Source organism: Pedobacter frigoris, from assembly GCF_005116445.1.
Classification (GTDB): Bacteria; Bacteroidota; Bacteroidia; order Sphingobacteriales; family Sphingobacteriaceae; genus Pedobacter; species Pedobacter frigoris.
This window is the reverse complement of the sequence record NZ_SWBQ01000001.1, coordinates 461,373-519,043: the sequence shown is the minus strand read 5'-3', so window position 1 is coordinate 519,043 and position 57,671 is coordinate 461,373. Positions and strand designations below refer to the sequence as shown.

General features: G+C 38.9%; 52 protein-coding genes and 2 tRNA genes (2 of these 54 cut by a window edge). 15 read left to right on the top strand and 39 right to left on the bottom strand.

Annotated elements, in window-relative coordinates:
- From FA047_RS02210 to FA047_RS02195, 4 genes are all read right to left on the bottom strand, one after another.
- A protein-coding gene (locus FA047_RS02210) for a hypothetical protein (protein WP_136834349.1) crosses the window boundary here: on the bottom strand, positions 1 to 468 show its 5' portion. It extends 285 nt beyond the left edge of the window; the window shows 468 of its 753 coding nt (coding positions 1-468); the start codon lies at positions 466 to 468; its stop codon lies off the left edge, out of view.
- A gap of 147 nt (positions 469 to 615) precedes the next feature.
- Positions 616 to 1,302 carry a hypothetical protein gene (locus tag FA047_RS02205; RefSeq protein ID WP_136834348.1) on the bottom strand — a complete coding sequence of 229 codons (687 nt, stop codon included), beginning with the start codon at positions 1,300 to 1,302 and terminating at the stop codon, positions 616 to 618.
- Positions 1,303 to 1,348: 46 nt separating this feature from the next.
- Positions 1,349 to 2,005, bottom strand: coding sequence for a hypothetical protein (locus tag FA047_RS02200; protein WP_136834347.1), 657 nt, complete (start codon positions 2,003 to 2,005; stop codon positions 1,349 to 1,351).
- A 53-nt stretch (positions 2,006 to 2,058) separates the two neighbouring features.
- Complete coding sequence (locus FA047_RS02195) at positions 2,059 to 3,048, bottom strand: hypothetical protein (protein ID WP_136834346.1); 990 nt, start codon at positions 3,046 to 3,048, stop codon at positions 2,059 to 2,061.
- A 384-nt stretch (positions 3,049 to 3,432) separates the two neighbouring features.
- Here FA047_RS02195 and FA047_RS02190 point away from each other — a divergent pair, with 384 nt between their 5' ends.
- Entirely contained in the window at positions 3,433 to 5,631 is a 2,199-nt protein-coding gene (locus tag FA047_RS02190) for a tetratricopeptide repeat-containing sensor histidine kinase (protein ID WP_136834345.1), read from the top strand.
- Positions 5,632 to 6,330: 699 nt separating this feature from the next.
- Here the strand turns inward: FA047_RS02190 and FA047_RS02185 are convergent.
- The 9 genes from FA047_RS02185 to FA047_RS02145 form a co-directional block, all read right to left on the bottom strand.
- Positions 6,331 to 6,840 carry a hypothetical protein gene (locus FA047_RS02185; protein ID WP_090497358.1) on the bottom strand — a complete coding sequence of 170 codons (510 nt, stop codon included), beginning with the start codon at positions 6,838 to 6,840 and terminating at the stop codon, positions 6,331 to 6,333.
- Positions 6,827 to 7,537, bottom strand: a complete 711-nt coding sequence (locus FA047_RS02180) for a DUF3800 domain-containing protein (protein WP_136834344.1) — start codon at positions 7,535 to 7,537, stop codon at positions 6,827 to 6,829. Before FA047_RS02180 ends, FA047_RS02185 begins: the two co-directional genes overlap by 14 nt.
- Positions 7,538 to 7,676: 139 nt before the next feature.
- Entirely contained in the window at positions 7,677 to 8,624 is a 948-nt protein-coding gene (locus FA047_RS02175; RefSeq protein WP_136834343.1) for a hypothetical protein, read from the bottom strand.
- Positions 8,625 to 8,636: 12 nt separating this feature from the next.
- Positions 8,637 to 11,870: a coiled-coil domain-containing protein gene (locus tag FA047_RS02170; RefSeq protein ID WP_136834342.1), complete on the bottom strand. Its 3,234-nt coding sequence runs from the start codon at positions 11,868 to 11,870 to the stop codon at positions 8,637 to 8,639.
- Positions 11,867 to 12,514, bottom strand: coding sequence for a condensin complex protein MksE (locus FA047_RS02165; protein ID WP_136834341.1), 648 nt, complete (start codon positions 12,512 to 12,514; stop codon positions 11,867 to 11,869). Before FA047_RS02165 ends, FA047_RS02170 begins: the two co-directional genes overlap by 4 nt.
- Positions 12,484 to 13,800 carry a hypothetical protein gene (locus FA047_RS02160; RefSeq protein WP_136834340.1) on the bottom strand — a complete coding sequence of 439 codons (1,317 nt, stop codon included), beginning with the start codon at positions 13,798 to 13,800 and terminating at the stop codon, positions 12,484 to 12,486. The genes FA047_RS02165 and FA047_RS02160 overlap by 31 nt, the downstream gene beginning before the upstream one ends.
- Before the next feature lie 18 nt (positions 13,801 to 13,818).
- Complete coding sequence (locus FA047_RS02155) at positions 13,819 to 14,844, bottom strand: hypothetical protein (protein WP_205943220.1); 1,026 nt, start codon at positions 14,842 to 14,844, stop codon at positions 13,819 to 13,821.
- Between the two features lie 6 nt (positions 14,845 to 14,850).
- Positions 14,851 to 16,938 carry a helicase HerA domain-containing protein gene (locus FA047_RS02150; RefSeq protein ID WP_136834339.1) on the bottom strand — a complete coding sequence of 696 codons (2,088 nt, stop codon included), beginning with the start codon at positions 16,936 to 16,938 and terminating at the stop codon, positions 14,851 to 14,853.
- Positions 16,928 to 18,217, bottom strand: coding sequence for an SIR2 family protein (locus tag FA047_RS02145; RefSeq protein ID WP_136834338.1), 1,290 nt, complete (start codon positions 18,215 to 18,217; stop codon positions 16,928 to 16,930). The genes FA047_RS02150 and FA047_RS02145 overlap by 11 nt, the downstream gene beginning before the upstream one ends.
- 157 nt (positions 18,218 to 18,374) lie before the next feature.
- On the opposite strand from FA047_RS02145, the gene FA047_RS02140 reads away from it, so the two are divergent.
- Positions 18,375 to 20,036, top strand: a complete 1,662-nt coding sequence (locus tag FA047_RS02140) for a recombinase family protein (RefSeq protein WP_136834337.1) — start codon at positions 18,375 to 18,377, stop codon at positions 20,034 to 20,036.
- A gap of 240 nt (positions 20,037 to 20,276) precedes the next feature.
- On the opposite strand, the gene FA047_RS02135 is transcribed toward FA047_RS02140, so the two are convergent.
- The 4 genes from FA047_RS02135 to FA047_RS02120 form a co-directional block, all read right to left on the bottom strand.
- A tRNA-Leu gene (locus tag FA047_RS02135) sits at positions 20,277 to 20,360 on the bottom strand.
- Positions 20,361 to 20,384: 24 nt separating this feature from the next.
- Positions 20,385 to 21,149 carry an MBL fold metallo-hydrolase gene (locus FA047_RS02130; protein WP_136834336.1) on the bottom strand — a complete coding sequence of 255 codons (765 nt, stop codon included), beginning with the start codon at positions 21,147 to 21,149 and terminating at the stop codon, positions 20,385 to 20,387.
- The gene (locus FA047_RS02125) at positions 21,150 to 21,800 is read right to left on the bottom strand and encodes a LolA family protein (RefSeq protein WP_136834335.1); all 651 of its coding nucleotides are present in this window, start codon (positions 21,798 to 21,800) and stop codon (positions 21,150 to 21,152) included. It abuts the gene before it with no gap.
- 14 nt (positions 21,801 to 21,814) lie between these two features.
- Entirely contained in the window at positions 21,815 to 24,400 is a 2,586-nt protein-coding gene (locus tag FA047_RS02120) for an FtsK/SpoIIIE family DNA translocase (RefSeq protein ID WP_136834334.1), read from the bottom strand.
- A 114-nt stretch (positions 24,401 to 24,514) separates the two neighbouring features.
- On the opposite strand from FA047_RS02120, the gene FA047_RS02115 reads away from it, so the two are divergent.
- On the top strand, positions 24,515 to 25,165 hold the full coding sequence (locus FA047_RS02115) for an ankyrin repeat domain-containing protein (protein WP_136834333.1): 651 nt from the start codon (positions 24,515 to 24,517) through the stop codon (positions 25,163 to 25,165).
- On the opposite strand, the gene FA047_RS02110 is transcribed toward FA047_RS02115, so the two are convergent.
- Genes FA047_RS02110 through pyrF form a run of 4 tightly spaced genes read right to left on the bottom strand, consistent with a single transcriptional unit; the run spans position 25,162 to position 28,435 of the window.
- Entirely contained in the window at positions 25,162 to 25,383 is a 222-nt protein-coding gene (locus FA047_RS02110; RefSeq protein WP_136834332.1) for a PspC domain-containing protein, read from the bottom strand. The two genes, FA047_RS02115 and FA047_RS02110, sit on opposite strands and share 4 nt — an antisense overlap.
- A gap of 1 nt (position 25,384) precedes the next feature.
- Positions 25,385 to 26,665: a DUF2851 family protein gene (locus tag FA047_RS02105; protein WP_136834331.1), complete on the bottom strand. Its 1,281-nt coding sequence runs from the start codon at positions 26,663 to 26,665 to the stop codon at positions 25,385 to 25,387.
- Positions 26,666 to 26,711: 46 nt separating this feature from the next.
- Positions 26,712 to 27,608, bottom strand: a complete 897-nt coding sequence (locus tag FA047_RS02100) for a DMT family transporter (RefSeq protein WP_136834330.1) — start codon at positions 27,606 to 27,608, stop codon at positions 26,712 to 26,714.
- Positions 27,605 to 28,435, bottom strand: a complete 831-nt coding sequence (gene pyrF / locus FA047_RS02095) for an orotidine-5'-phosphate decarboxylase (protein WP_136834329.1) — start codon at positions 28,433 to 28,435, stop codon at positions 27,605 to 27,607. The genes FA047_RS02100 and pyrF overlap by 4 nt, the downstream gene beginning before the upstream one ends.
- Positions 28,436 to 28,691: 256 nt before the next feature.
- On the opposite strand from pyrF, the gene rho reads away from it, so the two are divergent.
- Positions 28,692 to 30,389: a transcription termination factor Rho gene (gene rho, locus FA047_RS02090; protein ID WP_136834328.1), complete on the top strand. Its 1,698-nt coding sequence runs from the start codon at positions 28,692 to 28,694 to the stop codon at positions 30,387 to 30,389.
- A gap of 16 nt (positions 30,390 to 30,405) precedes the next feature.
- A complete protein-coding gene (pssA, locus tag FA047_RS02085; RefSeq protein WP_136834327.1) occupies positions 30,406 to 31,089 on the top strand; it encodes a CDP-diacylglycerol--serine O-phosphatidyltransferase in 684 nt (227 codons plus the stop codon).
- A gap of 1 nt (position 31,090) precedes the next feature.
- Here pssA and FA047_RS02080 read toward each other — a convergent pair whose 3' ends face one another.
- Both FA047_RS02080 and folK read right to left on the bottom strand, forming a co-directional pair.
- Positions 31,091 to 31,468, bottom strand: a complete 378-nt coding sequence (locus FA047_RS02080) for an Hpt domain-containing protein (protein WP_136834326.1) — start codon at positions 31,466 to 31,468, stop codon at positions 31,091 to 31,093.
- Positions 31,469 to 31,479: 11 nt separating this feature from the next.
- The gene (gene folK / locus FA047_RS02075; protein WP_136834325.1) at positions 31,480 to 31,980 is read right to left on the bottom strand and encodes a 2-amino-4-hydroxy-6-hydroxymethyldihydropteridine diphosphokinase; all 501 of its coding nucleotides are present in this window, start codon (positions 31,978 to 31,980) and stop codon (positions 31,480 to 31,482) included.
- A 64-nt stretch (positions 31,981 to 32,044) separates the two neighbouring features.
- Here folK and sppA point away from each other — a divergent pair, with 64 nt between their 5' ends.
- Genes sppA through FA047_RS02050 form a run of 5 tightly spaced genes read left to right on the top strand, consistent with a single transcriptional unit; the run spans position 32,045 to position 37,614 of the window.
- Positions 32,045 to 33,808, top strand: coding sequence for a signal peptide peptidase SppA (gene sppA, locus FA047_RS02070; protein WP_136834324.1), 1,764 nt, complete (start codon positions 32,045 to 32,047; stop codon positions 33,806 to 33,808).
- Between the two features lie 3 nt (positions 33,809 to 33,811).
- Positions 33,812 to 35,488: a DNA polymerase/3'-5' exonuclease PolX gene (locus FA047_RS02065; protein WP_136834323.1), complete on the top strand. Its 1,677-nt coding sequence runs from the start codon at positions 33,812 to 33,814 to the stop codon at positions 35,486 to 35,488.
- Between the two features lie 19 nt (positions 35,489 to 35,507).
- On the top strand, positions 35,508 to 36,110 hold the full coding sequence (locus FA047_RS02060) for a DUF4254 domain-containing protein (RefSeq protein ID WP_136834322.1): 603 nt from the start codon (positions 35,508 to 35,510) through the stop codon (positions 36,108 to 36,110).
- 3 nt (positions 36,111 to 36,113) lie between these two features.
- Positions 36,114 to 37,145: a glycosyltransferase family 9 protein gene (locus FA047_RS02055; protein WP_136834321.1), complete on the top strand. Its 1,032-nt coding sequence runs from the start codon at positions 36,114 to 36,116 to the stop codon at positions 37,143 to 37,145.
- Positions 37,111 to 37,614: a SixA phosphatase family protein gene (locus tag FA047_RS02050; protein ID WP_136834320.1), complete on the top strand. Its 504-nt coding sequence runs from the start codon at positions 37,111 to 37,113 to the stop codon at positions 37,612 to 37,614. The genes FA047_RS02055 and FA047_RS02050 overlap by 35 nt, the downstream gene beginning before the upstream one ends.
- 10 nt (positions 37,615 to 37,624) lie before the next feature.
- Here the strand turns inward: FA047_RS02050 and FA047_RS02045 are convergent, their stop codons facing one another.
- The 8 genes from FA047_RS02045 to FA047_RS02010 all read right to left on the bottom strand — a co-directional run bounded on the left by FA047_RS02045 (position 37,625) and on the right by FA047_RS02010 (position 45,629).
- A complete protein-coding gene (locus FA047_RS02045; RefSeq protein ID WP_205943219.1) occupies positions 37,625 to 38,488 on the bottom strand; it encodes an AMP nucleosidase in 864 nt (287 codons plus the stop codon).
- Positions 38,489 to 38,830: 342 nt separating this feature from the next.
- Positions 38,831 to 40,072 carry an ATP-dependent Clp protease ATP-binding subunit ClpX gene (clpX, locus tag FA047_RS02040; RefSeq protein WP_136834319.1) on the bottom strand — a complete coding sequence of 414 codons (1,242 nt, stop codon included), beginning with the start codon at positions 40,070 to 40,072 and terminating at the stop codon, positions 38,831 to 38,833.
- Positions 40,073 to 40,074: 2 nt separating this feature from the next.
- The gene (gene clpP / locus FA047_RS02035) at positions 40,075 to 40,767 is read right to left on the bottom strand and encodes an ATP-dependent Clp endopeptidase proteolytic subunit ClpP (protein WP_136834318.1); all 693 of its coding nucleotides are present in this window, start codon (positions 40,765 to 40,767) and stop codon (positions 40,075 to 40,077) included.
- A 159-nt stretch (positions 40,768 to 40,926) separates the two neighbouring features.
- Positions 40,927 to 42,276, bottom strand: coding sequence for a trigger factor (gene tig / locus FA047_RS02030; protein ID WP_136834317.1), 1,350 nt, complete (start codon positions 42,274 to 42,276; stop codon positions 40,927 to 40,929).
- Between the two features lie 213 nt (positions 42,277 to 42,489).
- Positions 42,490 to 42,571, bottom strand: a tRNA-Leu gene (locus FA047_RS02025).
- 148 nt (positions 42,572 to 42,719) lie between these two features.
- Entirely contained in the window at positions 42,720 to 43,412 is a 693-nt protein-coding gene (locus FA047_RS02020) for a LytR/AlgR family response regulator transcription factor (RefSeq protein ID WP_136834316.1), read from the bottom strand.
- The gene (locus FA047_RS02015) at positions 43,412 to 44,557 is read right to left on the bottom strand and encodes a TlpA disulfide reductase family protein (protein ID WP_136834315.1); all 1,146 of its coding nucleotides are present in this window, start codon (positions 44,555 to 44,557) and stop codon (positions 43,412 to 43,414) included. The genes FA047_RS02020 and FA047_RS02015 overlap by 1 nt, the downstream gene beginning before the upstream one ends.
- A 25-nt stretch (positions 44,558 to 44,582) precedes the next feature.
- The gene (locus tag FA047_RS02010; RefSeq protein ID WP_136834314.1) at positions 44,583 to 45,629 is read right to left on the bottom strand and encodes a sensor histidine kinase; all 1,047 of its coding nucleotides are present in this window, start codon (positions 45,627 to 45,629) and stop codon (positions 44,583 to 44,585) included.
- Between the two features lie 130 nt (positions 45,630 to 45,759).
- Between FA047_RS02010 and xth the strand changes: the two genes are divergently transcribed.
- Positions 45,760 to 46,536 carry an exodeoxyribonuclease III gene (gene xth / locus FA047_RS02005; protein WP_136834313.1) on the top strand — a complete coding sequence of 259 codons (777 nt, stop codon included), beginning with the start codon at positions 45,760 to 45,762 and terminating at the stop codon, positions 46,534 to 46,536.
- 132 nt (positions 46,537 to 46,668) lie between these two features.
- On the opposite strand, the gene FA047_RS02000 is transcribed toward xth, so the two are convergent.
- From FA047_RS02000 to FA047_RS01985, 4 genes are all read right to left on the bottom strand, one after another.
- Entirely contained in the window at positions 46,669 to 46,998 is a 330-nt protein-coding gene (locus FA047_RS02000) for a hypothetical protein (protein ID WP_136834312.1), read from the bottom strand.
- Positions 46,999 to 47,184: 186 nt separating this feature from the next.
- Positions 47,185 to 47,829 (bottom strand): DUF6266 family protein, encoded by a 645-nt coding sequence (locus tag FA047_RS01995; protein WP_136834311.1) that lies wholly within the window; start codon positions 47,827 to 47,829, stop codon positions 47,185 to 47,187.
- 90 nt (positions 47,830 to 47,919) lie between these two features.
- Positions 47,920 to 48,291 carry a hypothetical protein gene (locus tag FA047_RS01990; protein ID WP_136834310.1) on the bottom strand — a complete coding sequence of 124 codons (372 nt, stop codon included), beginning with the start codon at positions 48,289 to 48,291 and terminating at the stop codon, positions 47,920 to 47,922.
- A gap of 78 nt (positions 48,292 to 48,369) precedes the next feature.
- The gene (locus FA047_RS01985; protein ID WP_136834309.1) at positions 48,370 to 48,555 is read right to left on the bottom strand and encodes a hypothetical protein; all 186 of its coding nucleotides are present in this window, start codon (positions 48,553 to 48,555) and stop codon (positions 48,370 to 48,372) included.
- A gap of 213 nt (positions 48,556 to 48,768) precedes the next feature.
- On the opposite strand from FA047_RS01985, the gene FA047_RS01980 reads away from it, so the two are divergent.
- From FA047_RS01980 to FA047_RS01970, 3 genes are all read left to right on the top strand, one after another.
- Entirely contained in the window at positions 48,769 to 50,184 is a 1,416-nt protein-coding gene (locus FA047_RS01980; RefSeq protein ID WP_136834308.1) for a sensor histidine kinase, read from the top strand.
- Complete coding sequence (locus FA047_RS01975; protein WP_136834307.1) at positions 50,181 to 50,879, top strand: response regulator transcription factor; 699 nt, start codon at positions 50,181 to 50,183, stop codon at positions 50,877 to 50,879. The genes FA047_RS01980 and FA047_RS01975 overlap by 4 nt, the downstream gene beginning before the upstream one ends.
- A 421-nt stretch (positions 50,880 to 51,300) precedes the next feature.
- A complete protein-coding gene (locus FA047_RS01970; RefSeq protein WP_136834306.1) occupies positions 51,301 to 51,759 on the top strand; it encodes a helix-turn-helix domain-containing protein in 459 nt (152 codons plus the stop codon).
- Between the two features lie 101 nt (positions 51,760 to 51,860).
- Here the strand turns inward: FA047_RS01970 and FA047_RS01960 are convergent, their stop codons facing one another.
- The 3 genes from FA047_RS01960 to FA047_RS01950 all read right to left on the bottom strand — a co-directional run bounded on the left by FA047_RS01960 (position 51,861) and on the right by FA047_RS01950 (position 54,467).
- Entirely contained in the window at positions 51,861 to 52,373 is a 513-nt protein-coding gene (locus FA047_RS01960) for a GNAT family N-acetyltransferase (protein ID WP_136834305.1), read from the bottom strand.
- A gap of 331 nt (positions 52,374 to 52,704) precedes the next feature.
- On the bottom strand, positions 52,705 to 53,793 hold the full coding sequence (locus FA047_RS01955) for a sensor histidine kinase (RefSeq protein WP_136834304.1): 1,089 nt from the start codon (positions 53,791 to 53,793) through the stop codon (positions 52,705 to 52,707).
- Positions 53,794 to 53,939: 146 nt separating this feature from the next.
- Complete coding sequence (locus tag FA047_RS01950; protein WP_136834303.1) at positions 53,940 to 54,467, bottom strand: RNA polymerase sigma factor; 528 nt, start codon at positions 54,465 to 54,467, stop codon at positions 53,940 to 53,942.
- Between the two features lie 442 nt (positions 54,468 to 54,909).
- Here FA047_RS01950 and FA047_RS01945 point away from each other — a divergent pair, with 442 nt between their 5' ends.
- Positions 54,910 to 56,295: a PAS domain S-box protein gene (locus FA047_RS01945; protein ID WP_136834302.1), complete on the top strand. Its 1,386-nt coding sequence runs from the start codon at positions 54,910 to 54,912 to the stop codon at positions 56,293 to 56,295.
- Positions 56,296 to 56,330: 35 nt separating this feature from the next.
- On the opposite strand, the gene FA047_RS01940 is transcribed toward FA047_RS01945, so the two are convergent.
- A protein-coding gene (locus FA047_RS01940; RefSeq protein WP_136834301.1) for an ATP-binding protein crosses the window boundary here: on the bottom strand, positions 56,331 to 57,671 show its 3' portion. It continues 36 nt past the right edge of the window; the window shows 1,341 of its 1,377 coding nt (coding positions 37-1,377); its start codon lies beyond the right edge, outside the window; the stop codon is at positions 56,331 to 56,333.

The following is a 57,671-nucleotide window of genomic DNA, read 5'->3' as shown; positions in this document are numbered from 1 at the left end:
GATATCAGTAAACAACATATTAGAGGAATAAGAAAAACCACCCACTACCGATTTACTTTTATCGATACCGTACTTGCCTGCAATACCTACAATAGCTCTATTAAAATCTTCACCTATTAATTTTGCCCTGCTATTCCAATCGGCACCTGCCGGAGGTTTTTGATATTTAACAATTGCCGCTGCATAACCATTGGCTGCTGCTTTTTCGCATAAGGCAGTTTCTGCTGCACCATTTATTGCGCCTTCCGATGGATTGTTTTCTTCGTTACCGCTTCCCACAACTAAAATCCCTTTAAAATTGGTTGTGTTTAAATCCGTAAAAATTTTGTAAGTGATACCATTTACAGTCTCCACAACTTGTTTAATATTTCCTTTAACCACTTCTTTTTCGTCGGCAGGCGTTTTGTTTTTTTTACACGATAGAACGATTAATAAGATACACATTGGAATGATTAGTAATTTTTTCATGGTTTTTAGTTTTAATGTTCATAGCTAATTTGCTTACTCAAACATATATACCTTCTACACAGTATTTTATGGGAATGATTGGACGCTAGGTAATAATGAGTGAGTTATGATTTGAGATGAGTAAACTAATTTATTTAAATAAATTATCTATGGAACTTTGGTAAATACACCGTAGGTAAATGTTTCTGACCCAGCACCTACTAAATTATTTTTGCGGCAGGTAACTTCCAACTTTCCATCAATCAGCACAATAGTATATTCGGCAAAATTATCAGCAGCGTAATCTTCAGTATCGCTTATTGCAGCAATATTACCAAGCAAAGTATACTTACCTGCAAATGCATATATTGCACCAGTTTTTTCCTCGTAGGTAGCCGAATTAAACTTAAACACCGAAAATGTTTTTGCCACATTAGTCCAGTTACCCTGATATGAATTTCCATAGAATTGATTGGTAGTTGGCTTCTTTTGAAGACTATAACTTGTAAATGGATAGCGTTTTATCACATCTTCGTAAGCCGTTATTGCATTGTCTTTGATGGTAAAAACCATTGCATCACTAATCTTAATTTTGCCATCCTTAAACGTAAATGGCTTAGCACTTTCTCTTAAAAAATTTGCTTTCCCATATTCATCAAAATTAATGAGGTAAGGTATTTGTACCGTTTGTCCGTTGGAGAGTTGTGCAGGTTTTCTACCAATGATATAATAGTCAGCCAAATTAATTGGTTGTTCATCTTTTGTTTCTTTTGCAACTTCGTCTTTCTGGCAGGAAGCCAATAATATGAAAAAAAAGATGATGACATATTTTATGTTGTTTTTTAAATTTTTCATGATTATGATTTTAAGAATTATAGATTGAAATAAGTATTTCAAATTGTTATTTCGTACGCCATAAAATGTTTAAGATTTGTTTGCTATTGTAATCGGTCCCGGTATAACCATTATTACCTTTAACACCTGCAATACCGCCTACCCTAAAAGTAACCTCTGGTTTGCAATCGGCATTATAGTAAACAATAGATCTCGGACAATCTTTACAATTGGCCAATTTAGGGTCTATAAGATGTTCGAAGCCGTATAAAATCTTATCCTTCATACGCACTTGTACAATCTTACTTACACCTGCCTTGTTTAAAGAATCGGCATTGACCAATACTTTCTCTATACAACTGGGTAAAGGATCTTCTTTAGGTCGATATTTGATGTTGGGGTAACCTAGATAACCGAGCTCTGCAGCCGTATAACCATCCTCTACAAAACCTTTGAATCCTCTTGAAGTGATAAAAGATGCTACAACGTTACAATTGCCATCGTAAAAAATAGTCCCTCTTGCACAATGGATGCATTCGCGTTTACTAGTTATCGAAAATTCATACACCGTACGATTTCCTTTAAGTGTAATAACACGTTCAAATTTGGTAGTAGTTATATCCGATTTCCTGTTAAGTTGCTCTATACAGGTAGGCAATTGTTGCGCTACACTAGCTAAGTTTAACATACCTAGCATCAGTGCTAAAAATATTCCTGTTCTCATTTGCTTAGTTGCTTCTTAAATACCTAAAAACAAACTCTTTATGATCAGTTTATTTATATTGCTTTGGTTTTCATTCGGGTAACATTTACCTTAACTGGTCGTACCAATTTGCCATTTTCATTTACTAAACTTGCGGTAATGGTATACGTGTTTGCCCAGCAAGAGTAGCCATCAATCTTTTTAATAAATTCGATATAGCCCGTTCCCCAAATCCCTCCGTTACTTCTTACGGTAAAAGTAGTCCAAAGTGCATCGTTGACCACTGTTGTATTCTTGTCAACCCCAGGTAAAAAAGCAGGACCATAATTACGGATAGTTACATTAGATTTACTTCTATAGCCAAAGTAACGCACTTCTACCCTAACTGTTGCTCCTGGTGCTGCCACGCCTGCAATACTAAAATCATCATGCGCCACATATCTATTATTTTTTGGGGATGAAATTTGAAATGGCATAACGCTACCACCTTTAACTATCCCTTCATCTGTTTCAGGTTGTCCTGAAGATTTCTCTTCTTCCTTTGGTTTTGCAGGAACTTTAATTGTTCCCACAATCATTGTTAATTTAGGTGAGGCGAAATATTCGGTGTTGCCACTCTGTATAACTTTCGAACCCCATATTTGATTAACAGATGCAAAAATTCTTTTATTTGTTGCTTTTGGATCATACTGCACCTCCACCAATCGGCTTTGCCAAACGCCATTCGCATCTGCTTTAGCAGTAAACTGTTGTGGTTCGTGCAGTGGTGTACTAACCCTTAAAACCGTTTTACCAGTTGTACTTTTTGGCAATTGATAAATGGGCGATACAATTACATTAACCGTGGTATTTGGTTCAGCTTTACCTACCAATACAAATGGACCATCTACGGTAGAGCCAGCCACAGGCGAGGTAATAATGGGTTTAATCTTACCTTCCGTAGTATCTACTTTTTTCTTTTTGATTAATTTTTTACCTTCTTGAGCGTTAGTATTGATACTTATCACGATTAAAAGACAAAGTGATAATGATATTCTTAATAAATTTTTAAGGTTCGTTTTCATAATAATATTTTTAATGTTGAATGGATTTCGATTATAGCTTCTTAATCAAACATATTCACCTTATTACTAGAATTTTAAGACAATGATTGAAAGCGTTATTTTAATGAGTGAAGGGTAGCATAAGTTGAGGGAAGCGGAAACCTGCATGCCGCAGGCAGGGACTAAAGACTATAGCAAAAAGACCAAAAAATCGTGTGGTTACAGCTTATCAAATAGGACATTAAGCGGTAATTTTACTGCACTATTTTAAATGTTGAGTGAATAGGTATTTTAAATGAGCGGAACTGTAAGACGAACGATTAAAGCCTAATATCATTTGGTATATTTATATGTTACTTTGATATAATAGAAAGCAGTTCCATTAAAAACAACGTGAAAAGGAATATGAAGTTTAAACTCAGTTTTTTCAATGTATATATCATTTCTTTACTAACTTCTCTCATTCTGCTGGGAAGTAGAGATAGCTATGCACAGACTAAAAAAATTGATTCCCTGCTCAAACGTGCTGCATCCCATACAAAACAAGATGATGTAAGAGCAAAAATTCTATTTGATCTGACAACGCAGACTCTACCACACAATCCAAAATCCGCTTTAAAGTATACAGAAGAAATTTTATCTTTTGAAAACCAGATTAAAGATAAAAATATTGTTTCTGCTACCCATCGGATCAAAGGGATCATTCATTTTCATTTAGCCATGTATACAGAAGCGTTGACTTCTTTAAACCAAGCACTCAGCATATCTCTCCAATTAAAAAATGATTTAGAAATCGGAGCCGCTTTATCTAATATTGGTACAGTCTATTTGGTACAGTCTAAATTTCCAGAGGCCTTAAAATATTTACTAGATGCGCTAAAATCATTTGAAAAAAACAAAAATGAGCAACAAGCTGCAAATGATTTAGGCACAATTGGAATAGTATACACCGAAATGGGAGATTTTACAGAAGCAATGAAATATTATCAAAAATCACTTGCATTACACCATAAACTAAAAAATTATGTTGGTCAATCGAGTGTTTTAGCAAACATCGGCATCATACAATTTAAAAACAAAAACATTCCTGAAGCCATAAAATATAGCCAGAAGTCTCTTAAAATTGCTGATTCTATAGCTGATTTACGCGGAACTGCGAGAGACAACGGAAATCTCTCAGCATATTACAACGAACTAAAAAACAATGATTTAGCCTTGATATATGGATTAAAAGCTATTGAAATTAATACCAAGACTAATAACAAAAGGAGCTTGGGTATTAACATGCAAAACGTATCTGCAGCCTATCTGGGCAAGGGTAACTATAAAGAAGCTAAATCATACGGACTTAAAGCACTACAAACAGGCAACGAACTAAATATTACAGAGCTTAAACGGGATGCCAGTTTAGGCCTGAGTGAACTTTATGATGCGATGAAGATGCCCGATAGTGCCCTGCTTTACTATAAACAATACACCAAATTTGCCGATACCATCAGTAACGACAAAAAGAAAAATGAGATTACCAGAATGGGTATCCAGTTTGATTTTGATAAAAAAGAATTCTCTTATAAACAGAAGGAACTATTGACAGGTGCGCAACTCAAACAACAGCAATTGCAATTGGCATTAAACACTGCCGAAATTCAAAAAGGGTTACAGTTTAGAGATTTACAAACCGTACAGTTGCAAAATGAAAAATTTAGATCTGAAGAAAAAGAAAAACAACTTCAAATCGCCAGGAACAAAGAGAAGTTACAGGCCAGTAAGGTGAATGCACTTTCGCAGCAGCAAAAATTAAATAAGTTAGAGTTAAAGCAATTATGGTTGTACGGGATTTTGGCACTTGTTGTTTTAATGTCGGTGTTGATTTACCTTTTAAACCTTTACCGGATTAGACGATTGAAGTTTAAAAGCGAACTTCAGTATCAACAATACCAATTATCAGAAAGCGAATTAAAGGCTATCAGGTCACAAATGAACCCACATTTCATATTCAATGTCCTCAATTCAATTGAAGCCTATGTTATGGACAACGAGAAAAGGAAAGCTTCCAGGCTAATACAAAAATTTGCCTCATTGAGTAGGCTGATCTTGGAAAATTCGACAAAAAGTTTAGTAAGCGGAGATAAAGAATGGAAAGCTTTAATGTTATATACGGAGCTGGAAGCCATGCGTTACGATGATATTTTCACTTACACATTTACGGTAGCAGATGATATTCAGCTAAAAACCTTATACCTGCCACCCATGTTGATCCAACCATTAATTGAAAATGCCATTTTACATGGATTGATTGTAAATCCAAAACCAGATGCCCATCTCAATGTGACAATAACAAGAAAGGAAGATAAAATTCGTATTACAGTGGAAGATAATGGCGTAGGAATTGGGAACATCGAAAATAAAAATGTAATGGGTGGTGTTAAAGAAATGTCAATGGGCCTGGCTTCTATCCAAGAAAGGATAGACATGATCAACAAACAACAGATTGGTAAAAAAGCTAGTTTTGCCATCGAGGCCGGTACGGATCAGCAAGGAACCATTGCAATTATATGTTTACCTTTTTTTAACGGGGTACCTGAACTCTATACTGAGAACTAAGGATGATGCAAATATTGAAGGATGGATAAACTACTTTATTGCATAAAAAAAGTTCAAACGTAATCTTGTAATCCCCCTTAGTTGCAAAAGCCTTTAGAAGTAATACTTTGAACAAGGCTGAGATAGCTAAAAACAATGATTTTGAACTAAAAAACCGCACTTTAAAATATTCAAAGTGCGGTTTATACCCTAAGCGTGCATACTTAGAACAGTACCGATCAGCAGGAATACTTTGAACATTTAAATCGCTTTTTATTGCTTATTGAGCCTATAATTGAGGATTTGGAGAGAAAAGGATTTATATAAAAAGAGCATAAAAATTTTCCAATTTTCATCAAGGACACCTTGACCAGATTATATTAGAACAAAAAAGTTGGCAAATTTGCCAGCAAATACTTTTGTCATTTTTTATTACCTTGTATTGGCTGATACTATGCATAAACACCTTTAATTTAATAAGAAAATCGCTAATTGAGAGTGGGCTGAACAGTGTCCACACTGCATCTACATTGATAGTTCCTTTATGTGTCAATACCGAATCCCAAAACGATCGTAATCATTTATTATAAAGACAACTAAAAATATTTTATAAATATTTATAAAATATTTATATCTTTGTTCTATCATTGCCCAAAGGACAAATGTATTGGCAACGCAAAGCCGTATTTGCGCTCAGCACCGAACGGGTGCTGTTTTTATTTAAAGACAATCTTCTCCTTCCTGAAAATTCTTGTATCGTTCATAGAATTTAGATTTCTGATCATTGTCAACGCAGAAAGTGGTTACAATCCTCAAATCTGGTTTTACATCTACAGTTACTACCATAAAATTCTTGTCGAATAACCAGTAATGGTGTTTGCATACACCCTCATCGTCCTTCCACCTATAGTAGAAGATGTCCTTACAGGGATGAGACTGTAAAACAGGTCTGATCCAATGTATCCTGTTGGCCCGTTGACATTCATAGATCCTGGCATCCAAAATATAAGTTTTCCTAGATATGATGTGCGCAAAAGTTTCCGAATATTCCGAATATTGCTTTACCCTAGATTTCTGATGGATGATCTTGATCCTCTTGCCATCGATTTCAAAGGGGTCGAAAACAAAGTGCTCTTTGAAAACCTCGTAAAGCTCATCAAGTTGTGGTTTATTGAAGGATGCATCTAAAATATCGTCTTCAAAATATGGCTTAAGTTTACTGACCGACATTCTTGTTCATGTTAGGTTGATGATCAAAAATGTTGAACTTGGTTTCCCAAGGCTCTGTTCCCTCTTCCAAAAGATACCCAGACCTTTCTTCCAGATATTTGACAAATTCCATCTTGGCAGGATGGGAAGCTTTAAAATCACCAGCGACAACCCTCGATTTGTAGGTTATTGCGCCGACAAAGAGATCAGTGAGCTGGAAAAAAAGATTTTCCGTGTGCAAATGCTGAAATGAAACAAAGGGGGATTCGCCATTGTGCAAGTGCCTGAAAATTTCCTGTATCTTGTTCAGCCTTTCCTTACCGCGCGTATTGATGACATCCAAAAAGACCTTATAATCTGAACCGAGGTTGTTTGGCTTTAGAAGAAAGTAGGTCATCTTATAATAAAAATTTTCGTGCGAACCGCCATTAAACTCTTCATGTGAGAGGCGATCCTTGTATTTGACCAAAATACAACGAAATTCCAGGGGAGAGTCAAAGAAAAGATCGACAAGTGCCTTATAAAAAGGTAACCTAGAATTGGAGAACTTGTTCCATTTCAACTCAAAGGTAGACTTGTGTTCGAGCTTCAGACTGCGGATGCATTCATATAGCTTCTGATATGATGCTTCGGGCACCTTAATATACCCAATACACATTACCGAGGAATTGTCCTTTTCAAAATGGCAACTCTCGTCTAGGAACAGATTAAATGTCATCTGCAAATCTAATCTATTTTCAGTTCATTTTTCAAAAACAATAAGCAAATTCAGGACAAGACATTGTGTTATTAGCAACTATAAAAATTGCCTAATTGGTGTAAGTTTTGCATCAAATATAAACTTACAATGATTTACATTAGCTTAAGTCGGCATCTAGTAAATTTATAAGGTCCATCGACTCCTCTTCTACCCACTCATTATCGGAAATAAGTTGATTTATAAAATCTACCTGCTCTTGACTAAAATTACCTTCTGTCAATCCTGAAAAATCTTCCTTTTTCCATTTACTCTTATGGTGCTTAACGCCAACAGGAAGTCTTTTGGCATTTGCCGGTGGTTGTATTATTTGTATTTCCTTATTTTTATTATGAAAGATTTCTTTAACCTTCGAATAAATATTCAGTCCAGCATAGTCCCAATCACAAAAATAATAAATAGGTAATTGCAGTTTATCCTGTTGGATATCCTGCAAAGGCTTTGTGTTATTACCTCCTACATACCATAGTTCGATATTATTCTTCTTATACTCAACTGGTATTTTAAGGCAATCTAGATTTTCACATAATACAATAGCTTTAGGATTATCACAATCAATAACAAATCTCCACTGTTGATTTTTAGGATCTTTCTCCGGAAACTCATTAACCTCTAATAGTTGTAAAACTGCAGTTTTTAGGCTTGGCTTATTTTCTAGGTACTTTGAGTTCTCATTTCTAAATACTCTTGCAGAGAATTTTTTCACTGTTGTCAGTTTTTCTTGAAGTTCTTTTTTATTGTAGTAAACAAACATCAGAGCCTCCAGGTCCTCCTGAGTAAAAGTTTTCTTTGCATTATTTTCTATTCCTGACTGCTCAAAAAAAGTATTATAGTAATTATGCGTATCTAATAGTTCTAGTTTATAGAATTCAGTATATCGTTGGTTTGCTTCAATAATGGAATGATTACCTGATTTAAACCTGATCAGTTTCTTTTGCTTAAATAATATCAAATTAATATAATCATTATTTAGGATTTTCAATTTGGTTTTTCCATCTGTATAAAGCTTATGTAAGCCGACTAGATATTTCCATTCAATATGTTTCATTATCTAAACAATTTAGCTTGTCAAACCAAATATAGGTACTGGATCATAGTTAACTTTTTCGTCTTCTAAGCTGTTATGAAGCAAGTAAATATTTTGCCTTTCTGCATCAATCTTGTTTGGACTGATAGAAAGTGATAATATTTGATAATCATTTGCTAGCGCAATTTTATAAAGCATATCAAAATTACCGCCCAAACCTTCTGCTTCATCAATTGCCATAAATCGAATAGCCTCAACAGGGGAATTCTTTGATTGCCTATTTAGCAAAGACAATTTTGCGATACAAAGCAGTGAAATAGCAGCATAAGTTTGACTGGTACTGCCGTCATTTTTCTTACCTTGATTGGTCTTAATAGAGAATTTTACAGTATAGTAAGATTTAGGATTTAATAATTCTTCTATTGTAGGTTTTAAACTCCGCGACCCACCGGATCGATAAAAAGCCTCCGTGAGTTTCTCCTTTAATGATGGATATTTCTCTAGATCATTTGTAATTCCTTTTTCAGATTCGAACAAAGAATTTTCTAATCCCAATCCCAAATCCTTATTAATATTTTCGGTGAATACATTCATCCAATCAGAAGAAAATACTCCTTCGCTATCATCCTCGAGGCTTACTGTGTGTCCTCCCGTTATCTTTTTATCATCAGCGTTAAGAAAATTTCTAATTGTCCTGATGTCATTTCTTTGGTCACTCACTTCGCTGGCCACTTCTTCGATTATAACAGCTAATTTTTGAAGCTTTCTATTGTTTAATCTTTTATTTTTCAGATTAATATCTTTAAGATACTTGTCTATCATTTCGATCACTTCTCGTTCTAATGTATTGATCTCACTGAAAATCTCAGAAGGTAGTATCTCTTCACACAATGCACGAAAATCTCCAGAGTTTTCAAACCGCTCCACATTTGTTTTTAGATATTGCCTAACAAGCACATTATATTCTATAATATATTTACGATTTGCTGAATCATAATCTGCATTCAATTTTTCTATTAGCTGTTCATTTACTTCCTCTAAAAGCTCAGAATCTTGATTTACTATCTGCGCATTTTCTGAATAGATTTTATTTTTCTTGGAGATTATATCTTTAATCTGTGCATGTAAATAAAGTATATTTTCTGCTTCCTGATATTTCAATTTTTCCTGATTGTAAAGCTTTTGAAACGCCTTATAATAATTTTCTGTCTCTTCTAAATAAGATAAAAAGGTTTCTTTATTAAAATCAGGATCAGATGGCAGATTATAGTTGCTTTTGATATCTTCAATTCTGTAGTCGGTTTGAATTTCAAAAAAAGAAGCTGATTCTCTTTCGAGATTCTCATAAAGTGTTATTAAGCTGTTTCTATAAGTATCTAATTTCTCAAATGCTGCTTTACTGTTTTTAAAATCGTCTTCAATTAAGTCTTGTGTGTACAAGTTTGAATATTCTTTAAAATCCTCCAAGCTTATTTCGTACATGCTGTGGGTCTCGAGCTGGTCTTCTAAATCTGTTTGAGCATTCCAAGCCACCAAATATTCATCAGGGTTTTCCAAACTCTCAAAAACACTTTTTAAAAGAGTTTTTTCCCTGATATCTTTTTCTAAATTCAGAATATCAGTTTGAATACTTGTAGCTTCTTTTTGAAAATAAGCTTTTATCTCATTCTTATCTTTGGTATTAAAAATTGGAGAAAAAGTAGTTGAAAAGAACTCAATAACGCCATTGAGATCAAGCCAAAAACCATTTTCCTCAGATTTATATATAACAATATCGTTTAGCAGTGCTTCAGGAATAGGGACATATCTTTTTGATGGATTAACAGGAGTATCTATTTTAATCTCTTCATTCTGGTATTTACGGATAATGGCTTCTTGATTTAAGCTTAATTCATCTGGTAATTGCAAAGCCCAATAAGCCAGGGAGTGTTTATCTTCAATATTGTTTAAGGCTCTGAGCTTGTTCTTCAGTTCTAATTCTATTACTATTTTCTCAAGTTGTTTATCTATCTGATTGATAATGTGTTTTTCATTATACTCGCTGCTTTTGAATGCTGTAAGCATATTACTCAATCTTAGAGCTTCCTGTAATTCATTAATTCTTTTAATAGTAGTTATAGATTTTTGGTATTTATCGAATTTATCAATAAGTGCTTCCCTAGAACATTTAAAATCCTGCATCCAGGAAGAAAATTTCCGCCTTTTGGATACTTTGTTTTCCAATTCACTTTTGGTTCTAAATGCTTCCTCCCACGCGAATTCCCTTTCTTCCTTTTCAGCCTTTATGGAAGCAATCTTCTCTTCAATTTTTTCTTTTAATGAAGGAATTGACCTTAAGCTATAATGATAGTTATCTAGCTGATTTCGAATTACATTTGAACTTATGGTGATTTGATTGTTATAAAATTGGTAAGAAGCGATCAAAAATGACTGATGATGTTTCTCTTTATAGTTCTTTAAATCCAGCAGGTTGCTCAATTGGATTTGCTTGGTTGTTAATGCTTCTATTTCTCCCAAATTATTTTCAAACTGCCTGGTATCTTCCTGAAGCTCTTCTACAGTGGCGTAGAATTTTCTGATCAATTCTTTTTCATCTTCCTCACCAAATAAAAAAGTTTGTACGCTACTGCTTTTACTGATATCTAAAGATTCTCTTGAAAACGCCTGTATAATCTTAGCATAATTCTCTAATGTTTTGCCGCTCACCGAAAGGTCTATAGGTAATAAGTTATTATTAAAAAGAATCTTATGGTAAATAGAGGTTCTTTCCCAGGATTCGCATGTCAGATTTAAATTATCCTGGATATGCTCTTTAAGCTCATTAATAGGAAAAATGATATTATTGTTCTGAAAATCTCCAACTCCTAATATTCTGGAAAAAGGAACCAAATTTGTATCTGAATTAAAATTATTGCCATTTTGGATGATAAACATATTGGAAGTGCCAGAGCTTTCCAAGTAAATACCTATGATGAGATATTGATTCTCTGCTTTTTCAATATTGATAAATGCATATCCCATATCAGTACCTTTTCCTTCCGTTCTTAAAACCATAGTATGAGGCTTTCTTGGACCAGTACCTTTAGTTGGTGAATGAAAGGCTTTCGTTCCAACACAAATTAATTGCAAAAGATCAGATATCATGCTTTTCCCAGCTCCGCCTTCGCCAACAAAATCCGTTCTAAATGAACTAAATTCATAATCAAAATTTTGATGATGAACAATGCCCAAGGTAGACAGCCTTTTTATTCTTGGATACTTTTTCATTTCAATTCGTTTAAGGTTTCATCAATAGTTAAGATATATTCTTCATAAACCTTTATTAGCCTATCAAAAGCAGGTAATAAGCCGAATTCATCTCTGTTTAATTCGATCCAACCTATTTTTTTAAATTCTTCTAATGCTGATTGAATTGTAGTGTCTATTGCATTATCATTAAGATTTCCGGGGGTGGTATTTCTAGATTTGGCAATCAACCTGTAAATGCCAGGTTTATAATCTTCATATTCAATGCGTATTTTCTCTTTCAGTTTTTGGACAGAATCTAGGTCTATTTCTTTATCGATATAAACGATTTTATAAATGATGAAGCCTATAATTACATATTCGCTTTTTAGTATATCTCTATGCCGGGCTGAGATATTTCCACGATTATTTCCATGAAAATCCAAATAGAAATAGGCATTCGCTTTTTCACCTGCTTCAGAAAGCTCTACATCAAAAAACTCTCGATAATAGAGTCTAAGACTATCAAAGTTCTTATCAATAAAATTAAACTGGCCTATTTGGTTGCTGTGTCTCTGAAAATGCACCCCATCCTTTAAAAAGTAATCAATCTCCGCAAAAAGCTCTCTAGCATGATCAGCAAATAAAAAATCACTTATTGTTGCTTTATAATTGTCATTTCCCATAGTGATATATTAAATTCATTATTTGTTACCAACGACTTTTCTACCTTTAACTGAAGTCTATCAGAATTGCTATACGTGTGTTTTATCAAGTTGAAAATAACTGTTACTGCTATCTGACTGTTATTTTCCTCTTTCAACATCCTGAAAAATACTTCTGTTAAATTCAGTCGCCCTCTTAGCTCAATTTCTGACAGAATGTATTTCTCCCAATTTAGGATCGTGTCAACTTCTTTAAGTTTCGTTAGTATTTTTTCTTTGTTTTCACCAATGATCTTTTCATTTTGTTTATAATGTCTTCTCTCTTTCGGCTTTGGTGGAAACAGTTCTTTATCCCTGCTAATTATCGTGAAATTTGGCGTTGGGATATGTATGACCGGACAAGTAATACTAGCAGGAAAAACAATATTCTTTTTATTATCCAGTTCGCTCTTTTTAAGAATAAATAAAATGAACTTTTCAATTTTTGAATTGAATGCGGGTTTGTTTAATGTAGAAAAGAGTTGCCGGATCTTGGGTTGAATACGGTCTAATTTTCGGTCAATTGAATTCAACCGATCGTTGATATATTTAATAAAAACGTGTACTTCTGATATCAGGTCATTAATCTCATTATCATAGTTGCCTTTTTGCTCCAACAATGTCCTCATTGTTTTCGTTTCAGAATAAGCGGCTCTTAATTCTTTTACATGTAATTGTGAGTTTGTAAGCCGTTCTTCAGTCGCCACCAAAACATCAACAAAGTTTTGATTAAGCAAATTTGTTTCTTTTTTTAAGTCTTCAATTGATAAAGAGATTTGGCGGTCGAGAAAGTCGATTTGTTCTCTTAGATCGGGTTCATACTTTTTAAACTCATCAGTTAACCAAAATTTAAGATCCTCAGTAGTTCTTAACGAATTTGTCAGGTGGATACAGATCTTCTGTATCCTTGTAGGGTTAAATGCTCCCTGTAAAGTTTCCTTTGCGTGTTTACAAAATTTATACGCGTAATCTTTAAAAAAATACTTTTGGGCTAGCTGATCATAATCCAGGAAGTATTCCTGTAAGTTCATTATCTGCTCACTGTATACCTCTTTCGGATATCGCTTCTCGGTTATATAAATCTGCTCAAAAGCTTTATGTAAATCTTTTTCTGTAAACTTTCCGTCTTCGAAAGTCCCATTCTCGATCTTTTCAAAAATTAAAACAATAGCCAGCCCTACTTCTCTGTCGGGAAAGAGAAGCTTATATGTTTTGTCCTCGTTGAGAATTTTAACGAAGTCAAAATTTGGGTTGGTATTTTCACTCAATTTGACTGAATAATTATTTTATAAACCATTAATATCTTTTTCAATCAACCGATATTTGTCTTTAATATTTTCTCCCTGATAATAATTCAACAAATCTTCTTTAGTTAAGGTGCCATCCACAAGAAATTTTCTAAGGTATTCTTGATTAAACTCCATCAACAAAATACTTTTTTCCAATTGTTTAAGGATTGCTTTATTATTCTCAATATTATTATGAACAAGACTTTTTATGGTTGTAATTTCGTTGATATCTTTGATAAGGCGATTGACTAATATCACCAGTAAGTCTTTATCTAAATCTACTTGTTTTGCATTTAAAGCAATGTCCCTCGCCAACATATAGGCTATTGCTAAATTTGAGTAATCTCCTTTTTGGGAATTTATGATGGCAATTAGTCCAACACTAGGGATATATCCTACATTTTCAAATTCCTTAATAATAGAATTATCGACCAAGGAAATGTCAAATACTATGAGGCTTACTTTGGCATCCCGATTAGCTTGCGCTTCGAGCAGTTGACTCCAAGCTGTATCTGTTTTTCTCGTAAATAAATCTTTGGTTTCAATTTCCCCTAACCGGACGCTTTTGTCAAATTTACATTCAATTGCAATTCTTAGGTTTGGGTCACCGTCTACTTCACAGATAATATCACCTGTTTTATTCTTTGGAATGATTCCAGCACTATTTCCTGTGAGTATTGCTCGATCTTTTAACCTTTTGTCTGTAAAATATTGATTTAAGAAATCTGCTATTTCATCCTCCGCCAATATCCCTTTTATTGACGATTTATAAAATAGTTCGTTTTTCATATCGAAGATCATCTTCAGGCTTTCGAGTTCTGTTCCAAGTTCATTACTGGTTTTAGAAAGGAATGCTGACATACGATCTTCCATCAATGCCAATACCCCAATATAGATAGCACGAAGTAACTTTTCATCTCGTTCCGAAGCTGGGAGGTTATTGAAAAAATTGAAAGCAATTTGATTTTCGATTTCAAAGCTTGAAATTTCAATACGCTTGAGCTGTTGGTTTAAATGAATCATTTAAATCTAGACTTTGGAATATCTATAAGCACCCTTAATATTTTGAGCCAGATATTCACCGTGTGATCCTGCACTCATAAGTCCTTCGTAAATATGTTGAGGCGCATCAAAATATTGATATACACCTCCATTTAAAAATTCAACTTCAAGTATTTGTGAATTTGCATCATATCCTATAGATGCAATATTTGACGATGAAACTGATTGTCTGTTCATAGTTTTTGATTTATTTGTTAATTTAATGAATGGACTTTGGGCTCTCCAAGTCTCTACAAATTCTTTATAATTAGGATTTTCTTCCATTCTACTTCCCCAACCTCCTGGGTGCATTGAATCCTCTTCTCCATGCTCGTCGTAGATTATCGGATCATGACTATCAGGTCTTCTGTCTTTTGGTGGAGCATCAATTAGTGCTCTCATCGGGAGCTTTACAGCCTCACCTAGTATGATAGCTTCGCCCGTTCGTAAAATCGGCAACATACTTGTTAATCCTTCTAAATTATCAGTCACCGCACTAGTGATATGCCCCCTATCTGTTGCATTGGCCAGTCGTAACGCAAAAAATGTCCCGCATTGCGATAGAATTGTTGAATTTACTTCAGATGGCCTTTGACTAACTATCATAGCTCCAATGCCATACTTACGTCCTTCCTTTACTATCTTCTGGACTATATTTAATGCACTGCCTTCATTGTTCAAATAATTATGAGCTTCTTCCATCAGTAATAAAAGTGGTCTATTTCGACCACCTTGTGATAAATTTCTCGCCCAAAAAAGCCCATCATAAATAATACGCAACAAAACTCCTATAATAGTATTGAGAATTGAATTTGGAACACCCGATAAGTCCATTATTGTTATAGGCTTATCACTTCCGATCCAGTCTTTAATTAATGAATCTAAATCAAAGTCCGTTGCACCATCTTCCTTAGGAGTCCACTTTCCCGGTTTAAATAAGAAATCAAATCTTGGTATTCTGAGTTTTGAACCCAATGATAATACCTGTTGACCTACATTTAGACCACCTGGAACATAATTGATTTTCTCATCATCACCAGCATCATTTTTAACTTTCTTAAATATCGGCGGTACAGCATTTATAAGATCACCTTTAAACTCTTTACCTTCTTCATCGTTTTCAAATGCTAAATTTTGGAATGCTTGACCTTTGTTTTTACTATAGTAAGTTGCAAAACATTCATGATACAATTCATACCACAATTTATTTAAACTAAAAGGAATAGGAGAATCCACATTTAATGTATCTTCATTGACACCATCTTTTGCATATTTTTTTAAACTGGCTCTCTTTGCTAAAGATATACGCTCAAGAATAATGTTCTCATCTTTTTCGTTATTGAACTTACCAAAACTAATGTTACAGAGTTCTTCAAAACTTAGTGCCCAAAAAGGAACAAATAGATCTTTTTCGATGCTTCCTTCAGTTTTATCTGCATTTACCTTAAAAATATTGGCCCGGTCTTTTAAAGCATGCCCGTATTCACCATGTAAATCAAATACAATTACTCTTGCTGAGGGATACCTTAGGGGATCAGAAATAGCATTTAATATACTAGCAACTGTTGTTGATTTTCCTGAACCTGTAGTACCGACAATGGCAGAATGACGAGTAATCAATTTATTGATGTCAATCAATGCCGGAATGGACTCAGCTCCCGCAATATGACCTACCTTTACAAAGTAAGGTTTATCTGGTTGTCCATAAATGTTTTTTAAATCCGCCTCTGACACCAAATGAACTTCATCACTAATCGTCGGATATTGGGATATTCCTCGTTGGAAAGAACCATTTCGTTGCCCTTCACCGATAAGTTGTACCTTGATCCAACGGTATCCATAAGGTTGTGATAATATCTGATTATCTGGAACTGCACTTGCCCCTACTTGTGTAACAATGCCAAAAAGATCTATATAACCAATAGGGATTTTCACAAAAGATCCTATCTGTCCAATGCGATATCCTTCTCCATCTACATAAGTAAGTCCAGATGGTGCTGTATTATCCAATGCAACACTTAATGAAGTACCACTAACATCTTGTATTGTTCCTAAGTAAGTAGATTTAAACGCCATCCTGTACTATTTTAAACTGCTCCTTACCAATTAATTCTTGTAGAAAGTCGCCTAAAACGGCAAAGTCTCCAAGATGAAATTTGTACCCAACAATCTTTTGATCATCATCTTTAATTGGTCTTACTGCATTACCTATATTTTCTTCCGAATCATAGTCTGATTTCGTCGGTTTCCATTTTGCTCTAAGTCCACCAATCACAGCCTCGTCGAAAGTCCAAATACTTAGATTAGATCTATTTTCTGCCAATTCAAGAGCTTTATCGTAGTTAATGGTAGTTTTGGTTATTAATTCTTCTTCTCCATCTCCTTTTTCTTGAATAGTTTTGGTTAAATCTCCAAATAGTAAAGCAATCACCATTGCAGTAGGGTTTGCTCTTAGAGCATTCAAAATCGTATCGTTCAAATGGTCATCACTAAAAGAATATCCAGACAGTATTAGCACCGCTGAATTCTGTCTTAGAAATTTATTCAATCTGTCTATTAATGCTAAATAAGGCATTTTACGACTTTGATCATATTTCAAATGAGAAGGATGGATAATATAGGAATCACATTCTTCTAAGCTTGTAGAACGATAAACATCTTTATTATCTTTCAGATACCAATTTATAGATCCGTGAATTTTCCATAATCTTGTCCAATGATTGGGTATCAAATTATCTTCAACAGCCCTTAAATCAAAAAAAGGAAATCTTGTCCCCACAAATCCATCAAAATATGGAACCTTCAGAGATTCAAATGCTTCTTCTAATAGCAGATCGTAATTAGTAGTAAATATTTCAATAGGAGTATCTCGATCAATGTTGTTTACCCATTTAGCTAATTTGTGATAAGGCGATTTATTATCTGGAAGCTTGACATTCAATTTTTCAGCTATTTTTTGACAAACTATTTTTTCTAGATTATCTAATTCAGCTTCGGAAAAACCCCTAATATCGGCAGCTCCTCTAGAGATTTGCATCATACCTCTTAAAAAACTTAAAATATCCTCAATATTTGGATTAGTCTTTCCCGTTTTTACTACCTCTTCGATAAGTTGAGTATATGCACCTGCTAAGCTTCGTGTAGCACCTTGAACAACAGGTATTTCTTTGTCTATTTCATCTTTAATATATCTAGTCAAGCCTGCTACGTCAGGAATCAATGGCCATTCCTTTTCCGTAGGCATAGTCACAGCCAAAGGGCATCCTGCCGAAATGAAGAAACCTACAGGCTTTTTATCTTGGGATAAAGTTTGTCTTAAATATTTAGATTGACGTATTGGGTCATGAGAGCTCATATTTATTTGGTTAAAATTATATTAAATAGCAACCAATCAACCAATTGCTATAAATCAAATATACTAAAATTAGTAGAATGATGGATTACGGTAAACCGTAAACTCCTTCGAAACTCAATCTTTTTATTCAATTGGCAATTCATTAAAAAACTTATATATGAATGCAGTATGTTATCTAAGATTGAGCACCAAAGATCAATCTAAATCATTGGAATATCAGGAATCCATTGTACGTGATTATTGTAAACGAAATAAACTGAAGATTCTGGAAGTGTTTAGAGATAATGGAGAAAACAGCTATACGTTTAAAAGAAATAGTTATTTAGCGTTAGAGGACTTCATTAAAAAACATAAAAGCAAATGCCAATATCTTGTGGTGCTCGACCATGATCGCTTCAGCAGGAATTTACCTGAAGCGTTAATGAAAATTGCTGAGCTAGAGAGAAAGTATGACGTCAAAGTAATATCAACTAATGAGCCAATTAACCTGGACACATCCGATTCGGATGTCTTTATGAAACGAGCCTTTGAATATTTGATAGCACATAGAGAACTTCTTACCATAAAAAACCGAACTAGGTTAGGCATACTAAATGCAAAGGAAAAAGGTCGATTTTTAGGTAAGGCGCCATTTGGTTACCTGAACATCAAAAAACCGTTCAACGACCAGACGATAGAAATCAATAGCTTGCAAAGCTACATCATAAAGAAAATCTTTTCTGATTTCGAAGCAGGAGTTCCACAAAAGACAATACATAAAGAAGTATTAGCACTTGGATTTAAAAATAGAGGAAGTAACGCTATCAATGATATTTTGAGAAATTCTGTCTATGCAGGCCTAATAAAGATCAATGCATTTAAAAACATTTCAGAAAAATATGTAAAAGCACTACATGAACCCATAATACCCGAGGCAGACTTTTGGCGTATACAAAAAATATTAGATGGAATGTCAAAAAGACGAACTAGAGCCAATGAAGAATTCCCATTAAGAGGCGTTATCAAATGTCCTTGCGGTCGCAACCTTACTGCTGGATGGACAAAAGGAAATCGGAAATATTACTTGTACTATAAATGCGTTGATCATCCAAGTATAAACATTCCCGGAGAAACTATGCACAAGAAATTTGAAGAATTATTAAAGAAAATTACACTGCAAAAACATCAAGTTGACTTACTGAATAGTTCACTACTAAGCTTATCGGACGAGCTATTAAAAGACGAAAACAAGAGACAAAAAGAAAAATTAAGGTTGCTTCGAAATCTACGAGAAAAGAATCTAAGGTTAGAGCAAAAATTCATAGCCGACCAAATTTCAGTTTCCGTTTATCATAAATGGAGAGAAGAGTTTAAAATTGAAAAGAAACATATTGAGTGTTTGTCTAATAACTCGCAAATAGACAAAGCAAATATTGAAAATGTGTTGAGTGTATTTAAGTCTGGCAGATTCAATTTCTACAAACTATACAGAAGATCGGACATACTGCAAAAACAACTTTTGGTAAGGGCGATATTCAAAGACTATTTGACATGGGATCAAGGGATATTTACTTCTAATTACTTTAATGAGCATTTACAATTTAATCTTAGAAAAGCGAGTATAAATATACTATTAGTGTTGTCACTAGCAAACAAGATAATAACTGACCAAAATAGCAAAGCAGAACATCTAGAAATGAGAAGAGCATTAAGAAGACCAACGCCCGAAGAAACAAAAATCAAATGCCATAAAGATGAAAAATTCATCAAATCCATAACTCAAATCATAGCCGAAATTGTAAAAAGTGGAGACAAAACTGGGAAAAATGTTCTAAGCTAATCTGCTCATGGTATCAGAGCTCGGTTTATTTTGATAAAAAACACGCCAAATCTTAATGAATTGGTAGTCAAAACGATGCAAAAACCAATTAAAAAAACGTCTAAAATCAACGATTTTGAAGTATTTGAAAATCAAAAATTTGCAAAATTAGATTTCTAAAAGTGCAGCAAAAACACTTAGAACAAGAAGATTTTTAAAACACAAATAGCTAACAATCAGATTGTTAGCTATTGAAAAGTGTACCTAAGAGGAGATTCGAACTCCCACACCCTTGCGGGCGCCAGCCCCTCAAGCTGGTGCGTCTACCAATTTCGCCACCTAGGTGATTATATGCAGCAAAGATATGTTTTATTTGCAAAATAACGTCAAGCCATCGTAGGCCATTTTAATATTATTCGGCAAATCTCTTTCCACAACCTCATGTAATCCCATATTATGGCTGATGTGTGTAAAATACGTTGTCTCAGCCCCCACCAGCTCCGCAAATGCAATGGCCTCATCCAGTGTGAAATGCGAAATGTGGTTTTCCCTTTGCAATGCATTTACCACCAGTATTTTAGTTCTCCTTATTTTTGCAACAGTTTCCTCAGACACTGTCTTTGCATCTGTGATGTAAACAAAGTCGTTGATCTTAAACCCCAGAATAGGCAGTTTATAATGCATGATATCTAAAGGAACAATCGCCGTTTCACCTATATTAAATACATCAGTAGCAATGGTATGCATATCAATCTGAGGTAATCCAGGGTAATGCGCCTCAGCGAAAATATAAGAGAATTCCTTTTTCAAAGCATGCTGTACACGCTCGGTAGCATAAATAGCTATATTCTTCCGAAGCAGATAATTAAATGGTCTGATGTCATCCAGTCCTGCAACATGGTCCTTATGCTCATGCGTATAAAGAATGGCATCCAGGTTCTTCACCTCTGCCCGCAGCATCTGATACCTGAAATCAGGTCCGCTATCGATAACTATTGTCTTATCATCTGTTTCAACGAGTACCGATACCCTCAGTCGCTTGTCCCTATGATCTGCGGATGTGCATACGATACAACTGCAGGTAATAACCGGAATGCCTTGAGAAGTGCCTGTACCTAGAAACGTGATCTTCATTTACCTCAAATCTACTACTTCTACTCCGGGATATTTTTTAACATCAAAAGTAAATGTGTTTTCAGTAACCTTCACATTTCCTGTGAATGACTTTACTGCATAGGTATACCTGTTGCCATTTTTATCAAAAATGAGCACGTTACTGATCTGCTTAGCCACCTTATCTATCGTCAGACGTATTTTGTAAAAAGACTTTTTAGTGTCTATTGGCGAAAGGTCGATCATTTGAAAAACCTTCCCTGCTGATTTAGTATCGCCTGTATACAAGGACTTAAACCCGGTTTCATATACTGTGAATATTTTAGCAGGGTTCAATCCATCTGCAGAATTATCTACCGTAGTCACCTGCACCTCTTTATCATCTTTTAAATAAGTCCACTGACTTTTACCGTCACTGATCATCTCCTGCTCAGTCATCGCCACTTTATACTTGTTGGCCGAGGCTTTTACCAGCAATGTACCCTGCTGACTTTCCTTAACTTTTGCCTGTAAATTATCCAGTGTAAATGTGAAGTCAGCTTTAACGACATCAAATGAACGGTATTTTTTACTTACCCCTGCGAGTATAGCTTTTGCTTTCGCATCGGTCTGGGCATAAGCCGAAACTATAAATCCTGAAACCATTACAAATAACAACGCGGTCTTCTTCATCTTTTTCTCCTTTTTTATTTATTGTTGTTCAGGTCATTCAAGAACTGTTCCAAAGCATAATCATCAGGGATCAGAACCTCTCTTGCCTTACTACCTTCAAAAGGCCCTACCACTCCCGCAGCCTCCAGTTGGTCAATGATCCGTCCTGCTCTGTTGTAACCAAGTTTCAACTTCCTCTGTATCAGCGAAGTAGATCCCTGTTGATGCATAACGATCAGTCTTGCAGCATCTTCAAACATAGAGTCACGATCGTTAGGATCAAATTCCAGTTTTGCATTTTCTGCTGCTTCGTCAATATACTCGGGCAACTGGTAGGCCTCCGGATATCCTCTCTGAACGCCGATAAAGTCAGAGATCCGGTCTACTTCAGGTGTGTCTACAAAAGCACACTGCAACCTGATCAGGTCATTTCCTGTCGACAACAGCATATCTCCTCTACCGATGAGCTGGTCTGCACCTCCACTATCCAGGATGGTCCTCGAATCTATTTTAGACAATACCCTGAAAGCTAGCCTTGCGGGGAAGTTGGCCTTAATAGTACCTGTAATGATGTTTACTGAAGGACGCTGCGTAGCCAGTACCAGGTGAATCCCTACCGCACGTGCCAGCTGTGCCAAACGTGCTATGGGCGTTTCTACCTCTTTTCCCGCAGTCATCATCAGATCAGCAAACTCATCCACGATCAGCACGATGTAAGGCAGGAAGCGGTGAGAATTATTTGGATTTAGCTTACGCTTGATGAACTTCTCATTGTATTCCTTCAGATTTCTAACCTGCGCATCTTTCAGCAGGTCATAGCGCTGATCCATTTCAATACATAAAGAGTTTAGCGTATTGATTACTTTCTTTGTATCTGTAATGATCGCATCTGCTTCTCCAGGTAATTTCGCCAGGAAGTGGCGCTCAATTTTATTGAACAGGGTCAACTCTACCTTTTTAGGATCTACCAGTACAAATTTCAGCTGCGACGGGTGCTTTTTGTAAAGCAGGGATACCAAAATTGAGTTGATACCCACCGATTTACCCTGCCCAGTAGCTCCGGCAACCAGCAAGTGGGGCATTTTAGATAAATCTGCAATATAGACCTCGTTAGAGATCGTTTTACCCAAAGCAATCGGCAGATCCATAGTAGTCTGCTGAAATTTCTCTGTCGCCAGAATACTGCGCATAGAAACCATCTCTGGATGCATATTCGGCACCTCTATACCGATGGTTCCTTTTCCCGGCATTGGTGCGATGATCCGTATTCCAAGTGCTGCTAAACTAAGTGCGATATCATCTTCAAGATTCTTGATTTTTGAAATCCGCACGCCGGGTGCCGGAATAATTTCATAAAGTGTCACCGTCGGACCTATCGTAGCCTTGATCTTGTCAATCTCTATGTTATAGTGATTTAAAGTCTCCACGATCTTATTCTTATTTGCCTCAAGTTCTTCTGCGTTGACAGATATTTTATTTGAACCGTGGTTCTCCAGCAAATCCAGATGAGGGTATTTATAGCTCGCCAGGTCCAGTGTCGGATCATAATTTCCAAACTGCTCAACAAGCTCTTCTGATTTCTTATCTTCCTCTGTTTTTTCGATGGTCAGTTCGGGCTCTTGTTTCTGTGGCGCCTCTGTCGCGAGTTCTACATTTGGCGACAACTCAATAGATGGAGAAGCTACAGGTGGCGTGTGTACAACCGGAGGATGCATTACGTTGACTGCAGGGGTGAAGGACGGGATGATTTCTTCATCTTCTTCCTTTTGCTCAAATCTGGATGGCGTAATCACCACATTTTGCTCTTTTTTCCGCTGACTATTGGCAAACCTGTCATTAAGTGTAAATTCAACGGGCTCTGAAAGTACTTCATTTTCAAGTTCAATATGCTCCGGCACGTCAGGAATAACTGCATCTTCACGCTTACGTTCAGGCAGTTTAAAATCAATATTATAAGCAATGATCAAGACGGTCAGCGCAAGAAAAGCAATCAGTCCACCAACTCCCGCTACCCCAATCTGGGCCACCAGCAGTTTATTGGTCCAATAACCGAATTGCCCTTCCAAATAATGAGGGGCGTCGGAGAAAAAGGCATGACAAAAACCAAGTGTAAGGGAGATAAACAGGAGAAAAAAGAAGCTGTAGGCAAGCGTCTTTTCAATTGCAAATATCTTCACCTTGAATAGCAAACGATACCCAATCACAAAGAACACAAAAATGAACAGGAATGAAGCCAGACCGAACCATTCGTAGATAAACTGGTGCGATAATAATGCACCAATCTTACCCAGCCAGTTCTGGACCACCGGAGGAATATTTACCTGCTGCAGTTCTTCATAGGTTTTAAATAAATTACTCCATCCCCCGTTCGCATCGATTACGTAACTGTGATCTTCCTGCCAGGTAAACAGGTATGATGTAAAAGCTATTAAAAAGTATAGAGCCAGGATGATGAATACCAGGCCGATGATCTTTAGAAACCTGCCGTCCTGAAAATCGAAACGTGGCAATATCTCCGCCCGTTCCTTAAATTTTCTGGTACCAGCTGACCTGGAACCCTGCTTTTCATCTGATTCGTTTTTAAAAGAATTTGACTTAAATTGGTTACCCCTTACCGACATTTTCGCTATTAATATTTATAATCAACAAACTTAGATAAAAACTAAGAAGCATTTATGCTTACAATATAAAAAAAAAAATTACATAAGTTTGTCGACTCAACTCTAATTTACACGATGAACATTGCAACTCTTGAAGCACTGATAGAAGACAATAAACTACAGGAAATATATGATCTTTTGAATAAAGCGCCACAGCTCGCAGATCAGAAGACCAGTCATGGTGTATCTCCTGTCTTACTGGCCTGTTACTATAGAAAACCGAAAATGGCAGAATTGATTGCCGGTTTTTCTACTGAAATCAATGTTTTCGAAGCTTGTGCCTTGGGGCAATTAGAACATACTATCGGATTGATCACCGCGCAGCCTGAACTGGTAAATACTTTTGCGAATGATGGTTTTACTCCACTTGGACTGGCTGCCTACTTTGGCCATGAGGAACTTGCAAGAGTATTGATCGCCAACGGAGCTGAAGTGAACGTGCCAACCAGTAATGGTTTTAACGTATTTCCCATACATTCTGCCGTAGCAGCAAGAAACTACAAGATTACCAAAATGCTGCTTGATGCAGGTGCAGCAGTCAATGTAAAACAGCAGGCAGGTTTTACACCATTACACGCTGCAGCGCAATACGGAGATATTGAAATACTGATACTCCTGCTGGAGCACAACGCTGATGTGGACATCAGAATGGAAGGAGGTAAATTGCCGGCCGATCTGGCAGATGAAAAGGGTTATACTGAAATTGCTGCTATCCTCAGAAATTAAACGTCCCAGATCCTTAGTCTGATCTTTTTTACATAATGCCTTACATCGAGTACCAGAGCTGCAAGTATATAAAAGACAATAGGAAAACCAACAGCCAGAAAAGAAGAGTAAATAAAGAACAGCCTGATCTTACTGATCGACATATTTAACCGGTCTGCAAGGTAAGTGCATACCCCAAAACTCCGCTTTTCAAAGAAAGTAATGATTCGCTGAAACATCTTATTTTTTTAGAATTTTAATTCCGATACCACAATTTAAACATTTTTTTTGACTGCAATGGTATTTATTTAATTGCAGTAAGGCCTGCGACATCAGTGCACTGTCTGGCCTGACCCCCGAATTAACGTACTGATCTATAATCATATTGCGTTCTGCCGGCAATTCTTCTAAAAAAACAAGTGCCCTGTCCATAAAATGTGCCTGGTCTGTATATTTTCCATAAGTAAACAGAAACAGACAAATGGTATTGATCACAATATTTTGTACGGACGCAGGTCCGGGCTGAAGACGCACGTGTTTTGTAGCTTTTCTGAAATGATAGTGCTGTTCCCAATAATTATTCACAGGAAGATCTTCAAATAAACGATAAATCTCTTTCAAAGATTTTAGTTCCAGGATCTTTGAGAATAAATGGCTCGAACTCACGATCAGCGCCGCAAACTGGGCAAGCCTTACTGTTGGGAAATTCTGCGGCCTCATCCTCAGAAACTTCCATAGGGAAACATCAATTGGCTTAAATCCATATTTTCTTTGTAAAAAAGTATACTCCAGGTAAAGCTGCTTTGAATATTCATCGGGTAATTCAGCATTTAAAAACCCGGCCTGGCCAAAAATCATCGCCTCTATCTGTAATGGATTATTTTTGTGCTTCGCAAAAATTCGCTGGGGCAATGAGGAAGCGAGCATCTCAAAGGGTACTGCATTTACCTTAAATCCAAAATTTCTTGCTATAAAATAATAAAAGGTCTCATCCCAACTGCCTTTTAACGCTCCTAGCCGCGTCAGCACTTCGGCTGATTTATGTTGAAGTCTTTCCGCTATCGCCCTCGACAATGCATTTTCAATCACAATCTGATCAACACTCCCAATCTGCTTTTCACAGGGAAATGCGTTCCTGTTATTAACCAGGCTATGGTAAGTATAGAGTAAATGATCTGAGAAGAGGTCTTTCAACACCAGAACAGGTATCAAACTTCCATTTCTATGATAGATCTCCTGATCATGCTGATAAACGACATGGAGGATCACTGATTCAAAAGCTCCGTTTTCGCCATGGCTGTGCAGCAGCCAGTCTGAAGATTTGATGTGCAACTCTACGTTGCCCGCCCACAGGGTATCGTCTATTTTGAGTCTGGCATGACTAAAATCTGGCCCGGCATCTTTATTAAGTACACCCGGACTCAGTAGTTCCAGCTTTTCGCCACCGGCACAATAAAGTTCAGTGGTTTTAAATAACCTGAACTGCCATATAAAATGTAAAAAGTCTTCCGTAAAATTCATCACGGCGAACTTCATTCAAAATAATGAGATAGTCCAAATCAATGTACTATGTTTTTTGCTTTTTATAATTGGTGATGAATACACCAAGGATAATTAAGGCGGTTGCAATCACAATATCAAAAGTAATGACCTCATCGAGAATCAACCAGCCAAGAAACAGCGCGATCACAGTATTGAAATAAGAAAGCACCGAAACTTCTGTTGCCGTCACCTTTTTCAGGGCATAATGGTAGCAGAAAAATGCAATTACCGAACCAAACAACGCCAGGTAAACCACGGCAAGTAAGCTCCTCCCCGTCCAGCTGCTTACATCCGCATCGCCGGAGAAAATAAAGGCAAGTACAAACTGAACTACTGCAGAAAATACAAACTGATAAAAAAGGTCTAAAAAGATCTGATCAGATTTCTGATTGCTCTTCTTAACATATATGGTACCGATAGTCCAGCCGCTGATGGCCGCACAAAGAAACAAAATTCCTGTTTTGTAATTGGGATCAAGAAGTGCACTAAATCCATCCCTGAATATAAATGCTACACCTATAAAACCGACAATCACTCCCAAAAACCCCTTCCAGGAAGGCTTCTGCAGGCCGATCAGCACACAGCCTAAAAAGACAAATATGGGGTTCAGTGCATTCAATAAAGAAGTAAGTCCGCTTGGGATACTCTGCTCTGCAACAGTAGTCATTCCATTGGCTACCACCAGCATCAAAGAACCCAGGATCATCTGTCTTCTTAAGTATGGCCAGCCTTTCCAGCTCAGCTCATTCCTGCGGATCAGGATAATGAGTAAAATGGCTGAAGCAATGGTCTGCCGTATCGCTGCTACAAACCACGGCGGTATAGTCTCCACCGCAATGCGGATCCCCAGATAAGTCGTGCCCCAGATAATTGCGACAGCCAGCAAAGAAACGATCAGCCTTACATCCAGCTTTTCTTTCATATCAATTTCGCAGATTCAAGGATCTGCTCCATTTCCTGCTGTACTTTTAATGCTTCGGCTCTCGCTTTTTCTGCAAAATCTTCTCCATTACCTGCATAAATAATAGCTCTTGCTGAATTGACCAGCAAGCCACATTCTTTATTCAGTCCGTACTGACACACGTCGGCCAGACTGCCACCCTGCGCTCCGATTCCAGGAACAAGAAGGAAATGATCAGGAGCCAATCTGCGTATATTTTTAAATTCTGAACCTCTTGTTGCACCAACTACATACATCAACTTTTCACTGTCGGCCCACTGAGAAGAAATCCGGATTACTTCTTCATAAAGTTTCCCTCCTGGTGTTTGGTGCAACTGAAAATCACTATGACCTGCATTAGAGGTTAGTGCCAGCAGGATCACCCATTTGTTTTCATGTTGTAAAAACGGGTCTACAGAATCTTTTCCCATGTAAGGGGCTACTGTAACCGCATCAAAACCCATCTCAGATTTGGCTTCATTAAAGAAAGCATCGGCATACATAGCGGAAGTATTGCCAATATCTCCTCTTTTCGCATCTGCTATGGTAAAAATATCTTTGGGGATATACTGCCATGTTTTGATCAGCGTTTCCCATCCCTTTAATCCCATTGATTCAAAAAAAGCAGTGTTTGGTTTATAGGCAACGCACAGATCTTTGGTAGCATCAATAATTTGTTTATTGAACTCCAATACCGGATTCTCGTATTTTAACAAGTGTTTTGGGATATTTTCCAAAACCGGATCAAGGCCTACACACAAAAAAGATTTCTTGGTTTTAATCCGCTCAAATAGTTGCTTCTTATTCATCAGGGGGTAATTTTGTGTGCAAAGATGTCAAATTTAACAATCATTTAATGCCTGTTTATCTACTTTTAAAGTAAATTATTTTAAACATTTTAATATTTTTCTTGGAGATTAGTTTACAAATACATAGAATTGCAACATAATTCTCTAAAAGTTTATCTGACCATTCCAGAAAATCTCATAAAATCTTGTTTCTACTATTTTTTATAATTGCATTTTCTGCTTGGTTCAATTTTAAAATTTTCTCTACACCTATATAATGTTTAATAAAACAGAATTAAATGAAAAGCTCACAGCAGAACTGCGTGAGATTGCTAAAACTCAGGGCATACTAAACGCAGATGATTTAAGGAAAGCAGAACTGGTTGAGATCATTGCTCAGATTACAGAGCAGGAAACTACAGCTGAACCGGTTACAGCAGAAGCTGTTAAAACTGACGCTGCCCCGAAAGCATCTAAGCTGAAAACAGCTGCGGCAAAGGAAGTAAGCACAGAAAAGCCTACCAGAAAAAGAATCCGTATTCCAGCCAAAGAGGAAGAAACAGTAAAAAATACGCCTTTCAACCGCGCATCATTATTTGACACCCCACCGGCATATGAAAAACCTGAGGCTCCTGAGTTTCAGGAAACAGAACAACCTGCAGAGGTATTAACTGAGGTTGCTGAAATTGAGCAGCCTGCAGCTACTCCTGCTGTAGCACCTGCCGGCAATCCGGCACCTGTGCAAACCGGCGAAAACAAAAAGAACAAACAGCCGAGAGAGGACAACAGGCCTAAAAATCCGAATCAGAACAATAACAACAATAATAAACAGGCAGAAAACAGCTATTCAAATCTTGATTTTGACAACACCATCACCAATGAAGGTGTATTGGAAATCATGCCTGATGGATATGGTTTTTTAAGATCTGCAGATTATAATTACTTATCTTCTCCTGATGATATCTATGTATCGCAGTCTCAGATTAAATTATTTGGTCTGAAAACAGGTGATACTGTTAAAGGCAGTATCCGCCCTCCAAAAGAAGGCGAAAAATACTTCCCTTTAGTAAGGGTCGAAACCATCAACGGACGCCTGCCGGCCGACGTTAGGGACCGTGTACCTTTTGATTACCTGACTCCTTTGTTTCCTACTGAAAGGTTAAATCTGTTCACGGAAACAAATAACTACTCAACCCGTATCATCGACTTATTTACCCCTATCGGTAAAGGTCAGCGTGGTCTGATTGTAGCTCAGCCTAAAACGGGTAAGACCAACTTGTTAAAAGAGGTTGCCAATGCGATCGCTAAAAACCACCCCGAGGTTTATCTGATCATCCTGTTGATCGACGAACGTCCTGAAGAGGTAACTGATATGGCTCGCAGCGTAAGAGCGGAAGTAATTGCTTCTACTTTTGATGAGCCTGCTGAGCGTCACGTAAAAATCGCCAATATCGTATTGGAAAAAGCAAAACGCCTGGTAGAATGTGGTCATGATGTGGTTATCCTTCTGGATTCTATTACTCGTCTGGCCAGGGCATACAATACCACTGCTCCTGCTTCCGGAAAAATCCTTTCTGGTGGTGTGGATGCAAATGCTTTACATAAACCTAAACGTTTCTTTGGTGCCGCCCGTAACATCGAAAAAGGTGGTTCATTAACCATTCTTGCTACTGCGCTTACAGATACCGGTTCGAAAATGGATGAGGTGATCTTTGAAGAATTTAAAGGTACCGGTAACATGGAGCTTCAACTGGATCGTAAATTATCTAACAAACGTATTTTCCCTGCAATTGACATTACGGCTTCAAGTACACGTCGCGACGACCTATTGCACGACAGAGATACACTGCAGCGTGTTTGGATCCTGCGTAACCACCTTGCCGACATGAACGCTCAGGAAGCAATGGAGTTTGTACAGGCACAGATCAAAGGCACAAAATCGAATGAAGAGTTCCTGATCTCCATGAACAGCTAATTGAATTGAGCTTAATATGATAAAAAAACATATCCCTAATGCCATTACTTGTGCCAACCTTTTTTCAGGTTGTATTGGGATAGTTTATGCATTTAAAGGAAACCTGGAAGTAGCCGCATATTTTGTGGTGCTTTCAGGTATCTTTGATTTCTTTGATGGGTTTGCAGCAAGGCTGCTTAATGTAAAATCAAACATAGGTAAGGAACTGGATTCTTTAGCGGATATGGTCAGCTTCGGATTCTTACCCGGAGTGGTAATGTTCCAGCTATTGGGACAAAGTGATTATTCCTCAGAATATTTACCTTACTTCGGATTCATCATCACCGTATTTTCTGCGCTGAGACTGGCAAAGTTCAATATTGACACCCGACAGACTGAAGATTTCATTGGTTTAAATACCCCGATGAATACTTTACTGATTGTTTCACTCCCTTTTATCAAGGCAGGTTACCCTGATGTAATAGGCTCAACGGCATTACTGGTAGCCCTGACGGCTTTATTGAGCTGGTTGCTAGTAAGTGAAATTCGTATTTTTTCCATGAAGTTCGGAACAAAAGGCTGGCAGGAAAACAAACTAAAGTATATTTTCCTGACCCTTTGTGTACTATTGGTCGCTGCGCTCAGATTTGTAGCAGTACCTTTCATCCTGATTTTGTATATCGGATTATCTATTTTGCATTTTAGACGAATCCCACGCTAAACTAAAGTTGTTTTTCCAGTTCAGCCCTGGCCTTATCCAATTGTCCGTATAACACCTCTACAAAGGCTACAAGTTCATCACAAGCTGAAGGTAAACTATCCACATCTTTAAGGGAACTTGCGTTATCCTCCATCATTTGCATGTGTGCTTTTGCATCTTCACGGCCAACATATACAAAGGTTGGTTTGATTTTATGTGCAAAACCTGCTGCTTTGCTCCATTCCTTGTCATCTATTGCCTGTTGAAGTTCAGCAATGTACACAGGCGTCTGGCTTTTGAACAGGTCTATCATTTCGATGATAAACTCGGCACTATCACCGGACATTTCTTTCAAATAAGAAAGATCAAGAGGCTCGTTATTTTTATTTAGATCGATCATTTAAAACAAAACTATAAATTAATTTTTGATACAGATAAATTATCAGCTAAAGTTTGCAATATCTCTGATACAGTTCTTTTCAATACAGGATGGACACGCGCTCCGGCAATTTCAGCGAGAGGTTCCAGCACAAACTTCCTGTTTTGCATTTCCGGATGCGGGATCTGAAGCTTCCCCGGAATGTCTATGATTTCATCGCCGATAAGGATCAGATCGATATCAATCAGCCTTGCCCCCCATTTCTCATGTCTTACCCTTCCCAGCTCCAGCTCAATATCCAAAGCCACTTCCAATACCGCCAAAGGGGACAATTGTGTCTCCACTCCCACAGCAATATTCAGAAAGCCGGGCTGGTCTTCCCTGCCCCAGGCAGCAGTTTCATACCAGGAAGACCTGGAAAAAACTGACCCTATTCTCGAATTAATCTGAACCACCGCATCATCAATCAGCTGTACCCGATCTCCCAGGTTGCTGCCGAGTAACAAAAAAACCTTTTTACTGTCCAATACCATATCAATTTCAAGGTAAACTCACCTTCGTTTACTTATATTTACAAATTAAATATTAAACTACCACATGAGAGAATTTTTCAAGTATGTTTTTGCCACCGTAGTCGGAATCGTAATTTCAACTGTACTGCTTTTCGCACTGTTTTTTATTGTTGTCATCGGACTTGTATCTTCATTGGAGAACGACAAAACTGCACTCGTGAGCAGCAATTCGGTATTATTTATGAATCTTGACCAGGCAATTATGGAGCGTACACCTGATGACACTTTTGCCAAATTCCTGGGATCTGAAGGAGAAAAGAGTATTGGCTTCAACGACATCATAAAATCTCTTAAAAAAGCGAAGACTGACGATAAGATTAAATGCATATACCTGAATGTAACTTCTCCAAATGCTGGTTTTGCGACTATGCGTGAGGTAAGGAATGCACTGCTGGATTTCAAAACCAGCGGCAAGAAAATCATCGCATACAGCGAAGTCTATACACAGGGTGCCTATTACCTGGCTTCTGCCGCGGATAAAGTTTACCTCAATCCTGAAGGTGCATTGGAATTTAAAGGGTTAAGTTCACAATTGATGTTCTTCAAAGGAGCGCTCGACAAACTGGGTATCGAAGCACAGATCATCCGTGTTGGAACCTACAAAAGTGCTGTGGAGCCGTTCATTAACGATAAAATGAGCGATAAAAACCGTGAGCAGGTAACCGCTTATGTATATGGGTTATACAACACCTTTTTAGACGGCATAGCTCAAAGCAGAAAAATAAGTAAAGACTCTTTGCACCATATAGCTGATGATTATAAAATCCAGCAACCTAAAGACGCGCTTGCTTATAAAATGGTGGATGGACTGAGGTATAAAGATGAGATCCTCAACGAACTCAAATCGCTTAGCGGGATAGATCAGAAGAAAAATCTCAAAACAGTGACCATCAATGATTATGCGCAAAATGTAGCAGCTGATAAAAACCCATCTGGAGATAAAATAGCGGTAATTTTCGCAAATGGTGACATCAACGGCGGCGAAGGATCGGACAATACCATCGGTTCGGAGCGCCTATCAAGAACCATCAGAAAGGCCCGCCTGGACAATAGCATCAAAGCAATCGTGCTCAGGGTAAATTCACCGGGCGGCAGCGCGCTGGCTTCTGATGTGATTTGGAGGGAAATTGTTCTTGCCAAAAAAGTGAAACCGGTAATCGCTTCTTTTGGAGACGTTGCAGCTTCCGGTGGTTATTACATCGCTTGTGCAGCGGATTCTATTTTCGTTCAGCCCAATACCATCACCGGCTCAATCGGTGTATTCGGCGTGATTCCGAACTTTCAGAACCTGTTAAACAATAAACTTGGAATTACTTTCGATGGCGTAAAGACCGGTAAATATGCTGATATTATGAGTACCAACAGGCCGCTTACCCCTGGCGAAAGACTGATCATACAAAATGATGTAAACCGTGTCTACGACAGCTTTATTACCAGGGTAGCGGACGGCCGTAAAAAATCAAAAGCATTTATTGACAGTATCGGAGGCGGGCGTGTTTGGGTAGGTACTGATGCCGTTAAAATTGGTCTGGCCGACAGAACCGGAAGCTTCAACGATGCGATAGTAGCCGCCGCTAAAAAAGCAAAAGTAAAAGATTATAAAATTGTTGAATATCCTGAAATCATAGACCCGATTAAATCCTTCATGGAAACCGGTACGGACAAAGTAAGAACGTATTTCGCCAAACAGGAATTAGGTGAAAATTACCACATCTACGAACAAATGAAATCAGCTATTGCCAAATCGGGTGTACAGGCCAGGATGCCTTTCGAAATCAAAGTTCAATAATCAATGGAAAACAAAGCAATTGCACGTACCCTACGACTGCTCTCGCAGCTTATGGAACTGCACAATGAAAACCCCTTTAAAATTAAATCTGTTGCAAATGCTGCATTTAAGGTAGATAAACTCCCATTTGCCATCAAAACCAAAAATCTGGAAGAGATCGCTCAGATCGATGGCCTGGGTAAGAGTATATCTTCAAAGGTATGGGAAATGCTTCAGACAGGCACCATGGCAGAACTGCAGGCCATTCTTACCGAAACCCCGGAAGGCATCGTTGAAATGCTGGGCATAAAGGGAATTGGTCCTAAGAAAATCGTGGTGATCTGGAAAGACCTGGGTATTGAGAATATCGGCGAACTATATTATGCCTGCAATGAAAACCGCCTGATCGAAGCTAAGGGTTTCGGTCTGAAAACTCAGGAAGAGATCAAAAAAGTAATCGAATTTCAGATGGCGGCACATGGCAAGTTCTTATATGCCCAGACTGAACCTCTTGTGAATAAACTCCATGCTGATTTGTCCGTATGGCTTAAAGGCATCAGCGGCGAGCCTTTGCTCGGCGTAGCAGGAGCTTACCGTCGCTGCCTGGAGATCATTGAAGAAGTAGAACTGGTTCTTGGTGCAGAAACCATACAGGAAATTTATGATAGAATTGCTGAATTCGAGCCTTTAAATTTTGAACCTCATACAGAGAATACTTTAATTGCCTTAAGTCCTTTCGGCCTGAAAATAAAACTTCACCTGACCGACAAAAAGGATTTCTACCTGAATTGGTTCAGACTGACCGGAAATGAAGCGCATGTAAAACAGGTACTTGACATGGCAGGCCCAGGCCCCTTCGCCGACGAGTATGAAATATACCGCAAGGCAGGCCTTTCTTTCGTAGAACCGGAACTGAGGGAAAGTCTGGATGAGATTCAGCTGGCTAAAGAAAATAAGCTTCCTGTACTCATCAAATACGAAGACCTTAAAGGAAGCCTGCACAACCACTCTACCTGGAGCGATGGTGTACATAAGCTTGAAGAAATGGCTCAGTATTGCAAAGAAAACCTGCAGTTGGAATACCTGGGTATTTGCGACCACTCACGCTCTGCATTTTATGCCAATGGCCTCAATGAGCAGCGGGTATATGCACAACATCAGGAAATCAATGCTTTAAATGCCAAATTAGCTCCTTTCAAGATCTTTAAAGGCATCGAAAGTGACATCCTCTATGATGGTGCTTTGGATTATAGCGATGACATCCTGAAAACTTTCGATTTTGTGGTGGCATCGGTTCACAGCAACCTGAGAATGGATGAAGAGAAAGCAACTGCCAGACTCATCAAAGCGATAGAAAATCCTTACACGACCATCCTTGGTCACCCTACCGGCAGGTTATTACTCAGCCGGAAAGGATACCCTATAGATTATACTAAGGTAATTGATGCATGTGCTGCAAATAACGTGGTGATAGAAATCAATGCAAATCCATTACGTCTGGACCTCGATTGGCGCTGGCACAGGTATGCACTGGAAAAAGGTGTGTTGTTATCTGTAAATCCGGATGCACACAGAACAGAGGGTTTTCATGACACCCGCTTTGGTTTATTGATTGGCCGTAAAGGCGGACTTACCGCAAAACAATGCCTCAATGCCATGTCGCTGGAAGATATCTCCCAATACTTCAGCAATAAAAAATAGTTATCCTTACCTTTACCCCATGATTAGTAAGCTTTGTAATAAAATTTTTCAGGATGCGATCAACGATTATCACGTTCACAACAATATAGATCAGCCTATTTCAAATCCTTACCGCATCAGCAGCCTGGAGCATTTATTATACATGAAATGCTGGATAGACACCGTACAGTGGCATATGGAAGATGTGGTGCGTAATCCCGGCATTGATCCGGTAGAAGGATTGCAATGGAAGAGACGTATTGATGCCTCCAATCAGGAACGTACAGACGTAGTGGAGTACATCGACAGCTATTTTTTAGAAGAATATAAAAACATCAGTCCGAAAGCAGAGGCCAGAATTAATTCTGAGAGCCCGGCTTGGGTGATCGACAGGTTATCTATCCTTGCTTTGAAGGTTTACCATATGACCGAAGAAACTCAGCGCAGCGATGCTTCAGAGGAACATATCCGCAATTGTACTTATAAACTTAACATTTTGTTAAATCAAAGAACAGATCTTTCCGGTAGCTTAGACGAGCTAATCGCAGATATAGAAAATGGCACTAAATACATGAAGGTATATAAGCAGATGAAGATGTACAACGATCCAAATTTGAACCCAATCCTATACAATACCAAATAGCTAATGCCAAAAGCAGCTAAAATATTGGTAATTCGTTTCTCGGCAATGGGCGATGTGGCAATGACTGCACCTGTCTTAATAGAATTCAGAGAAGCTTATCCCGACACCGAATTACTAATTGTCAGCCGCCCGCTATTCAAACCTTTTTTTGATGGCTTAACCCATGCGCAATTTCATCCCTTCGATCCAAAACAAAAACACAAAGGTTTTTTTGGACTTATTAAATTATTCCGGGAATTAAAGAAACAGGAAGTAACTGCTGTGGCGGATCTTCACAACAACCTGCGCAGCAAAATACTGACCCTGCTCTTTTTCTTTGCTGGTGTAAAATCAGCTACGGTCGATAAAGGCAGGAAGGCGAAAAAAAGGCTCACCAGAAAAGAAAACAAATTGGTCATCCCACTCAAGTTGACCATCCAGCGCTATGCAGAGGTATTCGGAAAGCTCGGTTTTCCGCTTACACTAAAAAACACCATCCACAAGCAACCGATAAACGGAAATGACATCAGAAAGATTGGCGTCAGCCCTTTCGCCCAGCACCTTCAAAAAGTTTATCCGTTACATAAAATGGAAAGTGTGCTGCTTACATTGGCAGAACTTGGTCACCAGCTGTTTGTCTTTGGCGGATCAGAAGAAGAACGACAAATAGCTGAAGGCTGGGCAGACAAACATCAAAACATTACTTCTACTGTAATAAAGATGGCACTGCAGGAAGAACTCGAATTCATTTCCACGCTGGACGTCATGCTCAGCATGGATTCTTCAGGGATGCACCTCTCCTCTTTAAAGAATGTTCCGGTTGTATCCGTGTGGGGAGCTACACACCCCTATGCCGGGTTCCTGGGCTACGGACAATCAATAAATGATGCCGTTCAGATAGATTTATATTGCAGGCCATGTTCAGTATATGGAAATGTTCCCTGTTACAGAGGCGATTTTGCATGCATGAATAATTTAACTGAAAAAACCATTGTAGACAAACTACTAGAAAAACTCAATAATGACCAAACAGCTGCTATTAGTAAGACACGGTAAATCTGACTGGGGCAACAGCCACCTTGCAGACTTCGACAGGCCTTTAAACCCAAGAGGGCACAGGAATGCGCCCGAGATGGCAAACAGAATCCTCAACAAAAATCTTGTGCCTGAACTGATTGTCAGCAGTCCCGCGCTCAGAGCACTGACTACAGCAAAACATTTTGCCCAGGTCTGGAACAAAGCTCCCGGGCAAATACTGGAGAAGCCTGAAATCTATGAAGCAAATACCAGCACATTACTTGAGGTATTGAATGGACTGTGTAATGATTACAACAGGATCGCCATATTTGGGCACAATCCGGGTTTCACTGACTTCGCCAACTACCTCAGCGATGCGGGAATCTACAACATACCTACCTGCGGCACCGTACTTATAGAATTTACTACCGATCACTGGTCAGAGATCAGCCACCATACCGGTAAGCTGGTTGAATTTGATTTCCCTAAAAGTGCCGATGAAGATTAGCAGGTGAAGATTAAAAATGCAGGTGCTTTACAGTAAGTCCGTTGTTGATCAACTGCTTTAAAGAATCTATTCCTATCCTCAGGTGGGTCTCTACGAACTGACTGGTTACATTGCTGTCACTTTCTGTTGTTTTCACACCCTCCGGTATCATCGGCTGATCTGAAACAAGCAATAGCGCGCCTGTAGGAATTTTATTAGCAAAACCTGTTGTAAAAATGGTTGCTGTCTCCATATCCACCGCCATAGCTCTCAGCGTCTTCAGGTATTTCTTAAAACCCTTATCATGTTCCCATACCCTGCGGTTGGTTGTATAACAAGTGCCTGTCCAATAATCCCTAGAGTGATCCCTGATCGTAGTAGATATTGCCTTCTGCAAAGCAAATGCAGGCAAAGCCGGCACTTCCGGCGGCATATAGTCGTTAGACGTCCCCTCTCCTCTTATCGCAGCGATCGGCAATATAAGGTCGCCCAACTGGTTTTTCTTTTTCAGTCCGCCGCATTTACCCAAAAACAGTACAGCCTTCGGCTTTATAGCACTTAGCAGATCCATCATCGTTGCAGCAAGCGGACTTCCCATACCAAAATTAATAATGGTAATCCCATTAGCTGTCACACTCTGCATAGGTTTATCCAATCCCATTATAGGCGCATTGTCATTCCATTCAGAAAACATTTGAACATACTTGCTAAAGTTTGTCAGCAATATATATTGACCAAAATCATCCAACGGCCTGCCAGTATACCGCGGCAACCAGTTATTAACGATATCAGCCTTAGATTTTAATCCTTTCTTTACCGGAGATTCAACTTCCTTCACCTTCTTTGCCTTTGCTACAATCTTCTCGTCTTTTTTTACATCCTTCTCTTCATTCATATATTCCTCCTTTTCTTAATAATTCATTATTTTCTTCCTGCTCCTCCTTCCTCTGCACTAGCGCGGACTTAAAAAATCACCTTCTCAGAGAAGACCTCAGCGCCCATGTTGCGAAGCTTCAGGGGATGCAGTCTTCGAAGAGAACGGTTATTTTTCCAAGTCCAAGCGGCGCTCTTCCAATCATCACCTTCTCAGAGAAGACCTTAGCGCCCATGTTGCGAAGCTTCAGGGGGTGCTTCTTCGAAGAGAACGGTTATTTTTCTTACGACCGAGCGGGTTCCTCGAAACCCTAATAACAAGTTAAAAAAAATCCCCGGTTATCTTACCGGGGATCTCATCATTTTATGCTGCTTTTAACTTCTTAAAATCGGCCTTTTCAAATTTCTCTACCGCGTAGTCGAGTGTGATCAGCAGTTCCTTGACCGTCGAATCAGACGGTATCTCAAACATTGCATCCAACATAATTGCTTCGCAGATAGAACGTAAACCCCTTGCTCCAAGTTTGTATTCCATAGCCTTGTCAACTATAAAATCCAACACCTCATCATCAAATACCAGGTTCACATTCTCAAACTCGAACAACTTCACATACTGACGCATCAATGAATTCTTAGGTTCCGTCAGAATATTACGCAAAGCCTGCTTATCCAGTGGGTTCAGGTGTGTTAACACAGGCACACGTCCGATCAACTCAGGAATCAAACCAAAGGACTTTAAATCCTGCGGAGTAATGTATTTATACAGGTTCTTAAGATCCAGATCTACATCATCCTTTTTCACTTTATAACCCACCGCCTGAGTACGCAGCCTGTTCGCAATTTTACGTTCGATACCATCAAAAGCACCACCGCAAATGAACAGGATATTATTTGTATTCACAGGGATCATTTTCTGATCAGGGTGCTTACGTCCGCCCTGAGGTGGGACGTTCACAACCGTGCCTTCCAGGATCTTCAATAAAGCCTGTTGTACACCTTCACCCGATACATCACGTGTAATAGAAGGATTGTCGCTCTTACGCGCCACTTTATCTACTTCATCAATGTATACAATTCCACGCTCAGCTGAGGCTACATCATAATCCGCAGCCTGCAATAAACGGGTCAGAATACTCTCTACATCCTCCCCGACATAACCTGCCTCTGTAAGTACAGTAGCATCACAGATACAGAAAGGTACATGCAAGATTTTTGCAATGGTTTTCGCCAGCAGGGTCTTACCCGTACCAGTTTCACCAACCAGCATGATGTTCGATTTTTCAATCTCTACCTCATCAGCCTTATCCACCTTCTGGCTCAATCGCTTGTAGTGATTATACACCGCTACCGAAAGTACTTTTTTGGCATCATCCTGACCAATTACATACTGATCAATATGGGCTTTAATTTCCTGCGGTTTCAATAACGTAATCGAAGAATCCAGGGGTTTCGATTTCTTACTACCCAGCTCCTGTGCAAGTAGCTGATTGGCCTGCGTCACACATTTATCGCAAATGTATGCGTCCAGTCCTTCGATAAGCATCAAGGTATCCTGTTTACCCGACCCACAAAAAGAGCAGCGGGAATCTTTGTTTTGTTTAGCCATTTTTAGTCTTTCTTCGTACTTCCCAGTACCTCATCAATCATTCCAAAGCCTTTAGCTTCTTCTGCTTTCATCCAGTAATCACGGTCTGAAGCCTTTTCTACCCATTCGTAAGTTTGTCCTGAATGCGTAGCAATAATATCGTATAATTCTTTTTTCAGTTTCAGCATCTCTCTTAAGTTGATCTCCATATCTGAAGCTACACCTTGCGCACCTCCTGAAGGCTGGTGGATCATCACTCTTGAATGCTGTAATGCCGCACGTTTACCTTTTGCACCTGCAACCAGTAATACAGCCCCCATAGATGCTGCCATACCTGTACAGATTGTAGCCACATCCGGCGAGATATACTGCATGGTATCATAAATACCCAAACCTGCGTACACAGATCCGCCTGGTGAATTGATATAGATCTGAATATCTCTGTTGTTGTCTACCGATTGCAAAAATAACAATTGCGCCTGAATAATGTTTGCATTTCCATCATAGATGGCATCACCCAAAAAGATAATACGATCCATCATCAAACGGGAAAATACATCCATCTGAGCTACATTCAGCTGGCGCTCTTCTATAATGTAAGGGGTCATGCTTTTTGGAGAAACATTAGTTGCGCCAATGTAACGATCTACATTCAAACCGTTAATGCGGTGATGTTTAACTGCGTATTTTCTGAATTCGTCTTTATCTATCTTCATGACTATTATTTTATATTTTTCTATTCCTTACGCCAAAGTAAGGAAACTAAGTTGGCAATTTATTGTGGCATTGTAAAATTTGAAGATCTTTTTATACGCATAAGGCGGCCTTAAAAAGCCGCCTTATCAATATTTATAAATTAAAGCCTTCGCGAGCGATTACTTCAATAGATCTACAAACTTATTGTAAGCTATTTCTTTTTGGTCAATTGTAGCAACCGATTTAATGTGTTCAAAAACTTTAATAGCTTTTACCTCATCAAAAATACGGTTTGCATTGTCTTTCTCCTTTAAGAAAGTTGCAGTGTACTGAGCCAGTTGATCTTCCGGCATCGGAGCTGGACTATACATTCTGAACTGAGCATCTAAACGTTGTTTCGCCGTCTGGAACACATCTTCATATTTAATTTCGATGTTGTTGTCTTTGATCAGTTTGTTCTCGATCAAAGTCCATTTCAGGTTTTTAGCGAAATCATCATAACCTTCAGCCAATTCAGCATCAGTTAATTTCTCGTTGGTAGCTTTTAACCATCTACGCAAGAACTCATCAGGCAATTCGATTTTTACACTGTCAATTAATTTAGTGTACATATCGTTTTGCAATTTGCGGTCTGCATCCTGGTTAAACATGCTTTCAACTTCCTCAGTGATTTTAGCAGTAAAACCAGCTTCGTCAGTTACTGTACCTGCACCAAATAATTTATCAAAGAACTCCTGATTCAGATCTGCTTCCTCTAAACGGTTTACATTTTTAACCGTTACCTGGAATTTAGATTTCAAGTCTTTTGCATCTTCTTCGCTGATATTTAACAATTTGGCGATGATCACCTCATTTTTATCAAAAGCTTTCTGAACATCCAGTTCAACTACGTCATCCTTTTTCAGACCAACTAAAGTTTTTAAAATCTTTTTATCAGTCACCTGATCTAAACGAATAGATCCTGTATGGTTAATGCCACCTTCAAAAACTGAACCATCAGCAGAAAGTTGTGCTATTTCGGCATAAAGTACATCTTCTTCTGCCGAAACTTCAGGATTTGTCATTTTGCCATAGCTTTTACGGATGTTTTTGATACGTGCCGCAAGCGTCTCAGCGTCAGCTTTCACATCATACTGAGTAAATTTATCTTTAGAAGTGATGTTTACATCGATCGCAGGAGCCAGACCCAATTCATAGTCAAACTCAAACTCGTCAGTATTATCCCATTTGAATTCTTTAGTATCATCCATCACTGGTAATGGCTGTCCGAGGATTTCTACTTTATTATCAGTAAGGTGCTTGTTTAAAGTTTCGCTCAACAGGTTATTGATCTCTTCAACAAGGATGCTTCTGCCATACATTTTTTTAATGTGGGCTGCAGGAACCATTCCTTTACGAAAACCCGGAAGGGTTGCTTTTTTAGCTTGTTCTTTTATAGATTTATCAACCTTTTCAGTATAATCTTCAGGCGCAATTTTAATCTTTACAACTGCGTTTAGGTCGTTAATTTTTTCCTGTGTAATGTTCATTTTTCTGAATCAATTTTTATAACCGTCTCTTTCTGCGGAATATCGGGAAGTATACCCTCCATTTACCATTCCTGTTAGAGGGCGCAAAATTAGTTTTTTTTATTCTATTTTCCACATTATATATAGGAAACCATCATGATTTTTTTTAAACCATACAGTGGGATGAATATGGCATAAAAAAAGACAGCTCTTTCGAAGCTGTCTTAATGTACGTGCGGAAGAAGGGACTCGAACCCCCACGCCGTGAAGCGCCAGATCCTAAGTCTGGTGCGGCTACCAATTACGCCACTTCCGCAGTTAGGATGTATTTGTTTTGGACTGCAAAGATAGAGATAGTTTCTAAAAGTCAAAACTGTTTTTAAATTATTTTCGCTCTGCTCACTTAACCTGTTGGTTTACAGTTAAAACATTTTTCTTATTCAATTCAATGTCAAACCACTATTCTACCTGTCTTTGCCTACATTTTGTAGTAGCTGATTTCTGTATAGTTTAGACAATGGGATCTTATTCCCGCCCACAGTTACCTGGTGCTTCTCAATGCGTTCAATTTTCTGCCTGGAAATGACAAAAGATTTATGAACACGTATAAACTGATCCACAGGAAGTTTAGTCTGTAATTCTGTCAATGTAATGCGTGTCAGGGTATGCTTATCTGTTTCATGTAAGTCCACATAATTGTCCTCTGCCTTCGCAAAGATCAGGTTACTAAATTTTATTTGTACCCAGTCATGTCCATCTTTCACAAATAAGGCCTGCTCCTCTTCACGTTTTTTCAGACCTGGTGCCTGCAACCTGGTTTCAGCAAGCTGACATGCCTTTAAAAAGCGGGTAAAATTAATCGGCTTCAATAAATAATCTGTAGCTTCCAGCTCAAACCCTTTTAATGCGTACTCTGGATAAGCAGTAGTAAAAACAACCTGAATTTCAGAATCCAGCATCGATGCAAATTCAATCCCCGAAAGATCCGGCATAGTGATGTCAAGAAAAATCACGTCCACACGCTCTTTTTCAAGATATGCCAGTGCATCTTTAGCGCTTAAAAAGCTAGCATCAAGCGAGATAAAAGGAATCTTTTCCGCATGAGTACGGATAATATCCAGCGCCACAGGCTCATCGTCAACTGCAATTACTTTCATCACTTTATCGGTATTACTTGTTTAAGTTTTTCCATCAATGCTGCTGTTTCAAGGTCTCTTGCTATAATTATTCCCTCAGGATCAATCAGAAAATTCTGTGGAATTTTTCTGATGCTGTAAAGCTTAGCAACCTCATTTTCCCAATGCTTCAGGTCAGAAACCTGCGGCCATTTTAGCCCGTCTTCTTTTATCGCTTTTAACCATGCATCTTTTCTATCTGTATCATCAAGAGACACCCCCAAGATAGTAAAATTCCGTCCTTTAAACTCATTGTAAATCTTCACAAGTTCGGGGTTCGTGTCCCTGCAAGGCCCACACCAGGATGCCCAAAAGTCAATCAGCACATACTTCCCCCTAAATGAGGCCAGGCTTACAGGCTTGCCGGCAGTGTCCTGCTGGGTAAAAACAGGTGCCCTCGAACCCGGATTGAGCGCAGTCTGATCTGAAAGGAATTTCTGAAACTCCTTGCCCAACGGCATGTTCTGCACCCTACCGGAAAGCCTGTTAAACATAGGTGCTATAACCGAAATATCAGGTGATACCCCGGCATATTCCTGTAAAGTAGCTAATGCAATAAAACTATCAGGATGTTCAGTAATAAATCGCTGCTGAATAGACTTTTTAATCCTGTTTAAACTGTCCAGCTTCTGATTCATCATCGCAATATTTTCTTGATCAGCTGTCACTATCAATCTGCTGAGCTGATTTTTCTGTTCAGTCACCGGCTTTAACATTTGCTCCAACCTAAAGTAATCTGAATTGATCCCCTTTCCTATGAACTTAGCATCGGCAATTAAACGGCTTGTTTTCAGCATAACTTTGCCCGGATAAATATACATGCGCAAAACATCCTGTTTCTCATTGCGTTTTTTTAGCAATCCGGAAAATCCAATGGCTGTCGTATCGCACAAAAGAGTTGCATTCACGAGTCTCCCGATCTTGCCGTTAAAAACAAACGATCCGCTATGCTGCACGGCCGAGTCCACGATCTTTTTACCATCCTGCTGGTACAATAAATAAATCTTAGCTTTTGAAGGCATCGCCATCGCATTGATTTCAACAGCAAACGAAGAGTCCTTCGTCTGGGATACGGATATGAAGGGCATAGCTGCCCCGCAAAGCAATAAAACTACTTTTTTAATCATGGCGACAAAAATTAGGTGGAGTATTTTAAACGTTGAGTTTTAGCGAAAGTGAAACTTTATAATCTGATCCGGTATTTTTCTGAACCAGCTTGTAATTACCCCGATAAAGCAGTTCCAGGCGCTTAACCGCATTCTTTATTCCTGTATTGTTTCCCTTTACCTCTGCACGGTTCTGAACAATAGTATTGAAAACTTCGAGATGAAGCACATGGTCTGTCGCAATAACCTTCACCTCAATCTCACATGGAATATCCATACTGATACCATACTTAAAAGCATTTTCAATAAAAGGCAGGAGCAACAGCGGTGCTATCTGATACAGGCGTCCATCTGAGACAACCTGAGTGCTAACTTTAATGCTGTCCTTTTCAGGCAAACGCACCTGCTGAAGCTGAAGATAGTTTTCTATGAACTTCAGTTCATCTGACAGCGAAACAAAATTTTCATGCATCCCATAAATGGTATAGCGCATCATGTCAGACATCAGGTCAATTCCCTGCGCCGTGTCCGGTGCTTTTTCTTTTAATGCCGTACCATAAAGATAATTTAAGGCATTAAATAAAAAGTGCGGGTTCAACTGGGCCTTTAAGGCATGGAGTTCGTTCTCCGACTGCTGAATCCTCAGCGCCTTTCTGTTCTTATTTTGATGATAATAATCCCTCACTATTGTATAAACAAAAGCATAAACTGCTATATATAAAATAGGCTCAATAGCAGAGAGTTTGCCCTGCTGTTCAAGTACGTACGGTCGCAGGACATAAAGGCCCGCAAATGAAATTATCCCAGCGAATAAACACCCTGCTATAAACACGATGAAATGATATTTTTTAAATAGAAATTGCCTTACAACTTCAGCCAAAAAGATAAATAGCCCTACAACGAATAAATCTTGCTTGATATTCAATGCATACTGCCAGCCGCTTACTGCTGAACCATCCGCGTTATAGATATAGTTACCCCAAATGTGTACATGATAGAGATAAGGAATCAGCGTAAATGCAATAATCGCAGCCCAGGCAATTAAAAAATGAACAGCCCAGTTTGTCAGTAGTTTTTTTAGCGTCTTTATCATAGGTGTCTTTTTGATACAGGTCAAAGAAACCAAACTAAAAGATTAATGTATAATTAATGTGGCAACCCCTATCAAATATGTGGTGAAATTATCAGCTTTGACCTATCTTTAAGAATCCAACCTGATCGAAATGAAAATAACAACCTATAATGTCAATGGTGTAAATGGCCGGCTCCCTGTTTTATTACGCTGGCTGGAAGAAGAAAAACCGGATATCGTTTGTTTACAGGAACTAAAAGCCCCACAGGAAAAATTCCCTGAGCAATCTATAAAAGATGCGGGATATAATGCCATATGGCATGGTCAGAAAAGCTGGAACGGCGTAGCTATTCTCGCACGCAATCTCGAAATCAAGGAAACCAGACGGGGGCTCGATGGTGATCCTGAAGATTTGCATAGCCGTTATATAGAAGCTTTTGTAGGTGGTATCGTTGTGGGCTGCCTGTATCTGCCAAATGGGAACCCTGCTCCCGGACCAAAATTTGATTATAAATTAAGCTGGTTTGAACGCTTTTCAAAACATGCCCTCGCACTTTTAGAATATGATCTTCCTGTAGTACTAACAGGAGATTACAATGCAATCCCAACAGAATTTGACGTTTATAAGCCGGAGCGCTGGGTAGAAGATGCATTATTCAGACCCGAAACCAGGGAGGCATTCAAGAATCTTGTCGGCCAGGGCTGGACGGACGCCATCAGGAAACTGCACCCAGATGAAAAAATCTATACTTTCTGGGACTATTTCCGTAACGCTTATGGAAGGGATGCAGGATTACGTATCGATCATTTCCTGCTCAATCCACAACTGGAAAACCGATTGTTAAAAGCTGGCGTAGACCGTCACGTAAGGGGCTGGGAAAAGACCAGTGACCATGCTCCGGTTTGGATTGAAATCAAGGATCTTTAACCGTCCTCGTCATCCTAAAAACCTCCCCAGATACTGACTGTCCGACACCTCCATTCGATCTTCCGACATACCTATGCTCCCTGCTTCTCTCTCCTCCCCGAGGAGAGATGGCTTTAGCCAGAGAGGAGCCTACTACCCTACCCTTTGGAAACAATGCCGGACTCCAAGCCGTTCGTGGCTGTGAATATCCCGCTTGACCATATCCCCAATACCCGGCAGCGCTAATACCATCAACATTCTATACAGCAACCACCAGCAAACCGCAATGACCACCACAAACCCTACCAGTGCCAATACCAGCATCAATCCAATACTCTTTGCAATCTCCATCGAATTACCCTGCGGCAAATCAAACAACAACGGCGCCGTGTACCAAACCAACAACACAATCACCAACTGTAAAACCCGCGCTATACTTTTTCTCGTCGGCACCCAAGCCGACCTTAAACTCAATGTTTTCATAATTTCTAATTTTAAATTTTCCCGTGTGGACTTCCCTCCGTTACTATAAGGAGGCTCATTTACGATTTTCTTAGTTCGCTAGCAGAAAAAGACAGGTACCTCCGACAGGACATAGCATTCATTCGAGCTACGATAGTAGCGAGATTTATTGCAGTCCTGGAGGAGTGTACCATGTCTTTTTCAGAACTAAGTAACCGTTACAACCCCTAAGTAAGCACTATTACTTGCTACCTTCTTGTTACTACTCAAAAATGCCAGCCAGCAATGCACAGACTCCCCTGCAAAGTCCGCAGGCAAATCCAGCTCATACTCCAATGCCGCACGGGTCACCGCGCCAACACTCATGACAAACGTATCCAACATATCGCAATAAGCAATACACACAGCCAGATCCCCGGGCTTCGCATTCAGCGAGCCTATTGTAGCGCCCCATGTAAACTCTAGCGCCTGTCCCGCAACTGCAGCTACTTCCGGCGTAGCCGGCAAACTCAGCTTACCGCGGCTCAGCTTTGCATTCGGATAATCGATCACATAATTCGGTGCCGAACCCGTTACCGCATGATCCAGGTTGTACTGCACCGCAGCATTAAAACCCGTCATTTCCGAATCAAAATCCTGAAATCCAAGTGCTACAAAATCACTGATCCCACTTCCCATCCAGCGTGTCACCGCCGCAAACTTATTGCGCTGATTGAGCTGCAATTCACTTGGCGGTCTGTTAGATTTTGCCGGGCGCATAGAAAAGACATTCTTACCTTTTACTACACGGCCAACGTTGTTACCTGTCCTTCCCACCAAATGGTAGTACGGACCTCCTGTTAATTTTCCCATTTTCTATTTTTTTAATGGGTTCATTGTTGCTTTACTCCTTTGCTGAATCAGCTGGCCTCTAAGAAAAGAAACCCTAATAGAGATGCCTTATTAAAAAGGCAGAGAGAGACGCGTTAAATCTGTTACATCACCAATCCATTTGAAGCAGCGCTTCATGCTTTTGATGCCTTCATCCAACCATAAATTCAGTTCCATAGCACCAGGTTCTTTCATGCCAATTTCTAGCACCCAACTCCTATTCCTTGGACTTTGAAACTGAAAAACGAAGCAAGGATCAGCGCAGTCCTTTCTCAAATCATTAAGATACTCGTTTACAGTTTGCACAAATTCCTTCGCCCGTTCTATCGTAGTTATTCTAAACAACATCGCCTTGTTTCTAAAAACCAACGAAGCCTTATTATCTGGTTTCTTATAAATGTTCAAACTTAGGGAAGCCTCCCTTTTTACTTTCTTTTTACTCATAGGGTTAATAAATATTTGATGAGCAAAAGTAAGAAGGGAACTGCTTTAAGCCGAGCCAATATTATACCGAAACCCGCCTTAACGTTCTCCGATTTTATATCCTATTTCAGTTCTTGGCTGCTCATCCTTTTCAACAAACTTACTTAGGTAAGTAAATAATAACTCTATCTTTTCATCTTGTTTCATCATTTGCTTTTCAACCTGCTCAACCCTAAGAAAGACATCCTTTTGGATGGGGTATGCTCCGTATCCAGGCAGATCCATCGGCGTAAAGTAACATTCTCAGCCTCTCATCTCACTCGCTCTATATAAAACCTTCCTCAATCAAAAATTCTGACCATTAGCGCTTCACTACGCCCTTAAAATCAGAGTTACGACCAAAGAGTTCAGATCCTAATAGAAAGCCCCTTAATGTGCTTAAAATCAGCCAAGTGGATAGTTTGAAGATTATTTATTGCACACTTTGAAGCGAAATGAGTGGACAGCAGGTTTCAAAATTACCTGGCTACTATTGCCGAAACCTCCACTAAAGTTCACCATACATATCCTGACAGTCAAAATGTAAGCTTGTATTATACAACCAAAAGATATCCTGATGGCGGAGCAGTAGGTTTTAAAGTTTCATTAAAGGAATTAAAGAAAGTAGAGCGCAACCCTTATCCTTTGCTTTTGAAGAAGATAGATGAAGCAAATCTTGACGGCTTAAACAACATTTATGTATCGTTTGTTGGGATCGTTCATTATAAGCCTGACAGTTGGGAAGACCGGCTTCAAGATAGTTTGATGCGGTGTTTTTATTTGCATGAAGATACTGCCAGCTTAAATAAAATCGTCAAAAAACGTTTTGGAAAAATGAATTATCATTTCCTTACACAGGTCATTCACCAAAAAGGAATAGATGAAGTTTTTGATAAAAAATCGGTATCCGCTCAAAAAGGAAGTAGCACACTTACTGAAAAACTGGACTCACTACATGCGTATTTTCAAAAACTAAGTAAAGATGAAGACAAGATTTATATTGCAAAACCGATACTTGATGATATAAATACAATTATACAGGACGAAATTTCTGTGATAGTTCTCGGAATCAATGCAACGCCATCGGTCGTCATTAAGCAAATGTTGCTCAGCCTAATTGGGTCCGTATTATTGTTAGTTTTACTCGCTTCCTGCATTGGTTATATGTTTTACACCATTTTAAAACAGAAAAAGCTCTCAGAAATCAAAGACGATTTTATCGGTAATGTTTCTCACGAGTTGAAAACACCTGTTTCGATTACGCTAGCTGCAATTCATGGTATGCAACATTTTGATGTACTGAAGAACAAAGCAAAAACGGACATATATCTGGATACTGCCGATAAAGAGATGCAGCGCTTATCTGCCATGATTGATAACATTTTGAATAGCTCCATTTACGAACAAAGCGATTTCAATCTTCACATTGTTAAATTCAATCTTAGAGAGATGTTAACCGAGATGGCCAATACTCAGGAATTACATTCAAAAAAGATAGTCAGCATAAAATTAAATTACCAGGCTAAAGAAGAGGTTTTTGCTGATAAAGCCCACACATATAACGTTTTTATCAATTTGTTAGACAATGCCATTAAATATGGCGGTGAGGAAGTACAGATCAATATCGAATGCATGGAAAGTACAATGGGTCTTAAGATCCAAATCAGCGACAATGGAAAGGGCATACCCGCAACCTATCAGAAAAATATCTTCGATAAATTTTTTAGAGTGCCGAGCCCGAACGATCATAGTATCAAAGGTCATGGCCTGGGATTAAGCTATGTAAAAAACATAGTCAAGAAACACAAAGGTAAAATTACACTCATTAAGTCCGACGATAATGGGACTACCTTCGAAATACACTTACCACAATGAAACAGGAACCTAAAATACTATTGGTAGAAGACGAAATAACCTTAGGACTAATTATTAAGGATAGCTTAGAAACCAGAGGTTTCAAGGTGATACATGTTACAGATGGAAATCTGGCTTATGCTGCTTACACTAATGAAAAACCCAATCTTATTGTTCTCGACGTGATGTTGCCTGCGGTTAATGGATTTACAGTCGCTGAAAAAATAAGACTAGAGAATAAGCATACACCCATTTTATTTTTAACCGCCAGAACAATGCCGCATGACGTATTAAATGGCTACATGGCTGGGGGAAATGATTACCTCAAAAAGCCTTTTGATATGGAGGAATTAATTGTTCGTATAAAAGTATTGCTCAACCAAAACCGCTTGCTTGAAAATGAGCAAAGCGATAAAAATTCAGGCGTGGTTGATATCGGAAAATATACTTACGATATGATGAGAGGGTTTTTGGTTTATCAGAGTGTAACAAAGCAATTAACAGGTAGAGAAAGTGAAGTGTTAAAAATACTTTTTCAAAATAGAAACAGGCTACTGGCAAGGAAAGAATTCTTACTTCAGGTTTGGGGCGATGATGATTTTTTTAGTTCAAGAAGCTTAGATGTTTTTATCACTAAACTAAGGCGGCATTTTAAACATGATCCGGCAATTCAGATCATTAACCACAGGGGCTTTGGCTATAAGTTAATCTGTTAGAACTAAAAACACCTCCTTCCACTCCTAACTTATAGCCCACCATAAGTCAGATTATTGCTGGTCGATCAGATGACGAAATTACTGGATAAGGGATTGTGTCATAACAGGGGACGAACGCCGTCTGTGGTTGTTTATTTTGGCCTATACGAAAGAATATTTATCCATCGAGGGAACAGCTTTCAATAACCTCTGAAAAATCGCTTTGCACACCCTGATTTGGTGTTTCAGATCAATGATCTGTCGCTATAGCGGGCTGGCTGTAATAGCATTCTCTACCACACATGGCAGCCAAAGGGGTGTACAGTTTGCCCCGAAATGGAGTGACCACATTCAATCATAATATACAGATTACGGCCGACGCAAAACTAAAAGGTATGTATGGCTGTTAACACAGAAAAAGCCGGTACCAGAATTATAAGTTATGAGTAGCATACAGAACATCAATTTACTAGAGACCTTATTAAGCGCAGAACAGCTTTTCAAGCTGGACAAAGCGGCCGCCAGGCACCAGGAACAGTCCAACACAAATTTTGATATCCATTCACTGGAGAATAAAAACATCGAGATAGAGACTACCCAGGGCGAGACCAGTTCAGGAAAGTATGCCAGCGAAACCACTCTCATCAAAAGAACTGAAGACCTGTTCAGAAAACACCTACCTGATTATAAGATCATTGTGAGCGCTCGTACTTTCCAGGTTTCACCATCGAGCGTAGTCAATAATGCATGGATTGATAAAATGATGCAGCAGAAAGGAATCCGCATCAAACAAATTGCCTTTGATACCGGGATCGACCGTGAAAGCATCTCCGATTGGGTAACAGGCAAGCGCAGTATGAGCCAGATTGTAAAAGCAATGTTCTATTTTTACCTAAAGTAAGACCACTATGAAAAAGATATTAATGGTATTGACCTCGCACAGCGGGATGGAAAACACGGATAGTAAAACTGGCGTATGGCTGGGAGAATTCACCCATCCCTTCAGGTGACAATTCGCATCAACAGATCGGTTTGCTCATCCTCACCCATTTTAAACACATGTGTTCCAAAAGTAACAAAACCATTTTTCTCATAAAACCGGATCGCCCTTGGATTTTTCTCCCATACCCCCAGCCATATTGATGATTTACCCAGCTCCCCAGCAACTTTAAAAGCATGCGCGTATAACAGTTGACCAACCTTCTTCCCATGATAAGCCTTCAGCACGTAAATCCGCTCAATCTCTAAAGAGTGGGCTTCCTTTAAGTCAGATTGCGCCTGTGCGGTATTTACCTTCAAATAACCAACAGCTGTCTGACCGTCCCAGGCAATGTAAAACCGGGAATCAGTTTCACTCAATTCACTACTCAATTTATCCAGGCTAAAATTTACCGACAAATATTGCTGCATATCCTTCTCTGTATTGCTATCAGCAAAAGTTTCATAAAAAGTACGCTTTGAAATTTCCTGTAGTGTCTTTAAATCCCCGAAGCGCGCTTGTTCTATCCTAATCATAACCTTCAATTAATCCTATGCAAATTTAGCCAGAACTGCTTAAAAATGATTAAATATCAAAATAAATCTCGCGAAGCGCACTCCTATTTTACCCATTCGGTTTCAACGGCCCTCGCCGACAGGGTGATTTAATTCGCTGAAGTTTTCTTTATCAGGTTTCTCGGATTCTTGCATGGTTAAAGGTATAAAAAAATGTAGGTACAGCTCCTTTTCAATTAATCGCCTTTTGTTCAACCGTGCTGGTAGTATCAGTGCCGATTTTCATTGTATACATGGTTTAAACAGTCTGCGAGCTAAAGGGACCTGCTGATTCGTAACTTTTAGCCATTTTCTAACAACTGCCACCAGCATGTTTTAAATACACCTTAAATTCAGAGCCTTGTCCAGGTGTACTTTCCAGCTCTATTTTACCTCCTGCAGCAGTCACTACCGTGTTGACCAGGTATAACCCCACGCCATAGCCTTCATAATTCATTTTAACCCGCTGGAATTTTTCGAATACAGATTTTTGTTCTTCAGGACTCATCCCAATACCGTTATCAGTAATACTGATGACCACAAATTCTTTCTCCCCCGAACATTTAACCATAATCTCCGGATTACGGTCGGCAGGGCAATATTTAATGGCATTACTTAGGAGGTTATAAATCACACTCCGCAACTTCCTTCTGATAAAGGTTATTTCCGGGCACCGGATATCCTGCCGGATGATCGCCCCCGACTCCAAAATCTGTGGTGCAAGTGTTAACCTCACATCTTCGAGTATATTTCCTATATCCAGTAATTCAGCAGAAGCCTCCTGACGTTGCTTCTCCCAACGGGAATCGATCAATTCACTGATTACTTTCTTCATAGCGATCAAACCGCTTTCAACGTTATTCAATAAGACAGGAAACTTCTCCATGCTTTTTTCAGGCAATTTTTTCAGCATCTGGATGGTTAAGCTCAGGCCCAGAATCGGATTCTTAATGTCATGAGCAATGGTATCGAGCAGGAGCTCATGTTCGGCAATTAATTTTTCTTGCTCCTTTAGGTCTCGAATTCTGGCAGTAATGTCTACAAATGTAATGATAACGCCATTAGTCTTATTTTCTTTGAGGACCCGATAGGGCAATATGTTCATCTGATACCACCCCATATCAGTAGTCTGGATCTCCTTTTCCAAAATTTTACCCGTCGCAATTACAGCTTTAATATTATCAATTATCGTAGGATACCTAAAGTTTTCCTGAATTTCTTCCATCGGCTTTCCAAGGAATTCCAGCTCCAGCTTAAATTGTTTCATCGCCGGCGGGGTAAATTTCCTAAGTATAAGATTGGCGTCCACGAAGAGTTGGGGAATGATCGTGTTACTAAAATAATTTTCAAGTTCTTCGTTTAGCTCAATTAGAGAGGTAATTTGTTCGTTTTTACTTTGCATAGACAGACTGAGTTAATTACTACAAATACATAGTAAATGTAACTATAGAGAAATAAGAAAACACCGGGGATTCTGAATTGTTTCTTAAAACGGTGCAAACTAACGTCATTTATCTGTTATGCATAAAAAACAATTGGCTGATAAGGTCATTTTTTGCCAATCAGGTCACTGTACATCTTTAAATTTTTCTTTAGTAACTGCCTGGCCACATGTATCCTCGTTTTTACAGTTCCGATAGGGATATTTAACTCCTCGGCAATCTCATGATATTTATAACCTTCAAAATATTTAATAAACGGGTAATAATAATCACGGGAAAGGCTGTTAAGTGCTTTATGAATGTCGTCTATCGAGCAATTACTTTCACCTGCATTATACGCAAGGTTACCTTGGATATCATTTATGGCTGTGCCGCCGACTCCATCCATATATGATTTCATTTTGCTCTTTCTTCGATAATTGTTAATAAAAGTATTCTTAAGGATGATAAACAGCCAGCCTTGCAAGTTTGTACCTTCCTCAAAACTTTGAGCATACCGTATTGCTTTTAACAAAGTATCCTGAACGAGGTCAGCGGCATCCTCTTCGTTACGGGTCAGAGAATATGCAAATCCTTGCAAACTGTTTTTAAACGAAAATAATTGATTATTAAAATCTAACGACGCTGTTTTCATAGTAAGTTTTTTAAGTTGGAGATTACCACTAAAAGCCCAAAGATTATGCCTTTAAGGCCATTTCTTTGCCTGCGATCAAAAAATCATCCAATCCAAACCAATTTCAAGTACTTCACCCCCTTCGAAATAAGTATATGTACCTGATCCACTTGAAAAATACCTGTTCTCAAAATGATCCTATTTGTCTATCGGCAGGACAAGGGTACATCATTTGCCCATGAGCCCGATACTGTTCATCATGGATCCAGTTTCCGGTTAACTACTGGTTCCGCATGCGTGAAATACGCGTTCTTCCGCTCAGCGTAGGGATAGCAGGTGTCTGCTCAGCCTAGGGATAGCAGTTGTCTGCGCACTGGGAGGATTGCCAATTCGTTTAATCTAAGAATAACATGCAATTAATGGGGCTTTAAGTTGTACCTTACTAAAACCCTATCAGCAAAAAATGACACATCAGCAAATCAAGAGCAACCGTACAGGTCCCTATACCCTTATTCCAGACTTTGAACAGCAATTATTCTTGTATCAGAAAAGAATATCCAATATACTCGAAAGTTTCACTGATGCCTTTTTCGAAGTGGATAGTGACTGGACAGTCACTTACTGGAATAAAGAAGCTGAGCGTCTGCTACTCATGCCCAGGACAGACATCATAGGTAGAAATTTATGGGAAGTATACGCCGATGCCATACCCCTTAAGTTTTACACAGAGTACCACACAGCCATGACTCAAAATGTTTCCGTGCGGTTCGAAGAGTTTTTTCCAGCCAGACAAATATGGTTCGAAGTCACCGCGTTCCCCACTGGCAACGGACTGTCAGTCTACTTTAAAGACATCACCCCCAGCAAAAACGCCACTACATTGCTGGAGCAGGAAAAGCAAAAATACATCGATTTGTTTAACCTGAGCCCGGTGCCGCAATGGGTGTATGATTTTAAGAGTCTAAAGTTCCTGGATGTAAACGAAGCAGCCATAAACCACTATGGATATACCCGGAAGGAATTTTTAAGCATGACCATTAAAGACATCCGCCCGGCAGAGGATGCTTCAGTCCTTGATGATACACTTTGTACAAACGTGATACCCGATTTTTTCAACAAAAGCAGTGTGCGCCACAAAAAAAAGAATGGAGAGATCGTGTTTGTGTGTGTAGAGGGCAATTCAGTCAATTTTGAAGGCAAAGATGCGGGGATGGTTATGGTAATTGACCGTACCACGGAACTCGAGGCAGCAAAAGCACTTCAGGAAAGTCTGAAGCGGTTTGAGACTGTTTCAAAAGCAACCAGCGATGCCATATGGGATTGGAATATCCTTACGGGGGAAATGATATGGAACCAGGGCATCAAAGGAATTTTTGGACATAAAAAAACTTGTTGTACAGAACAATGGTGGCAGGAACATGTCCACCCGGAAGATCTGGAAAAAGTACTTCAAAAATTTGACTCGCTGATTAAGAATCAAAAAACAAGGTTAAAAATGGAGTACCGGTTCCAATGTGCTGACGGTTCTTATCGCTTTGTGCTGGACAGGGCGTTTATCATTTTTAATGCTGCAGGTATGCCCATCAGGATAATCGGTTCCATGCAGGACATTACAGACAGAATGAATTATCTCGAGGCAATTGAGATTCAGAATCGCCGGTTACGTGAAATATCATGGATTCAGTCTCATAAGGTGCGCAGTCCGCTGGCAAAGATTTTAGGGCTAGTTGCGCTGATTAACGAAAGTAAAACTGATTTGCAAGCGATTAACGAACTAATCCCAATGCTTCAGCTTTCTGCTGACGAACTGGACTTGGTTGTGAAAGAAATTTTGCAGAAAACGGAATAGCAAACTATTACCTGTCACCCTCACTTCATAAGACATTAAATTATTTGCTTCATCCTGGAAACCTGTTCAAGTTTTCCTTTAAGCTGCACTGGAGTAAATGGTTTCAATAGAAAATCATCCAGATAACGAAATTCCTGATGTATCTCCACAGACATCCCTACTGAAGCGGTAAGCGCGATAATACACACGTTACTTTTTACCGGATCAGGCATCTCCCTGATCAATCTTGCTGCTTCGAAACCGCCCATAACCGGCATATTGATATCCATAAATATAAGGTCATAGGATTTTAGGGCCAATGCCTCCACAGCAGCATGGCCATTCTCAACAACATCAACAGTAAGACCCCATCTTGCCAGTGTTCTTTGCAGTACCAACACATTTACGGGATTGTCCTCCGCAACCAGAATCTGTAATTCACCGATCTCATCAGTGGGATTTTGTCGCACATCTGATTGCACAAGTGCTTTAGGGATACGCTCAGCAAATGACAGTTCAAAACTAAAAACGCTGCCTACGTTCTCCTGGCTATGAAAGCGCAGCACGCCCCCCTGAAGATCAATCAGCCGGCGCGCAATGGCCAGACCTAAACCAGTACCCTTGAACTGCCCGGCAGAATGATGTGCAGCCCGGAAATAAGGCTCAAATAGCTTATCTTTCTGTAGCTCTGGAATTCCAACCCCAGAATCCTCAATGACAAATTTAATCCTTATGAAGCCGGCTTCCTGAGCAACAACGACAGCGCTGATCTTCACAAATCCTTTTTCGGTAAACTTAATGGCATTACCCGCAAGGTTAAAGAATACCTGCGTCAACCGGTTCTGGTCTCCCTGTATATATTTTCCGGCGATCTTTTGATCCACATCAAGGATGAACTGCACCCCGCTGTCTGAGACTCTTGGCTTCAATGCATTATAGATATGACCCAGTAAGGTATCCAGACGAAAATCAGTTTGCTCCAGTTGCTCCATTCCAGAGTCCAGCCTGTTAAAGCTAAGGATGTCATTGATGGTACGCATGAGGCTATCAGCCGAAAAGTGCAGGATTTCCAGATTTTCTTTCTGCTGAGGTCTTGGCTCATCATGCAATAGTATATTGGTCATTCCTATTACTGCGTTCAAAGGGGTCCTGAGTTCATGCGACATCGTCGCAAGAAAATTTGTACTAGCCGTTACGGTTTTTTCCGCAAGTTCCAGCTGTGCAGTAAGCTTCTGCTCGCTATGGCTGGTTTTCCTAAAAGTCTGAAAAAAATAATATTGAATAAAAATCAGGAGCGTAAAATTGAGAACTAAACTAAAATTATATACGTAAATGTTCCATTGCTGAACCCCCTGTAATACAAACAATAAAATACTTAATATCCAAAATATACCCAT

Bases quoted from the DNA above. Each gene is read 5' to 3' on its own strand.
- FA047_RS02060 (WP_136834322.1), top strand. From the start codon at position 35,508: ATGATTAGTAAGCTTTGTAATAAAATTTTTCAGGATGCGATCAACGAT.
- pssA (WP_136834327.1), top strand. From the start codon at position 30,406: ATGATAAAAAAACATATCCCTAATGCCATTACTTGTGCCAACCTTTTT.
- FA047_RS02175 (WP_136834343.1), bottom strand. From the start codon at position 8,624: ATGAAACATATTGAATGGAAATATCTAGTCGGCTTACATAAGCTTTAT.
- FA047_RS02185 (WP_090497358.1), bottom strand. From the start codon at position 6,840: ATGTCGGTCAGTAAACTTAAGCCATATTTTGAAGACGATATTTTAGAT.
- FA047_RS01950 (WP_136834303.1), bottom strand. From the start codon at position 54,467: ATGAAAACAGCGTCGTTAGATTTTAATAATCAATTATTTTCGTTTAAA.
- sppA (WP_136834324.1), top strand. From the start codon at position 32,045: ATGAGAGAATTTTTCAAGTATGTTTTTGCCACCGTAGTCGGAATCGTA.
- FA047_RS02125 (WP_136834335.1), bottom strand. From the start codon at position 21,800: ATGAAGAAGACCGCGTTGTTATTTGTAATGGTTTCAGGATTTATAGTT.
- clpP (WP_136834318.1), bottom strand. From the start codon at position 40,767: ATGAAGATAGATAAAGACGAATTCAGAAAATACGCAGTTAAACATCAC.
- FA047_RS01955 (WP_136834304.1), bottom strand. From the start codon at position 53,793: ATGCAAAGTAAAAACGAACAAATTACCTCTCTAATTGAGCTAAACGAA.
- xth (WP_136834313.1), top strand. From the start codon at position 45,760: ATGAAAATAACAACCTATAATGTCAATGGTGTAAATGGCCGGCTCCCT.
- FA047_RS02200 (WP_136834347.1), bottom strand. From the start codon at position 2,005: ATGAGAACAGGAATATTTTTAGCACTGATGCTAGGTATGTTAAACTTA.
- FA047_RS02190 (WP_136834345.1), top strand. From the start codon at position 3,433: ATGAAGTTTAAACTCAGTTTTTTCAATGTATATATCATTTCTTTACTA.
- FA047_RS02170 (WP_136834342.1), bottom strand. From the start codon at position 11,870: ATGAAAAAGTATCCAAGAATAAAAAGGCTGTCTACCTTGGGCATTGTT.
- FA047_RS02165 (WP_136834341.1), bottom strand. From the start codon at position 12,514: ATGGGAAATGACAATTATAAAGCAACAATAAGTGATTTTTTATTTGCT.
- FA047_RS02020 (WP_136834316.1), bottom strand. From the start codon at position 43,412: ATGAAAGTAATTGCAGTTGACGATGAGCCTGTGGCGCTGGATATTATC.
- FA047_RS02110 (WP_136834332.1), bottom strand. From the start codon at position 25,383: ATGTTTCAGCGAATCATTACTTTCTTTGAAAAGCGGAGTTTTGGGGTA.
- FA047_RS02150 (WP_136834339.1), bottom strand. From the start codon at position 16,938: ATGGCGTTTAAATCTACTTACTTAGGAACAATACAAGATGTTAGTGGT.
- FA047_RS02010 (WP_136834314.1), bottom strand. From the start codon at position 45,629: ATGATAAAGACGCTAAAAAAACTACTGACAAACTGGGCTGTTCATTTT.
- FA047_RS01990 (WP_136834310.1), bottom strand. From the start codon at position 48,291: ATGAGTAAAAAGAAAGTAAAAAGGGAGGCTTCCCTAAGTTTGAACATT.
- folK (WP_136834325.1), bottom strand. From the start codon at position 31,980: ATGGTATTGGACAGTAAAAAGGTTTTTTTGTTACTCGGCAGCAACCTG.
- FA047_RS02015 (WP_136834315.1), bottom strand. From the start codon at position 44,557: ATGATTAAAAAAGTAGTTTTATTGCTTTGCGGGGCAGCTATGCCCTTC.
- FA047_RS02195 (WP_136834346.1), bottom strand. From the start codon at position 3,048: ATGAAAACGAACCTTAAAAATTTATTAAGAATATCATTATCACTTTGT.
- FA047_RS02140 (WP_136834337.1), top strand. From the start codon at position 18,375: ATGAATGCAGTATGTTATCTAAGATTGAGCACCAAAGATCAATCTAAA.
- FA047_RS02155 (WP_205943220.1), bottom strand. From the start codon at position 14,844: ATGATTCATTTAAACCAACAGCTCAAGCGTATTGAAATTTCAAGCTTT.
- rho (WP_136834328.1), top strand. From the start codon at position 28,692: ATGTTTAATAAAACAGAATTAAATGAAAAGCTCACAGCAGAACTGCGT.
- FA047_RS02055 (WP_136834321.1), top strand. From the start codon at position 36,114: ATGCCAAAAGCAGCTAAAATATTGGTAATTCGTTTCTCGGCAATGGGC.
- FA047_RS02000 (WP_136834312.1), bottom strand. From the start codon at position 46,998: ATGAAAACATTGAGTTTAAGGTCGGCTTGGGTGCCGACGAGAAAAAGT.
- FA047_RS02080 (WP_136834326.1), bottom strand. From the start codon at position 31,468: ATGATCGATCTAAATAAAAATAACGAGCCTCTTGATCTTTCTTATTTG.
- clpX (WP_136834319.1), bottom strand. From the start codon at position 40,072: ATGGCTAAACAAAACAAAGATTCCCGCTGCTCTTTTTGTGGGTCGGGT.
- FA047_RS01960 (WP_136834305.1), bottom strand. From the start codon at position 52,373: ATGATTAGGATAGAACAAGCGCGCTTCGGGGATTTAAAGACACTACAG.
- FA047_RS02100 (WP_136834330.1), bottom strand. From the start codon at position 27,608: ATGAAAGAAAAGCTGGATGTAAGGCTGATCGTTTCTTTGCTGGCTGTC.
- FA047_RS02115 (WP_136834333.1), top strand. From the start codon at position 24,515: ATGAACATTGCAACTCTTGAAGCACTGATAGAAGACAATAAACTACAG.
- FA047_RS02145 (WP_136834338.1), bottom strand. From the start codon at position 18,217: ATGAGCTCTCATGACCCAATACGTCAATCTAAATATTTAAGACAAACT.
- FA047_RS01995 (WP_136834311.1), bottom strand. From the start codon at position 47,829: ATGGGAAAATTAACAGGAGGTCCGTACTACCATTTGGTGGGAAGGACA.
- FA047_RS02045 (WP_205943219.1), bottom strand. From the start codon at position 38,488: ATGAATGAAGAGAAGGATGTAAAAAAAGACGAGAAGATTGTAGCAAAG.
- FA047_RS02050 (WP_136834320.1), top strand. From the start codon at position 37,111: ATGACCAAACAGCTGCTATTAGTAAGACACGGTAAATCTGACTGGGGC.
- FA047_RS01975 (WP_136834307.1), top strand. From the start codon at position 50,181: ATGAAACAGGAACCTAAAATACTATTGGTAGAAGACGAAATAACCTTA.
- FA047_RS02180 (WP_136834344.1), bottom strand. From the start codon at position 7,537: ATGACATTTAATCTGTTCCTAGACGAGAGTTGCCATTTTGAAAAGGAC.
- FA047_RS02130 (WP_136834336.1), bottom strand. From the start codon at position 21,149: ATGAAGATCACGTTTCTAGGTACAGGCACTTCTCAAGGCATTCCGGTT.
- FA047_RS01970 (WP_136834306.1), top strand. From the start codon at position 51,301: ATGAGTAGCATACAGAACATCAATTTACTAGAGACCTTATTAAGCGCA.
- FA047_RS02205 (WP_136834348.1), bottom strand. From the start codon at position 1,302: ATGAAAAATTTAAAAAACAACATAAAATATGTCATCATCTTTTTTTTC.
- FA047_RS02065 (WP_136834323.1), top strand. From the start codon at position 33,812: ATGGAAAACAAAGCAATTGCACGTACCCTACGACTGCTCTCGCAGCTT.
- pyrF (WP_136834329.1), bottom strand. From the start codon at position 28,435: ATGAATAAGAAGCAACTATTTGAGCGGATTAAAACCAAGAAATCTTTT.
- FA047_RS02120 (WP_136834334.1), bottom strand. From the start codon at position 24,400: ATGTCGGTAAGGGGTAACCAATTTAAGTCAAATTCTTTTAAAAACGAA.
- FA047_RS01985 (WP_136834309.1), bottom strand. From the start codon at position 48,555: ATGGATCTGCCTGGATACGGAGCATACCCCATCCAAAAGGATGTCTTT.
- FA047_RS01945 (WP_136834302.1), top strand. From the start codon at position 54,910: ATGACACATCAGCAAATCAAGAGCAACCGTACAGGTCCCTATACCCTT.
- FA047_RS02105 (WP_136834331.1), bottom strand. From the start codon at position 26,665: ATGAATTTTACGGAAGACTTTTTACATTTTATATGGCAGTTCAGGTTA.
- tig (WP_136834317.1), bottom strand. From the start codon at position 42,276: ATGAACATTACACAGGAAAAAATTAACGACCTAAACGCAGTTGTAAAG.